Annotated in this window: 51 protein-coding genes, 1 tRNA gene and 1 other RNA gene (2 of these 53 running past the window's edge); 27 read left to right on the forward strand and 26 right to left on the reverse strand. The window is 67.2% G+C overall.

The features are described 5' to 3' along the window. The 3 genes from AC3ISA_RS08530 to AC3ISA_RS08540 form a co-directional block, all read right to left on the reverse strand. Positions 1–200 carry the start of a M48 family metallopeptidase gene (locus AC3ISA_RS08530; protein WP_489177543.1) on the reverse strand. It extends 517 nt beyond the left edge of the window, so 200 of the gene's 717 nt are visible here — the first part of the coding sequence; the start codon lies at positions 198–200; the stop codon falls past the left edge of the window. Further along, positions 166–1446 carry a polyhydroxyalkanoate depolymerase gene (locus tag AC3ISA_RS08535; protein ID WP_489177544.1) on the reverse strand — a complete coding sequence of 427 codons (1281 nt, stop codon included), beginning with the start codon at positions 1444–1446 and terminating at the stop codon, positions 166–168. The genes AC3ISA_RS08530 and AC3ISA_RS08535 overlap by 35 nt, the downstream gene beginning before the upstream one ends. Positions 1447–1604: 158 nt before the next feature. After that, entirely contained in the window at positions 1605–2228 is a 624-nt protein-coding gene (locus AC3ISA_RS08540) for an SCO family protein (RefSeq protein ID WP_489177545.1), read from the reverse strand. A 44-nt stretch (positions 2229–2272) separates the two neighbouring features. Between AC3ISA_RS08540 and AC3ISA_RS08545 the strand changes: the two genes are divergently transcribed. The 3 genes from AC3ISA_RS08545 to AC3ISA_RS08555 all read left to right on the forward strand — a co-directional run bounded on the left by AC3ISA_RS08545 (position 2273) and on the right by AC3ISA_RS08555 (position 5037). Beyond that, complete coding sequence (locus AC3ISA_RS08545) at positions 2273–3727, forward strand: ActS/PrrB/RegB family redox-sensitive histidine kinase (RefSeq protein WP_489177546.1); 1455 nt, start codon at positions 2273–2275, stop codon at positions 3725–3727. A gap of 87 nt (positions 3728–3814) precedes the next feature. After that, positions 3815–4369 (forward strand): ActR/PrrA/RegA family redox response regulator transcription factor, encoded by a 555-nt coding sequence (locus AC3ISA_RS08550; protein ID WP_135194551.1) that lies wholly within the window; start codon positions 3815–3817, stop codon positions 4367–4369. A 77-nt stretch (positions 4370–4446) separates the two neighbouring features. Beyond that, positions 4447–5037, forward strand: coding sequence for a DUF3800 domain-containing protein (locus AC3ISA_RS08555; protein WP_489177547.1), 591 nt, complete (start codon positions 4447–4449; stop codon positions 5035–5037). 266 nt (positions 5038–5303) lie between these two features. Here AC3ISA_RS08555 and AC3ISA_RS08560 read toward each other — a convergent pair whose 3' ends face one another. Together AC3ISA_RS08560 and ffs are read right to left on the reverse strand one after the other, a co-directional pair. Continuing rightward, entirely contained in the window at positions 5304–7154 is a 1851-nt protein-coding gene (locus AC3ISA_RS08560; RefSeq protein WP_489177548.1) for a DNA polymerase III subunit gamma/tau, read from the reverse strand. Between the two features lie 260 nt (positions 7155–7414). Further along, positions 7415–7508: signal recognition particle sRNA small type (gene ffs / locus AC3ISA_RS08565), an RNA gene on the reverse strand. Between the two features lie 49 nt (positions 7509–7557). On the opposite strand from ffs, the gene nudC reads away from it, so the two are divergent. Beyond that, the gene (gene nudC, locus AC3ISA_RS08570; protein ID WP_489177549.1) at positions 7558–8478 is read left to right on the forward strand and encodes an NAD(+) diphosphatase; all 921 of its coding nucleotides are present in this window, start codon (positions 7558–7560) and stop codon (positions 8476–8478) included. 431 nt (positions 8479–8909) lie between these two features. Here nudC and AC3ISA_RS08575 read toward each other — a convergent pair whose 3' ends face one another. Continuing rightward, positions 8910–9632, reverse strand: coding sequence for a 3-deoxy-manno-octulosonate cytidylyltransferase (locus AC3ISA_RS08575; protein ID WP_489177550.1), 723 nt, complete (start codon positions 9630–9632; stop codon positions 8910–8912). Between the two features lie 142 nt (positions 9633–9774). Between AC3ISA_RS08575 and AC3ISA_RS08580 the strand changes: the two genes are divergently transcribed. The 3 genes from AC3ISA_RS08580 to recR all read left to right on the forward strand — a co-directional run bounded on the left by AC3ISA_RS08580 (position 9775) and on the right by recR (position 11560). Further along, entirely contained in the window at positions 9775–10497 is a 723-nt protein-coding gene (locus AC3ISA_RS08580; RefSeq protein ID WP_372691360.1) for a c-type cytochrome, read from the forward strand. Positions 10498–10628: 131 nt separating this feature from the next. After that, complete coding sequence (locus AC3ISA_RS08585; RefSeq protein WP_489177551.1) at positions 10629–10958, forward strand: YbaB/EbfC family nucleoid-associated protein; 330 nt, start codon at positions 10629–10631, stop codon at positions 10956–10958. Beyond that, complete coding sequence (gene recR, locus AC3ISA_RS08590) at positions 10958–11560, forward strand: recombination mediator RecR (RefSeq protein ID WP_346494499.1); 603 nt, start codon at positions 10958–10960, stop codon at positions 11558–11560. The genes AC3ISA_RS08585 and recR overlap by 1 nt, the downstream gene beginning before the upstream one ends. A gap of 6 nt (positions 11561–11566) precedes the next feature. Here the strand turns inward: recR and AC3ISA_RS08595 are convergent, their stop codons facing one another. Continuing rightward, positions 11567–11923 carry a hypothetical protein gene (locus AC3ISA_RS08595; RefSeq protein WP_489177552.1) on the reverse strand — a complete coding sequence of 119 codons (357 nt, stop codon included), beginning with the start codon at positions 11921–11923 and terminating at the stop codon, positions 11567–11569. A gap of 113 nt (positions 11924–12036) precedes the next feature. Here AC3ISA_RS08595 and AC3ISA_RS08600 point away from each other — a divergent pair, with 113 nt between their 5' ends. The 5 genes from AC3ISA_RS08600 (at position 12037) to AC3ISA_RS08620 (ending at position 15658) form a co-directional block, all read left to right on the forward strand. Then, entirely contained in the window at positions 12037–13254 is a 1218-nt protein-coding gene (locus tag AC3ISA_RS08600) for a DNA recombination protein RmuC (protein ID WP_489177553.1), read from the forward strand. 100 nt (positions 13255–13354) lie between these two features. Next, positions 13355–13798: a hypothetical protein gene (locus AC3ISA_RS08605; protein ID WP_489177554.1), complete on the forward strand. Its 444-nt coding sequence runs from the start codon at positions 13355–13357 to the stop codon at positions 13796–13798. Between the two features lie 3 nt (positions 13799–13801). Next, the gene (locus AC3ISA_RS08610) at positions 13802–14008 is read left to right on the forward strand and encodes a helix-turn-helix transcriptional regulator (RefSeq protein ID WP_489177555.1); all 207 of its coding nucleotides are present in this window, start codon (positions 13802–13804) and stop codon (positions 14006–14008) included. Then, positions 14005–14655, forward strand: coding sequence for a hypothetical protein (locus tag AC3ISA_RS08615; RefSeq protein WP_489177556.1), 651 nt, complete (start codon positions 14005–14007; stop codon positions 14653–14655). The genes AC3ISA_RS08610 and AC3ISA_RS08615 overlap by 4 nt, the downstream gene beginning before the upstream one ends. A 43-nt stretch (positions 14656–14698) precedes the next feature. After that, complete coding sequence (locus AC3ISA_RS08620) at positions 14699–15658, forward strand: TraB/GumN family protein (protein WP_489177557.1); 960 nt, start codon at positions 14699–14701, stop codon at positions 15656–15658. A gap of 47 nt (positions 15659–15705) precedes the next feature. Here the strand turns inward: AC3ISA_RS08620 and AC3ISA_RS08625 are convergent. The 4 genes from AC3ISA_RS08625 to AC3ISA_RS08640 form a co-directional block, all read right to left on the reverse strand. Further along, positions 15706–15779: transfer RNA gene (locus AC3ISA_RS08625), tRNA-Gly, on the reverse strand. Positions 15780–15836: 57 nt separating this feature from the next. Continuing rightward, positions 15837–16844 (reverse strand): bile acid:sodium symporter family protein, encoded by a 1008-nt coding sequence (locus AC3ISA_RS08630; RefSeq protein ID WP_489177558.1) that lies wholly within the window; start codon positions 16842–16844, stop codon positions 15837–15839. 46 nt (positions 16845–16890) lie between these two features. Continuing rightward, complete coding sequence (gene acs / locus AC3ISA_RS08635; protein ID WP_489177559.1) at positions 16891–18828, reverse strand: acetate--CoA ligase; 1938 nt, start codon at positions 18826–18828, stop codon at positions 16891–16893. A 21-nt stretch (positions 18829–18849) separates the two neighbouring features. Beyond that, positions 18850–20205 (reverse strand): DcaP family trimeric outer membrane transporter, encoded by a 1356-nt coding sequence (locus AC3ISA_RS08640; protein ID WP_489177560.1) that lies wholly within the window; start codon positions 20203–20205, stop codon positions 18850–18852. Positions 20206–20370: 165 nt separating this feature from the next. On the opposite strand from AC3ISA_RS08640, the gene AC3ISA_RS08645 reads away from it, so the two are divergent. Then, complete coding sequence (locus AC3ISA_RS08645; protein ID WP_489177561.1) at positions 20371–20982, forward strand: response regulator transcription factor; 612 nt, start codon at positions 20371–20373, stop codon at positions 20980–20982. 277 nt (positions 20983–21259) lie between these two features. On the opposite strand, the gene AC3ISA_RS08650 is transcribed toward AC3ISA_RS08645, so the two are convergent. The 4 genes from AC3ISA_RS08650 to folE form a co-directional block, all read right to left on the reverse strand. Continuing rightward, positions 21260–24625 carry a hybrid sensor histidine kinase/response regulator gene (locus tag AC3ISA_RS08650; protein ID WP_489177562.1) on the reverse strand — a complete coding sequence of 1122 codons (3366 nt, stop codon included), beginning with the start codon at positions 24623–24625 and terminating at the stop codon, positions 21260–21262. Between the two features lie 91 nt (positions 24626–24716). Beyond that, positions 24717–26390 (reverse strand): MFS transporter, encoded by a 1674-nt coding sequence (locus AC3ISA_RS08655; protein ID WP_489177563.1) that lies wholly within the window; start codon positions 26388–26390, stop codon positions 24717–24719. Between the two features lie 137 nt (positions 26391–26527). Then, positions 26528–27685 carry an acyltransferase family protein gene (locus AC3ISA_RS08660; protein ID WP_489177564.1) on the reverse strand — a complete coding sequence of 386 codons (1158 nt, stop codon included), beginning with the start codon at positions 27683–27685 and terminating at the stop codon, positions 26528–26530. Between the two features lie 64 nt (positions 27686–27749). Next, positions 27750–28334 (reverse strand): GTP cyclohydrolase I FolE, encoded by a 585-nt coding sequence (gene folE / locus AC3ISA_RS08665; RefSeq protein WP_489177565.1) that lies wholly within the window; start codon positions 28332–28334, stop codon positions 27750–27752. A gap of 354 nt (positions 28335–28688) precedes the next feature. Here folE and AC3ISA_RS08670 point away from each other — a divergent pair, with 354 nt between their 5' ends. From AC3ISA_RS08670 to cckA, 6 genes are all read left to right on the forward strand, one after another. Beyond that, positions 28689–30188: an ATPase domain-containing protein gene (locus AC3ISA_RS08670; RefSeq protein WP_489177566.1), complete on the forward strand. Its 1500-nt coding sequence runs from the start codon at positions 28689–28691 to the stop codon at positions 30186–30188. Beyond that, positions 30185–31873 (forward strand): response regulator, encoded by a 1689-nt coding sequence (locus AC3ISA_RS08675; RefSeq protein ID WP_489177567.1) that lies wholly within the window; start codon positions 30185–30187, stop codon positions 31871–31873. Before AC3ISA_RS08670 ends, AC3ISA_RS08675 begins: the two co-directional genes overlap by 4 nt. An 85-nt stretch (positions 31874–31958) precedes the next feature. Next, complete coding sequence (gene fliQ, locus AC3ISA_RS08680; RefSeq protein WP_372691342.1) at positions 31959–32222, forward strand: flagellar biosynthesis protein FliQ; 264 nt, start codon at positions 31959–31961, stop codon at positions 32220–32222. Further along, positions 32222–32995, forward strand: coding sequence for a flagellar biosynthetic protein FliR (gene fliR, locus AC3ISA_RS08685; RefSeq protein ID WP_372691341.1), 774 nt, complete (start codon positions 32222–32224; stop codon positions 32993–32995). The genes fliQ and fliR overlap by 1 nt, the downstream gene beginning before the upstream one ends. Continuing rightward, complete coding sequence (gene flhB, locus AC3ISA_RS08690) at positions 32988–34064, forward strand: flagellar biosynthesis protein FlhB (protein WP_489177568.1); 1077 nt, start codon at positions 32988–32990, stop codon at positions 34062–34064. Before fliR ends, flhB begins: the two co-directional genes overlap by 8 nt. Positions 34065–34115: 51 nt before the next feature. Continuing rightward, positions 34116–36179: a cell cycle histidine kinase CckA gene (cckA, locus tag AC3ISA_RS08695; RefSeq protein ID WP_489177569.1), complete on the forward strand. Its 2064-nt coding sequence runs from the start codon at positions 34116–34118 to the stop codon at positions 36177–36179. Positions 36180–36457: 278 nt separating this feature from the next. Here the strand turns inward: cckA and AC3ISA_RS08700 are convergent, their stop codons facing one another. From AC3ISA_RS08700 to chpT, 3 genes are all read right to left on the reverse strand, one after another. Then, positions 36458–37273: a CheR family methyltransferase gene (locus tag AC3ISA_RS08700; RefSeq protein WP_428153781.1), complete on the reverse strand. Its 816-nt coding sequence runs from the start codon at positions 37271–37273 to the stop codon at positions 36458–36460. After that, the gene (locus tag AC3ISA_RS08705) at positions 37270–37647 is read right to left on the reverse strand and encodes a response regulator (protein ID WP_017505646.1); all 378 of its coding nucleotides are present in this window, start codon (positions 37645–37647) and stop codon (positions 37270–37272) included. Before AC3ISA_RS08705 ends, AC3ISA_RS08700 begins: the two co-directional genes overlap by 4 nt. A gap of 93 nt (positions 37648–37740) precedes the next feature. Further along, complete coding sequence (gene chpT / locus AC3ISA_RS08710; protein ID WP_489177570.1) at positions 37741–38412, reverse strand: histidine phosphotransferase ChpT; 672 nt, start codon at positions 38410–38412, stop codon at positions 37741–37743. Positions 38413–38507: 95 nt separating this feature from the next. Between chpT and cysQ the strand changes: the two genes are divergently transcribed. After that, positions 38508–39335: a 3'(2'),5'-bisphosphate nucleotidase CysQ gene (cysQ, locus tag AC3ISA_RS08715; protein ID WP_489177571.1), complete on the forward strand. Its 828-nt coding sequence runs from the start codon at positions 38508–38510 to the stop codon at positions 39333–39335. 4 nt (positions 39336–39339) lie between these two features. Here cysQ and AC3ISA_RS08720 read toward each other — a convergent pair whose 3' ends face one another. The 3 genes from AC3ISA_RS08720 to AC3ISA_RS08730 form a co-directional block, all read right to left on the reverse strand. Further along, the gene (locus tag AC3ISA_RS08720) at positions 39340–40554 is read right to left on the reverse strand and encodes a hypothetical protein (protein WP_489177572.1); all 1215 of its coding nucleotides are present in this window, start codon (positions 40552–40554) and stop codon (positions 39340–39342) included. Positions 40555–40662: 108 nt separating this feature from the next. Next, a complete protein-coding gene (locus AC3ISA_RS08725) occupies positions 40663–40971 on the reverse strand; it encodes a hypothetical protein (protein WP_489177573.1) in 309 nt (102 codons plus the stop codon). A gap of 73 nt (positions 40972–41044) precedes the next feature. Continuing rightward, positions 41045–42676 carry a peptide chain release factor 3 gene (locus tag AC3ISA_RS08730; protein WP_489177574.1) on the reverse strand — a complete coding sequence of 544 codons (1632 nt, stop codon included), beginning with the start codon at positions 42674–42676 and terminating at the stop codon, positions 41045–41047. Positions 42677–42852: 176 nt separating this feature from the next. On the opposite strand from AC3ISA_RS08730, the gene AC3ISA_RS08735 reads away from it, so the two are divergent. Continuing rightward, a complete protein-coding gene (locus AC3ISA_RS08735; protein WP_346494474.1) occupies positions 42853–42999 on the forward strand; it encodes a hypothetical protein in 147 nt (48 codons plus the stop codon). A gap of 19 nt (positions 43000–43018) precedes the next feature. On the opposite strand, the gene AC3ISA_RS08740 is transcribed toward AC3ISA_RS08735, so the two are convergent. Next, a complete protein-coding gene (locus AC3ISA_RS08740; RefSeq protein ID WP_489177575.1) occupies positions 43019–43393 on the reverse strand; it encodes a hypothetical protein in 375 nt (124 codons plus the stop codon). 239 nt (positions 43394–43632) lie between these two features. Between AC3ISA_RS08740 and AC3ISA_RS08745 the strand changes: the two genes are divergently transcribed. Beyond that, positions 43633–45771 carry a malate synthase G gene (locus AC3ISA_RS08745; RefSeq protein ID WP_489177576.1) on the forward strand — a complete coding sequence of 713 codons (2139 nt, stop codon included), beginning with the start codon at positions 43633–43635 and terminating at the stop codon, positions 45769–45771. Positions 45772–45921: 150 nt separating this feature from the next. Here the strand turns inward: AC3ISA_RS08745 and AC3ISA_RS08750 are convergent, their stop codons facing one another. The 3 genes from AC3ISA_RS08750 to cysD all read right to left on the reverse strand — a co-directional run bounded on the left by AC3ISA_RS08750 (position 45922) and on the right by cysD (position 49909). Then, a complete protein-coding gene (locus AC3ISA_RS08750) occupies positions 45922–46959 on the reverse strand; it encodes a mechanosensitive ion channel family protein (RefSeq protein WP_489177577.1) in 1038 nt (345 codons plus the stop codon). 68 nt (positions 46960–47027) lie between these two features. Further along, positions 47028–48941, reverse strand: a complete 1914-nt coding sequence (gene cysN, locus AC3ISA_RS08755; RefSeq protein WP_489177578.1) for a sulfate adenylyltransferase subunit CysN — start codon at positions 48939–48941, stop codon at positions 47028–47030. Beyond that, entirely contained in the window at positions 48941–49909 is a 969-nt protein-coding gene (gene cysD / locus AC3ISA_RS08760; RefSeq protein WP_489177579.1) for a sulfate adenylyltransferase subunit CysD, read from the reverse strand. The genes cysN and cysD overlap by 1 nt, the downstream gene beginning before the upstream one ends. Before the next feature lie 148 nt (positions 49910–50057). On the opposite strand from cysD, the gene AC3ISA_RS08765 reads away from it, so the two are divergent. Together AC3ISA_RS08765 and AC3ISA_RS08770 are read left to right on the forward strand one after the other, a co-directional pair. Beyond that, positions 50058–50609, forward strand: a complete 552-nt coding sequence (locus AC3ISA_RS08765) for a lipocalin family protein (RefSeq protein ID WP_489177580.1) — start codon at positions 50058–50060, stop codon at positions 50607–50609. Positions 50610–50621: 12 nt separating this feature from the next. Continuing rightward, positions 50622–51947 carry a PQQ-dependent sugar dehydrogenase gene (locus AC3ISA_RS08770; RefSeq protein ID WP_489177581.1) on the forward strand — a complete coding sequence of 442 codons (1326 nt, stop codon included), beginning with the start codon at positions 50622–50624 and terminating at the stop codon, positions 51945–51947. 45 nt (positions 51948–51992) lie between these two features. Here the strand turns inward: AC3ISA_RS08770 and AC3ISA_RS08775 are convergent, their stop codons facing one another. After that, complete coding sequence (locus AC3ISA_RS08775; RefSeq protein ID WP_489177582.1) at positions 51993–52577, reverse strand: hypothetical protein; 585 nt, start codon at positions 52575–52577, stop codon at positions 51993–51995. A 331-nt stretch (positions 52578–52908) separates the two neighbouring features. Here AC3ISA_RS08775 and AC3ISA_RS08780 point away from each other — a divergent pair, with 331 nt between their 5' ends. The 3 genes from AC3ISA_RS08780 to AC3ISA_RS08790 form a co-directional block, all read left to right on the forward strand. Then, complete coding sequence (locus AC3ISA_RS08780) at positions 52909–54708, forward strand: long-chain-acyl-CoA synthetase (protein ID WP_489177583.1); 1800 nt, start codon at positions 52909–52911, stop codon at positions 54706–54708. Positions 54709–54792: 84 nt separating this feature from the next. After that, entirely contained in the window at positions 54793–55659 is an 867-nt protein-coding gene (gene motA, locus AC3ISA_RS08785; protein WP_159846706.1) for a flagellar motor stator protein MotA, read from the forward strand. Positions 55660–55789: 130 nt separating this feature from the next. Further along, positions 55790–55873, forward strand: the start of a protein-coding gene (locus tag AC3ISA_RS08790) for a hypothetical protein (RefSeq protein ID WP_489177584.1). The gene runs 228 nt beyond the window's last position; only the first 84 of its 312 coding nucleotides appear in the window; it begins with the start codon at positions 55790–55792; its stop codon lies beyond the right edge, outside the window.

A 55873-nucleotide genomic window follows, 5' to 3' on the forward strand; every position in this document is an offset into this window, starting at 1 on the left:
CAGATCCAGACGGCCTTGGTGCGGGCGAAGGCGACGGCCTGGGTCAGGCTGCGCTCGGTCGGGGCGATGACCACGGCCTCGCCCGCCCGCGCATCGATCCGTACCGACAGGCGCCGCGCACGCGGATTGACGGATAATCTCAGGACGGGGCCGGAGCCCCCTTCGTCAAGCGGCAGCCGCTGACCGTTGCGGTACGCCACCGACAGCCTCGTTCTGGGCGATGAAATCGCGGACGCGGGGATAGATCTCGTCACGGAAGCGACGGCCGTTGAACACGCCGTAATGGCCGACGCCCGGCTGGACATAGAGCACGCGGCGGTCCTCGGGGATGTTGGGGCACAGGCCGTGCGCGGCTTGCGTCTGGCCGACGCCGGAGATGTCGTCCTTCTCGCCCTCGACGGTCATCAGGCCGATGTCGGTGATCTTGGTCAGATCGACCTTGCGCCCGCGATGCTCCAACAGGCCCCGCGCCAGCAGATGCTGCTGGAAGACGATGTCGATGGTCTGGAGATAGAACTCCTCGGTCAGGTCCAGCACCGACAGATATTCGTCGTAGAATTCATCGTGTTTATCGACCCCGTCCCCGTCACCGTCGATCAGGCTGTTGAAATAGTCCCAGTGGGCGTCGCGATGGCGCGCCTCGTTCATCGACATGAAGCTGTAGAGCTGGACGAAGCCCGGATAGACCCGCCGCCCGAACCCGGAATAGGGCAGGGGCACGGTATGGATCATGTTCGACTTGAACCAGGTGAAGGGCTTTTCCTCCGCCAGCTGGTTGGTCACGGTCGGCGACAGGCGCGCGTCGATGGGCGAGCCCATGAAGGTCATGGACAGGGGGCGGTTTTCGTCGCCGTCCTCGGCCATCACCGCCCCGGCCGCCAGCACCGGCGGTCCGGGCTGGCACACGCCGACGACATGGGCGCGACCGCCGATCTCGGCCAGCATCATGCGGACGTGGTCGATATAGTCGAAGAAGTCGAACCGCCCCTCCAGCACCGGCACCTGGCGGGCGTTGATCCAGTCGGTGACATAGACGTCGTGGTCCTGAAGGAAGCCCTCGACCGTGCCGCGCAGCAGGGTGGCGTAGTGACCCGACAGCGGGGCCACGATCAGGACGGCGGGCGCGGCGACGGGTTTGCCCGCCCGTTTCAGGTCGCCGATGTTGCGCGCGAACCGGACCAGGCGGCACCACGGGCTCTGCCAGATCACCTGTTCGGTGGTGCGGACCGTCTTGCCGCCGATCTCCAGGGTTTCCAGCTTCCAGTCCGGCTTGCCGTATCGCCGGGTGACGCTCTCGAACAGCTCTGCCGAGGCGTAGGCCGTGCGTCCAATGGCGGTGTCCGCCGCCGGATTGAAAGGCGAGGTCCAGAAGTTCCGCGCCATCTGGGCGCCGACCCGGAACGGCAGGGCCGATTGGTAGGCGAGTTCATGAAATGCGTAGAGCATGACGATCCGTTACGGCCCATCGCCGTTTGTGCAGGGCAACATATAATGCATCACCCTGCAAAAGGATTATGAGGCAGCGGAATAGCCCTTAGTCGGGGATATCTCCCGACCTTCCGTCATCCTAGGCACAAGACCTAGGATGACGATGAGTGAGGGACTTACCCCCGCGCGATCGCGTCCTCGATGATCTTGGTCGATTTGTCCGGCCCCAACCCATAGGCGACGGCGGTGCGGAACTTGCCGTCCGGCCCCATCAGATAGACGGTCAGGGAGTGGTTCATCGTATAGGCCTCGCCCTCGCCGACCTTCTCGTAGAAGGCGCGGTAGGCCTTGGCGGCCGTCGCTACCTGTTCCGGCGTGCCCGTCAGGCCGATGGTCCCCTTGGGGAACCCGTCCGACGACAGATAGTCCTTCAGCGCCTGGGGCGTGTCGCGTTGGGGATCGATGCTGACGAAGACGATCTGCAGATCCTTGGCCTTGTCGCCCAGCCGTTGCTGCACGACGGCCATTTCCGCCAGGGTCGTGGGGCAGAACTCGGGGCAATAGGTGAAGCCGAAGAAGACCAGGCTCCATTTGCCGTTCAGCATGGTCTGATCGACCGGCTGTCCGTCCTGGTTCACAAGCTGGAAGTCGCCGCCGACCAGAGGCTGACCCGTCGAGGTGGTCTCGGCGCCGTTCGACGCAGGCGCGCGTCCGCTGACCACCACGACGGTGATGATGGCCAGGGCCACGGCGATGGCGATACAGGCGCCAGCGAATAGCAGGATGGAACGACGCGGCATGACGGCCTCTCACGAAACGGATCTGATCGGTCTATAGAAGCGGTGTGACCCCGACAGAAGCCCGCAATGCGCCGCACGGCGCATCATATTCCGAGCCGTTGAACGGCTGGAGCGACGCGCCGCGTCGCGGGCGCGGCTTTTCGCTGCGCACCCTGATCGTGTTGCGCTGGCTGACCATCGTGGGTCAGAGCGCGGCGATCCTGACGGCGTATCAGGGTCTGCACTTTCCCCTGCCGCTCTGGCCCTGTCTGATCGTCATCGCCATCAGCGCGGCGGTGAACGTGGGGGCCATGGCGCGGGTGCGGCGCCTGGAAGCCAGTCTGCCGGATGGGCGTCAGACCGCGATCCACCTGGGCTTCGACATCTTTCAGCTGGGCGTGCTGCTGGGCTTGACCGGCGGGCTTGAGAACCCCTTCTGCCTTTTGCTGGTCGCGCCCGTGACCATTGCGGCGGCGGCCCTGCCGGCGCGTCAGGCGCTGGCCCTGGGCGCCCTGGCCCTGATCGCGGTCGGGGTGCTGTTCTTCTGGTCCGAGCCGCTGCCGTGGCGCCCGTACGAGCATTTCCACCTGCCGACCCTCTATCGCCTGGGCATGGCCATGGCCCTGGTGACGGGGGTGGTCTTCACCGCCGGATACGCCTGGCGGGTGGCGGCCGATGCGGAGAAGCTGGAACTGGCCCTCGCCACGACCCAGGACGTGCTGCAACGCGAACAGCGACTGGCGGCCCTGGGCGGTCTGGCGGCGGCGGCGGCGCATGAACTGGGCACGCCGCTGGCGACCATCCAGGTGGTGGCCAAGGAGCTGCAACGCGCCTCCGCTCCCGACAGCGACGCGGCCGAGGACGCCGCATTGATCCTGCAACAGGCCGAGCGCTGCCGGGGCATACTGACCCAGCTGTCGCAACAGCCCGAGGGCGATGACGCCCTCTATGCCGACGTGTCGTTGAAGGCCCTGCTGGAAGAGGTGGTCGAACCGCACCGCGGCTTCGACCTGGCGTTCGAGGTTCTGGTGAAGACCCCGCCGGGCCAGCCCGCCCCGCGCGTGCGCCGCCTGCCCGAGGTGATCCACGGCCTGTCCACCCTGGTCGAGAACGCCGCCGACTTCGCCACGACCACAGTCCGTGTTCAGGCGGTGGTCGACGCCGGCTGGATCGAGATCGATATTCTCGACGACGGCCCCGGTTTCGCCAGCGACATCCTGCCCCGGCTGGGCGAGCCCTATGTGACCAGCCGCCCTCAGGGCAAGGCGCGCCAAGCCCTGGCCGCCCAGATCGCCGCCGCCGCCCGCCCCTCCAAGCGCCGCCCGACAGCCGAGGCGCCCATCGCGCCCAGCCAGGGCGGCATGGGCCTGGGCTTCTTCATCGCCCGCACCCTGCTGGAACGCACCGGCGGATCGGTCAGTGTGGGCCAGGGGCTGGCGCAATCGGAGGCCAAGGCCGCACCGCGCGGCGCCCGCGTGGCCGTGCGCTGGGCGCGACCGGCGCTGGAAGTCGCGGCGTGAGCCAAATGGGTCTAACCGTCGCAGGCGGAACCTTGGCCTTGACCCACACGCTACCCGTCACGACTTGAAGCGGCAGGAGAGAACCGAATGTCCGAACTAGAAGCCCGCATCGCCGCCCTGCCCGACAAGTCCCTGCTGCTGCTGGACGACGACCAGGCCCTGCGCACCCGCATGGGCCGCGCGCTGGAGGCGCGCGGCTTTCAGGTGACCACCGCCGAGTCCGTCGCCGAAGCGACCCAGCTGCTGCGTGACAAGGCTCCTGCCTTCGCCGTGCTGGACATGCGGCTGGAGGACGGCAACGGCCTCAAGGTCGTCGAGGCCGTGCGTGAAAAGCGCGAGGACGCCCGCATCGTCATGCTGACCGGCTACGGCGCCATCGCCACGGCGGTCGCGGCGGTCAAGGCCGGCGCCGTCGACTATCTGTCCAAACCCGCCGACGCCGACGACGTGGTCAAGGCCCTGCTGGCCACCGGCGATTCGCCCGAACCGCCCGAAAACCCCATGAGCGCCGACCGCGTCCGCTGGGAACATATCCAGCGCGTCTACGAGCTGTGCGACCACAATGTCTCGGAAACCGCCCGCCGCCTGGGCATGCACCGCCGCACCCTGCAACGCATCCTCGCCAAGCGCGCGCCGCGGTAGGGGCTGGCGCAGGCGCGACAAACGTCTGAGTTGTGTTTGTTTTATTGACCGTGCCCGTTGGCCGGTCATTTTATGTCATGGCTTTTTCAGACTTCATCGTGTTCGCCGACGAAAGCGGTTCGCCCGTTCTGGAAGGGCCAGACCCCACATTTCCGGTCTTCTTCCTGAGCTGTGTACTCATATCGAAGACGGTTTATGCCGACCAGGTCGTGCCTCAGCTCCAGAAGTTGAAGTTCGATTTCGTCGGTCATGATCAGATCGTGCTGCATGAGCGCGACATAAGGCGGCAGCAGAAAAATTTTGCCTTTCTGCAAGCCGACCCCGCCATTCGCGAAGCGTTCCTGAACCGCATCAACGATATCGTTGCGGGCGCTGACATCGACATGGTGACGGCCGTGATCGATAAGGTTCGGCTGGCTGAGCGCTACGCCCAGCCTTGGAATCCCTACGAACTCGCATTGAATTTCTGCATGGAGAAGCTGCTGGCCCGCCTCCGCGCGCTCGAACAGGGGGACCGGCTCGTCCACGTCGTCTTCGAGGGGCGAGGAAAGAGGGAAGATGCAGAGTTGGAATTGTATTTTCGACGCGTCGCGGCGAACCAAGGCGAACTGGGGTTACAAAAAGCCCGACTTCAGCTTCCTGAGTTGGGAGCCCGTCTTCGTCGATAAGAAGTGCAATTCGTCAGGGCTTCAACTCGCCGATCTGATGGCGCGTCCCATCGGGCTCAAGGCCCTGCGTCCATTGCAGGAAAACAGAGCGTTCGATCTTCTGCAGCCGAAGTTGAAAACCGACGGGCTGAAAATCTTTCCCTGAAAGCAGAAGGGCCCCCGGCGAACCGGGAGCCCTACGCCGACCGAGAAACCCCAGTCCATTTCAACGAGCAAATAGGCTCTATTTATTAGAAAGTCCACAACCGAAGCGCGTGATTTTTCGCTCAATCCTCGTCGTCGTCCTCGACCACGTCGGGGATTTCGGGGGTGACGACGGTCGGGGCGATGGTCTTGATCTCGCCCAGCTTGGCGCCGGGGAAGGCCAGCATCACCGCCTGGACGAAGGGATTGGCCTCGACTTCGGCCCGTTCGGTCGCGCGGGCCTTTTTCTGAAGCTCGATCACCGTCTCGGCCCCGCCCTGGCCGTTGGCGGCGATCAGCCAGGTGCGGCCGGTCCATTCGCGAAGGCGGGCGGACAGTTTGCGGGCCAGTTCGATGGGGGCGCCCTGGACGCTTTCATAGACGATGGCGCCGGGCTTGAACGAGACCGGCTTCACATACCGTTCCACGTCCATCTGAAGCCCGACCTCGCGCTTCTCGCCGATCAGGGCGACGACCTGTTCGAAGGTCTGCGGATCGGGCAAGGCGGGGGCCATGACGGGTCGTGCGGCGAGCTGCGCCGATGTTCCGCCGCCGCCCCCACCACCACCGCCACGCGGGGCCGAGCCGCCGCCCAACGGTTCGCCGGACTGGAGCCGTTTCAGCGCCTCCTCCGGCCCCGGCAGGTCGGCCGCATAGGCCAGGCGCACGATGGCCATCTCGACCGCATCGGCCGGATTGGGCGCGCGCCGCACCTCGTCCAGCGCCTTCAGCAGCATTTGCCAGGTGCGCGACAGGGTCGCCGCCGGAATGGCCGCGCCCAGAGCCGCCAGTTTCTGCGCCTGGTCGTTCGGCAACCGTGTCGCGTTCGGCCCCAGCATCTTGGCGACCGACGCCGCGTGGCAATGTTCCAAGAGGTCGTTGGTCACCTGCACCGGATCGGCGCCGAAGCCGTACAGGGTGCGGAAGCTTTCCAGCGCCTCGGGCGTGCGGCCGGCCATGACGCTCTCGAAAAGGGCGATGGTCTGGGTCCGGTCGGCCAGGCCCAGCATGTCGCGGACGGTCTCGGTCTTGACCGTCTCGCCCCGCTCGGCCTGAACCAGGGCCTGGTCGAGCAGCGACAGCCCGTCGCGCACCGACCCCTCGGCCGCGCGCGAGATCAAAGCGAGCGCGTCCGTCTCGATCTTCATGCCTTCGCGGTCGGCGATCCGGCCCAGGTGCTCGACCAGGATCTCGGGCTCGACGCGGCGCAGGTCGAACCGCTGGCACCGGCTCAGGATCGTCACCGGCACCTTGCGGATCTCGGTGGTGGCGAAGATGAATTGGGCGTGGGGCGGGGGCTCCTCCAGCGTCTTCAACAGGGCGTTGAACGCCTGCGTCGACAGCATGTGGACCTCGTCCAGCACATAGACCTTGTAGCGCGCCTCGACTGGCGCATAGCGGACGCTCTCCAGAATGTCGCGGATGTCGTTGACGCCGGTGTGCGACGCCGCATCCATCTCCATCACGTCCATGTGCTGGCCGGCCATGATGGCGGCGTCGTGCCGGCCGTGGGCGGTCAGGGTCAGCGACGGCTTGTCGATGACGTCGGTTTCGTTGTTCAGGGCGCGGGCCAAGAGGCGGGCGGTGGTCGTCTTGCCGACGCCGCGAACCCCGGTCAGCATGAAGGCGTGGGCGATCCGGCCGGTGGCGAAGGCATTGGTCAGGGTGCGCACCATCGCCTCCTGCCCGATCAGATCCTCGAAGGTGCGCGGCCGATATTTGCGCGCCAGCACCTGATAGGCGGCGCCGTCATCGACGTGGGCCGCGACTTCGGCATGGGCGGGCTTGGCGACGGCAGGCGCAGCAACGGGCGCCGCGACCGGCTCAGGCGCCGCAGCGGGCGCGCCGAACATGTCGTCGGTGTTCTCGTCGCGCTGAACGACGTCGTCCTCTTCCCAGGGCGGGCCGTCGAGATTCGTGTCGCTGTCCGTCATGGGGAGAAGTCTTACAGCGGGTGAGGGGCGGGTAGAAGCGATTCAATCTCCCTTCTCCCCTCGGGGGAGAAGGTGGGCCCGCAGGGCTCGGATGAGGGGGGTCTGTCCGCCCACTGACGGCAAGAGCGGGCCTGTATCCGGCAGCCCCCTCATCCGTCTCGCTCCGCGAGCCACCTTCTCCCCCGAGGGGAGAAGGGAGACGCACAAACGCGCTCAAGCAGCGAGCGACCGCGTCGCGAGCGTTAGCGCACCAAAAAGAGAGAAGTAGAGACCGCGACCCGAAGGGGGATTCGTTGTGGCTGCTGCCTTCCGGCCCTGACCAGATTGGCGAAACCTTCGCCCGCGATCTCCGAGCGGAGATATGACGGGTGCGGCGGTCGGAATCAAGAGCTACAAAACGCGCATGGCCCATCAGAACACCTTCGCCGGCAATCCGCTCGACCGCGCCGGCGACCTGCGCAACGATCCCGAATGGCTGGCCGAGCAGGCGGGCAAGCCCTACGCCCAGGCCATGGTCCTGTGGGAAGGTCGGCCCCTGATCGCAGAGACGGCCGAAGGGCCTCGCCTGACCTGGCTGGCGATGAGCCATGCGCGCACCCTGGTGCACGACCGCGAGGCGTTTCTGGGCCTCTGGAATGACGAACCCGTCTTCGCCATCGAGTTCGAAGGCTCCGTCGATCCGACCGACGGGCCGCTGGCCGGCGTCGGCGCCTTTCATGAGTTGCGGGCGGCGGCGGCCATCCTGCCGGCGGCGGACGCGGCCATGGCGGGCGGGGCCAAGAGCCTGTTCGACTGGCGGCGCAAACACGGGTTCTGCGCCAACTGCGGCACGCTGGGCGAGACCGCCTCGGGCGGATGGAAGCGCCGCTGCCCGGCCTGTGGGACCGAGCATTTTCCGCGCGTCGATCCCGTCACCATCATGCTGCCGGTTTATAAAGGCGGGGCCGAACCCATCTGTCTGTTGGGCCGTCAGGCGGCCTGGCCCGAGGGACGGATGTCGGCCCTGGCCGGTTTCCTGGAGCCCGGCGAATCCATCGAGGAGGCTTGCGCCCGCGAGGTCAAGGAGGAGGCCGGTCTGACCGTGATCGCCACCGCCTATCACTCCAGCCAGCCCTGGCCCTTCCCGTCGCAACTGATGATCGGCCTGATCGCCGAGGTCTCGGACGACCAGGCCCGACCCGACCAGACCGAGCTGGAAGCCGTCGCCTGGCTGACGCGGGCCGAGGCGCGCGCAGTGCTGGCCGGCGAACACCCCACCATCCAGGCCCCGCCCCCCTTCGCCATCGCCCACAGTCTGATCAGGGCGTGGGTCGAGGAGAAATAGACAGATGCTTCTCCCTCCCCGCTCCGGGGAGGGTGGTCGCGCAGCGACCGGGTGGGGGCGGCCCAGCAGGGCCGCGCTTGCCTGATGCAGGACCGATCAGTGGGACGTCGCCTGGCCGCCCCCACCCGACCTCGCTGCGCTCGGCCACCCTCCCCGTAGCGGGGAGGGAGAATGTTAGTCTTCCATCCTATTCTAGAAAGCGAACCCACGCCGTTTCAACGGCTTGCAGCCTCGCATCGACCGTTTGCCATACAGGGTTCCGACCCGGCCTATAATCGCCGCCGGGTCTTTGACATCGCCGCGTAACCGAAGCCGCTAGGGAAAGTTGCACCAGTGCAATTCGGGTGCAACTATTTCTTCAAAGAAAACAGATGTATTTGTCGAAATTGCACTCCGTTGCACTGTTTTTCCCGAGTGCAATTTCGACGCCGTCACGCCAACCGCCGCGCCGCCTCCAGGTCCGCCGGATTGTCCACCGACAGAGGCGCTTCGTCTATGACGGCGGCCCAGATCTGCATCCCCATCTCCAGCGCGCGCAACTGCTCCAGCTTCTCGCGCGTCTCCAGCGGCGATTGCGGCGCGGCGCAGAAGCGGTTCAGCGCCTCGCGGCGATAGCCATAGACGCCGATGTGCCGCCAGATGGGCGCATCCCCATACAGGGTCGAGCGGGTGAAATAGAGGGCGCGGCCCTGGCGCTCGTTTTCGCCTAACGCCAGCACCGCCTTGACCACGTCGGGGTTGGTCCGGTCCGACACATCCGCCTCGGCGGCGACCAGGGTGGCGATGTCGCACGCCGGCTCGCCATGCAGGATGGCGGCGCAGGCGACGGCCAGGCCGGGACTGGCGAAGGGCATGTCGCCCTGCACGTTGATGACCGCGTCGAAATCGCCCTCCGGGTCGATGGCGTCCACGGCCCCGCGGATGCGGTCCGAACCCGAGGGCAGGGCGGGGTCGGTCAGTATGGCCCGTCCGCCCGCCGCCTCGACCGCCTCGACGATCTCGGCGTCTCCGGCGGCGACCACGACCGGCAGGCCCGAGGCCTCGGCCTGGCGATAGGCACGCACGATCATGGGAACGTCGCCGATCAGGGCCAGCGGCTTGTTCGGCAGGCGGGTCGCCGCCATGCGAGCGGGTATCATTATCAACGGATTCATCGACTTCCCTGACGCCTGTCTGGCCCGCCGCGTGCCGGGCCGGTTGCGAAGGCGGCGCTACCGTGCCAGAGACGCCAAAGCAAGATTATGTCCGGGGCGTGTTTTCGAGGGGCCCGGCCGGCAGAGGGAATCGACCAGGCGCATGAGCGGCGATCTTAAGTGGAACAAGATTTTCGGCGCGGCTCTGGGGACGGCCTTCGTCATCCTGGTCGTCAAGGAGGCTTCGGGCCTCGTCTATCAATCCGAACCGCCGGAAAAGATGGGCTATTTCGTCGATGCGCCGGACGAGGCCGCCGGCGCCGAGGCGCCTGAACTGGCGCCCGACTGGGGCACGGTCCTGCCGACCGCCGACCTGGCCGCCGGCGAGGCCGCGTTCGCGCGGTGCCAGGCCTGCCATGATGCGAACCAGGGCGGGGCCGACAAGATCGGTCCGAATCTGTGGAGCGTGGTCGGCGGTCCGGTCATGCACCGTCCGGGCTTCGCCTATTCGGACGCCATGACCAAACACAAGGCCGAGGCGCCGACCTGGGGCTATGACCAGATCAACAGCTTCATCACCGCCCCTGCCAAATATGTGCCCGGCACCAAGATGTCCTTCGCCGGCATCCGGGATGCGCAGACACGCATCAATCTGATCGCCTGGCTGCGCACGCAGGGCTCGGGCGGCTTCGCCATTCCCGCGCCCGATCCGACCCGCCAGCCCGGCGCGGCCGCGCCCGCCGCCGGAGCAGAGGCTCCCGTCACCGAAGGCGCTGCGGCGACCGAGGCGACCGGCACGACCCCGGCGGAGGGCGCGCCTGCTGCAGCCCAGGCCACGCCGGCGGCTCCGCCCGCCGCGACCAGCCCGGCCCCGGCCAACCACTGATCGCGACGGCGACGCCAGGACGACAAAAGGGCGGCCCCGACGGGCCGCCCTTTTTCATTTCCGATGACAGGCATGATGAACGCGGCGCCGACCCCCTGTCGCCGGGAGGATCTTAGCCTTATCTAGGGGGTATGAAAGATCTGACCCAACTGATGCAGCAGGCCCAGGCGATGCAGCAAAAGCTGCAGGAGGCCCAGGCCCGGATGGCCGAAACCGCTTCCGAGGGTTCCTCGGGCGGCGGCCTGGTGTCCGTGTCCCTGCGCGGACCGGGCGAGATCACCGCGATCAAGATCGACGACAGCCTGCTGACGCCCGGAGAGGGCGAAATTCTGGCCGACCTGATCGTCGCCGCCCACGCCGACGCCAAGCGCAAGCTGGACGAACAGAACAACGCCCTGATGCGCGAAGCCGCCGGGCCGATGGCCGGGATGAACATTCCCGGAATGCCGAAACTGTTCTGATGGCCGCCTCTGCCGGGCCGGAGATCGAACGGCTGATCTCCCTTCTCGCCAAACTGCCGGGCCTGGGTCCGCGCTCCGCCCGGCGCGCGGCCTTGGCCCTGCTTAAACGACGCGAGCAACTGCTTGTGCCGCTGGCGGCGTCTCTGGCCGAAACGGCGGAAAAGGTCGTGTCCTGTTCGGTGTGCGGCACGCCCGACACCCGCGACCCCTGCGCCATCTGTTCGGATGGATCGCGCGACAACGGCCTGATCTGCGTGGTCGAGGAGGCCGGCGCCCTGTGGGCGATGGAGCGTTCCGGCGCCTTTAGGGGCAAATACCATGTGCTGGGCGGGCTGCTGTCCGCCCTGGACGGCGTCGGCCCCGAGCATCTGCGCATAACCGAACTGGTCGGACGGGTGCGGGGCGGCGGCGTGCGCGAGGTCGTGCTGGCCCTGCCCGCCACCGTGGACGGCCAGACCACCGCCCACTATGTCGCCGAACGCATCGGCGGCCCCGAGGTCGAGGTCACCTCCCTGGCGCGCGGCGTGCCGGTCGGCGGGGATCTGGACTGGCTGGACGACGGCACTATCGTCCAGGCCCTGAAGGCCCGCCGCCCCGCCTGACGGCGATCAGTTCGACGGCGTCGTCGGGGCGTTGACGTTCGGCGTTTCACCGGCCGGAACAGGTTCGGCTCGGCCGGTCGCATCCGTCGGCGCATCGGCCGCCGGCGGCGTCTGACCGTCACCCTGGAAATCCCGAGTGTCCGCTGCGGTCGGGCCCGTTTCGTCGTTCTGGGCGTTGAAGCCCCCGTTCGAAACCATCCAAATCCCCAGCAGCATGACCGCCGCCGCCAGCGTCGAGACCACCAGCAGCACCAGGATGCGCGGACCCTTGCGTCCGCTGCGCACCAGTTCGGCGTCTACAGGACGGCCTTCGTGGACGGCGTCGGCGGCCTTGTCGTGGCGTTCGGGCTCTTGCGGGATCATCGGCGTCTCTCCTCGGTGGATATCGTCAGCCAAACCAACGTCATCGGAACCGCCGCGTTCCTGACCATGCCCTGGCGCTTCTCAAGCAAGGCGACTCCCGCTAGGAACGGAGCATGAACATGCTAGTGCCCATCCTCGCCGTTCTCGCCGCCGCCTTTGCGGGCGGTTTCCTGTGGGCCTTCATGGGCTGGCAGAGGACGCAAGGCGCGCTGGCGGCCGCCGAGGCGCGCATCGACCTGGTCGAGGAAAGCCGCGTCACCATGGGCGAACTGCTCAAGGCCCAGGCGGCCCAGTCGGCCCAGGTGGTGGCGGATCAGATGGTCAGTCGCGCGACCGAGACCTTCCGCGCTCAGGACCAGCTGGCGCGCGAGCGGATGGCGGCCCAGCTGAAGCCTGTCGCCGACACCCTGACCAGGTTCCAGGAACATGTAGCCGCGCTGGAGAAGACCCGCTCCGAAGAGACCGGGGGCCTGCGCGAACAGTTGACACAGCTGATGGCGGCGTCCTCGGCGACGCGGGACGAGGCGCGCAAACTGACCGAGGCCCTGCGCGGCAACACCGGGCGGCGCGGGCGCTGGGGCGAGCAGACCTGCCGCAATGTGCTTGAGGCCGCCGGCATGGCCGGCCGGTTCGACTTCACCGAACAGACCTCCAGCGCCGACGACGAGGGTCGCCAGAACCGGCCCGACTTCATCGTGCGTCTGCCCGGCGGCGGCATGTTCGTGATCGACGCCAAGGTGCCCCTGGCCTTCGACGAGGGCGACGGCGACGAGGAGGCGCGCGCCCGTTCGGTCGGCCTGCGCACCGCCGCCAGCCTGAAGACCCACGTCCGCCAGCTGTCGTCCAAGGCCTATCAGGACCAGTTCAAGCCCAGCCCGGATTTCGTCGTCCTGTTCGTGCCCGGCGACGCCTTCCTGGTCACGGCCCTGGACCACGAGCCGGACCTGATGACCCAGGCGATGGCGTCGCGCGTCGTCATCGTCACCCCCTCGACCCTGTTCGCCCTGTGCAAGGCTGTCGCCTATGGCTGGCGGGCGGAAGAACAGGCGGCCAACGCCGACAAGGTCGCCGCCCTGGGGCGCGAGCTTTACAAGCGGCTGTCGGTCATGGGCGGCCACGCCTCGGCCGTCGGCCGCGCCCTGGATCAGGCGGTTGGCAAATACAATCAGTTCGTCGGCTCGCTGGAAAGCCAGGTCATGGTCTCGGCCCGCCGCTTTGAAGACCTGCAGGTGGACCACGAGGGCAAGGCCCTGCCGGACCTAACGCCGGTGGAGACTTCGCCGCGCGTTATCGCCCGTCCCGAGTTGATTGCTTCACAGCCGTCGGACTGAACCGCTCCACCGAAATAGGTGGAAAGGGTATTTGACATCGCTGATCGCTGATGTAAAAGACGCTTGTCTAAGCATTCAGCAACCCGGCGAGGCCCTTCAGATGAAAACTTTCAAGCCGCTCGGCGTCGGCGGCCTTGCCGCCATGATCGCCCTGCTGTTCGTGCTGGGGCTGGTCGGCGGCATCGGCTCGGGCTTCCTGTCGGACCAGCCCGGCTTCGGCGGACTGGTCGGATCGGGCCTCTTTCTGGTCGCCGTGATGGCCGCAGCTCTGGCCGTCACGGTCTGGTGGTGGCGTCGCCTCGACGAAGCCGCGCGCGAGGCGCACAAATGGGCCTGGTACTGGGGTGGTAGCGCCGGGATGGCGGTGGGCCTCGCCGCCGTCCTCACCCTGTTGATGCGCAATGTCGATCTCGACGCCTTCTTGCCCGTAGATACGACCTCCATCGACTTGGTCGTCGGGGGAATGCTGAGCATCCTGTTGTTCCAGCTTGCTGGCTATACCCTGGCCTGGGCCTGGTGGTGGCTGGCGCGGATGCGGGGTTGAGCCATGAACAATCGTCTTAAGGTCCTGCGCGCCGAGCGTGACTGGAGCCAGGCCCAGTTGGCCGAACACCTGGGCGTGTCGCGGCAGACCGTGAACGCGCTGGAGACCGGGCGCTACAACCCGTCCCTGCCGCTGGCCTTCAAGATCGCGCGCATCTTCGGCCAGCCCATCGAATCCATCTTTTCGGACGATCAGGAGCCGACGAAATGAAGTCTCCCTCACTCTCCCCCGCCTCGTGGCCCCGCTGGGTCCGAGCCTTTGCCTTCGGCGCCCTGTTCGGGGTGGTCGGATACGGCGTCGGCGGCTGGCTGGCCAAGGTCGCGCCGGGCGGGTTCGGCCTGATGGACAAGGCCATACGCTGGTCGGACATGCTGGCCATGCTGGTCGGCGCCGCCCTGGTCCTTGGCGCACTGTTGGCCCTCTTTGTCAGCCTGGACGCCAAACGGCTGGGCCGGATGTACAATCTGGAAGGCGCCGCCTCGCCCGAGGAAACCGCCCTGGCCCGGTTCCAGGCGGCGGTCCTTGGCTTCTCCGGCGTCATCCTGACCTTGCCGATCGGGTTCAGCCTGACGGGCGTCAGCCCCGGGCTCGGCCTCGGCGCCATCGGCCTGCTGGTGGTGCTGCACACGGTGATGAACGTGCGCGTCTATCGCCAGGCTGACGAACTGCTGCGTCGCGCCGTGATGGAGGCCGCCGCCGTCACCTTCTTCGCCGGTCAACTGGTCCTTTTCATGTGGGCCGCCGCCGAGCGTCTGGGCGCCGCCCCGGCGATCACTGCCTGGGACATCTACGCCGTGCTGATGACGCTCTATCTGGGCGTCTCCATCTGGATCAGCGCCCGTCGCGGCCTGGCCTGACCTCCTTCCCTTTTCCCGCCTTTCCAAAAACTGGAGTGACCTCATGACCCTCGCTGCCCGCCTCCGATCCTCCGTTTCCACCCTCGCGCGCGGCGCTGTCGGCGTCGCCGGCGGCCTGGCCCTGTTCGTCGCCATCGCCGGCGTCCCGGACGACGCCCTGGCCCAGACGACCGCGCCCGCCGCCGCGCCCATCCAGGGCGAAGGCCCCGCCTTGTGGGTGATCAAGGATGCGGATTCGACCCTGTATCTGTTCGGCTCGGTCCACGTGCTGCGCCCCACGACCGGCTGGGCCAGCCCCCGTGTCGAGGCCGCCTTCGACAGCGCCTCGGACATCTGGTTCGAGATCAGCAATCCCGACGATCAGGCCGCCGTCATGCCGCTGATCCAGCAGCACGGTCTGTCGCCTCAAACGCCTCTGTCCAGCCGCCTGACGCCGCAGGAGAACGTCGAACTGGAGGCCGCCGCCCAGGCCATGGGCGCCTCCGCCGCCCAGCTTCAGCCGATGAAGCCGTGGCTGGCGGCGCTCAGCCTGTCGGTCGCCCCGCTGGTCAAGGCCGGCTATGATCCCAAGTCCGGCGTCGAACTGGTGCTGAAGGCGCGCGCCGAGGCGGCGGGTAAGCCGATCCACGCCTTCGAGACCATCGACAAGCAGATCGGCATCCTGGCCAACCTGCCCGACGACGTGCAGATGGCCTTCCTGCGCGAGACGCTGAAGGATTACGAGAACGCCGTCACCATGCTGGACACCATGGTCGAGGCCTGGGCCAAGGGCGACGTCGCCACCCTGGACCGCGTCATGGTCGAAGAGATGAAGGCGGCCTCGCCGGCCCTTTATCAGGCCCTGCTGGTCGACCGGAACACCGACTGGGCCAATCAGATCCAGACGATGCTCGAAGGCTCGGGCGCCGCCTTCATCGCCGTGGGCGCCGGACACCTGACCGGCGAAGACAGCGTCCAGGCCATCCTGCAAAAGCGCGGCGTGACGGTCGAAGCAGCGAACTGAGAACGGGAAGGAGGCGCGGCGGCATCGTCGCGCCTTCACCAACAGGCTGGAGCGGGCAGCGGGAATCGAACCCGCACGAGCAGCATGGGAAGCTGCCAGGCTACCACTACATCATGCCCGCGATGGCCTGAGGGCGGTCTATCTCAAGGGGCGCCATGTCTCAAGGCAAGACTGGGTCTCAAGGCTCGGCGGCGCTCAAGGCGCGCGCTTCATTCTCTCGCGCATAGCGCTGGGCGATGATGGTGCAGGCGAACAGCTGGATCTGGTGGAACAGCATGATCGGCAGGACGATCAGCGGGACCGCGTGACCGGCGAACAGGATGCCGGCCATGGGGATGCCCGTGGCCATGCTCTTCTTGGAACCGCAGAACAGGATGACGATCCGGTCGGGCTTGTCGAACTTGAGCAGCCGCCCCGCCATCAGGGTCAGGCCCAGGACAATGGCCAGCAGCACGATGTTCAGGCCGATGACCTTGACCAGATCCGTCGGCGCGACCTGGGACCAGACGCCAGCGACGACGCCCTCGCTGAAGGCGGCGTAGACGATCAGCAGGATGGACCCCCGGTCCACCAGGCCCGTCAGCCTGGCGTGACGACCCAGCCAGTCCTTCAGCAGCGGGCGGCACAGCTGGCCCACGGCGAACGGGACTAGGATCTGCAGGCCGATGTCGAGGATGGATTGCAGATGGATGCCGCCGCCAGCCCCGGTTTCTGGCCCCCCGATCATCAGGGCGACCAGCAGCGGCGTCACGATCACGCCCAAGAGGTTCGACAGACTGGCGCTGGTCAGGGCGCCCGCGACATTGCCGCCGGCGATGGAGGTGAAGGCGATGGACGACTGCACCGTGGACGGCAGCAGGCACAGATACAGCATCCCCGTCAGCAGATCGGGTTGAAGCGATCCCCGCATCAGGAGGACCAGACCCAGCCCCAGCACAGGAAACAGCAGGAAGGTCGACAGGAAGACCGTGCCCTGAAGCCGCCAGTGCGTCAGGCCCGCGCCGATGGCCGCCGGCGACATCCGCGCGCCATACAGGAAGAACAGAAGGGCGATGGCGGCCTTGACCACCCAATCCATCACCACGGCGGCCTGTCCGCTGGCGGGCAGGATCGCCGCCAGGATCACCATGCCGATCAGGGCCAGAAGATAGCCGTCGATCGGCAGGCGGGACAGAAAACGGCGCATGGCGCACAGATACGCCTTCGCCGCCCCGCATCAACCCTGCGAAGCGTCAGCCCCCGGCGCGATTCTTGACCAGGTCGTCCACCACCGACGGATCGGCCAGGGTCGAGGTGTCGCCCAGCGACCCGATCTCGTTCTCGGCGATCTTGCGCAGGATGCGGCGCATGATCTTGCCCGAGCGGGTCTTGGGCAGGCCCGGCGCCCACTGGATCACGTCGGGCGCGGCGATGGGGCCGATCTCGTGGCGGACGTGGGCGACCAGGGCCTTGCGCAGGTCCTCGGTCGCCTCGACGCCGGTGTTCAGGGTGACATAGGCATAGATGCCCTGGCCCTTGATGTCGTGCGGATAGCCGACGACCGCCGCCTCGGCGACGACGTCGTGCAGCACCAGGGCGCTCTCGACCTCGGCCGTGCCCATCCGGTGACCCGAGACGTTGATGACGTCGTCCACCCGGCCGGTGATCCAGTAATAGCCGTCCTCGTCGCGACGGCAGCCGTCGCCGGTGAAATAGCGGCCCGGATAGGTCGAGAAATAGGTGTCGAAGAAGCGCTGGTCGTCGCCATAGACGGTGCGCATCTGGCCCGGCCAGCTGTCGGTGATGCACAGATTGCCGGACGCCGCGCCCTCCAGCGGCTGACCCTCGGCGCCCACGATCTCAAGCTCGACGCCGGGCAGGGGCAGGGTCGCCGATCCGGGTTTCAAGTCGGTGGCGCCGGGCAGGGGGGTGATCAGATGGCCGCCCGTTTCGGTCTGCCACCAGGTGTCCACGATGGGGCAGCGGCCGTCGCCGACCACCTCGTGATACCAGCGCCAGGCCTCGGGATTGATCGGCTCACCCACCGTGCCGAGCAGGCGCAGCGAGGCGCGCGACGACGCCTTCACCGGCGCGTCACCTTCGCGCATCAGCGCGCGCAGGGCCGTGGGGGCGGTGTAGAAGATCTCGACCTTGTGCTTGTCCACCACCTGCCAGAAGCGGCCGGCGTCGGGATAGTTGGGCACCCCCTCGAACATCAGGGTCGTCGCCGCATTCGCGAGCGGGCCATAGACCATATAGGAGTGGCCCGTGACCCAACCCACGTCGGCGGTGCACCAGAAGACCTCGCCGGGGCGATAGTCGAAGACGATCTCGTGCGTCCAGGCGGCCCAGAACAGATAGCCGCCCGTGGTGTGCAGCACGCCCTTTGGCTTTCCGGTCGAGCCGGAGGTGTAGAGGATGAAAAGCGGATCCTCGGCGTTCATCGGCTCGGGCGGGCAGTCGGCGCCGGCCTTGGCGGCTTCCAGCCCATAGTCGAAGTCGCGGCCCTCGATCATCGGCACGTCGCGGCCGGTGCGACGCACGACCAGAACGGTATCGACCTTCACCTTCGTCAGGGCCTCGTCCACATTGGCCTTCAGCGGCACATGCTTGCCGCCGCGCAGACCCTCGTCGGCGGTGATGACCAGGTTGGAGCCGCAATCCTCGATCCGGCCGCACAGGCTGTCGGGCGAGAAGCCGCCGAACACCACCGAGTGGACGGCGCCGATGCGCGCGCAGGCCAGCATGGCGTAGGCGGCCTCGGGGATCATGGGCAGATACAGGGTGATCCGGTCGCCCTTCTTGGCCCCGTGCGCCTTCAACACATTGGCCATGCGACACACCTCGGCGTGCAGTTCGCCGAAGGTGATGTGGCGGCTGTCGGCGGGATCGTCGCCTTCCCAGATGATCGCCGTCTCGTCCTTGCGGTGGGGCAGGTGGCGGTCGATGCAGTTGGCCGAGACGTTCAGAACCCCGTCCTCGAACCAGCGGATGCGGAAGTCTTCTTTCTTGAAGGAGACGTCCTTGATCTTGGTCGGGGCCGTGATCCAGTCGAGGCGTTTGGCCTGTTCGGCCCAGAAGACGTCGGGCGTCTCGCGCGCCGCAATCCGCGCCGCCTCATAGGCCTCCCGGTTCATATGGGCCTTGTCGGCCCAGTCGGCAGGGACGGGATAGAGGTCGGGATCAGGCACGCGAGACGTCTCCGTGGAAAATCAGAATCCGTATTTGGCGAACAGGATCAGACGGGTCATGTCGCCGCTGGCGCCGGTCTCGATCTCGCGGTCCGCGAACATCAGCTCGGCCCCGACATCAAACGCCGTAACCGGCGACCAGATCAAATTCGCATGCACGCTTTGCGCCGAACGGTTGACCGTCAGGCCGGTGAAGCTGGTGTCGTTATCCACCTTTTGCGCCGACCAGATCAGGCTGGAACGCCAGCCGGGCGCCCAGACGTGGCGGTAGGCGGCGAAGCCCGCGACCACGCCGATCGCGTCCAGCTCGCCAGAGGCGTCCAGCACGGCGTCGTTGGAGAAGTTCAGACCGACATAGCGGCCGATGCCCTCGCCGCCGGTCAGCATCAGGCGGATGTCGTCCTTGGACCCGACCTTGATCTTGGTCGAGGCCGACACACCCCAGCCGGTCGCGGTGGTGTCGATGTTGGTCGCCGGGTTCTGGTATTTCAACTGGCGCAGCAGGCCGGCGAACTGGAAGTCGCCCCACGGCCGGGACATCGCATAGCGGGCGGTGAAGTCCGGCAGGCTGTTGTCGTCGGCGATGATGCGTGCGCCGCCGCCGAACGGGGTCACGGTCGTCTCGGGGTTCTCCACCGAGACCGATAAGGGACCGCGCGTATAGCGGACCTGGACCTGGCGGGCGAAGACGGTGCCCTCCGCCGCGCCGATGAAGTCGGCGGATTCGGGCAGGACGGCGGTGTTCTGGAAGTTGGTCCATTCCTGGCCGATCAGCCAGTTGTCGATGGTGATGAAGGCGCGCCGCAGGGCGGGGTTCGCCGGGCTGGTGGTGCGCTGATCCGCGACGCCGGGCAGGGTCTGGAAGTCCATCTCCAGCCGGGTGCCGATCTTGTGACCGCCGATCAGGCCGTCGGTCGTCAGCCAGAACCGGGTCTGGCGGGCGTTGAAGTCGGTCGCCGTATCCTCGTCGGCGCCGCCGATGGGGATGGACCCCGGAATGTGGAATTCACGAAGCGCGTCGCCGTTGACCGGGTCGCCGCCGGAGTAGTTCGAGGCGTAGGCGTCGACCTTGATGAAGCCGCCGTATTTGACCGTCTGGTTGCCGATGCGGAAGCCGTCGCTGGGCGCGGCCGGGGCGGCGGCCTGCTGCACCGGCGCGGGCGTGGCCGGGCGGGTCTCCAGGCGGATGATGTCCTGTTGTTGCGCCGCCTGCTGGGTGCGCGAGGCGACGACCTCGGACTTCAGGGCGTTCAGCTCGCTTTCAAGCTGGGCGATGCGGGCCTCCAGCGCCGACTGGCTGCTCTGGGCCAGGGCGGCGCCCGGCGTGACGAGAAGCGCGGCTGCGGCGGCGCCGGCCATAAGGCTGGTCTTGATCATGGTGAAAATTCCTCCCTCGCCCGTCTAACGCGTGCGTCCCTGACAAAACCTTTCCGCCTTCATAGGTGTGACACCATTGGCCATTGGTCTAATTTCGACCAAAGTCGAACCGCGCCATGATGGCGACGACGCGGCCGATCAGACGCTGCGCACGGAAGGACGCCCATGGATCGCATCGTCGTCGCCGACGACCATCCCCTGTTCCGCGCCGCCCTGCGCTCGGCCGTCGACAAGGCGGCGCCGGGGGCGGAAGTGGTGGAATGCGCCAGCTTGGCCGAGGCCAAGGCGGCGATGGTCGCCGGGCCGGTCGATCTGCTGCTGCTGGACCTGAAGCTGTCGGACAGCGAGGGCATGGCCGGGCTCGCCGCCGTGCGGGCCGAACAGCCAACCGTGCCGGTCGCCGTGGTGTCGGCCAGCGAGGACGCGCCCGTGGTGCGCCACGCCCTTGGCCTGGGCGCCGCCGGCTTCATTCCCAAATCCTCGTCCCTGCCACAGATGGTCGAGGCCATCGCCGCCATCCTGGCCGGCGACAGCTGGGCGCCCGATGTGCCCGAGGCGGACGACGACGACCCGGCCGGCCGCGTCGCCAGCCTGACGCCGTCGCAACTGCGGATCCTGGAAGGGCTGAAGGCCGGGCGGTTGAACAAGCAGATCGCCTTTGATCTCGGCGTGTCCGAAGCCACCATCAAGGCGCACCTGACCAGCGTGTTCCGCAAGCTGGGCGTCCACAACCGGACCCAGGCGGTGATCCTGGCCAAGTCGCTGGACCCCGCTTAAGGCAATCGGCGCCTGAGTTGATGCGTTCCTGGAAGGCGTTCATCACAACGAACACGACGAGGTCACAGCGAACACGACGGGACCGAACGCGAGTCGGCTTCTAATTCTCATGTTCAGGTCGTCGATCAATCTGCGGCTTCGCCGCCGCAGGCCATCAAAACTTTCCGAACCGGCACGGCTCCGTCGTGTTCGCTGTGATCCCGTCGTGACCGTTGTGATGAACCACTTTGTTTGAATACACTGATGAGTTGCCCGGCCAACTCAGTCGCCAAATGCCCTAGCTGGACAAGAAAGCCTTCAGCGCCGCCGGCTTGATGGGCTTGGGCAGCAGGACCGCGCCGGCCGTCGTCGCCTGTTCGTTCAAACCATCGCGGGTGTCGGCGGTGACCAGGGCGATACGGCGCACGCCGTGAGGCCGCAGCCAGTCGATGACGGCGAACCCTTCCGGCCCGTCGCCCAGATGCAGATCGACCACCGCGGCGTCGAACGGACCCTGAGCCGCCTTGGCCGCCGCGAGGTTGGCGGCCAGCGTCGGCCGCGCGCCCCAGCGGGTCAGAAGGGCGTTCAGCGCGTCCAGGATCACCGGCTCATTGTCCACGCACAGCACCCGCAGGCCTGCCAGCGGCAGACGCGCCTCGCGCACCGGCGCGACCTCGGGGATCACGTCGGCGGGGCTGCGCGGCACGGTGATGCGGAAGATCGTGCCGCGCCCGATGCGCGAGTTCAGCTCCAGCGGATGGTCCAGCAGGCTGGACAGCCGACGCACGATGGCCAGGCCCAGGCCCGCGCCCGGCTCGTCCACCGCGCCGGGCAAACGCACGAACTCGCCGAAGACGGTCTCGTGATCGGAATCGGGGATGCCGCGCCCGGTGTCGCAGACGAACAGCTGCAGCGTCTCGCCGTGCCGACGCGCCCCGACCAGCACCCGGCCTGTGTCCGTGTAGCGGATGGCGTTGGCCACCAGGTTCTGCAGCATGGACCGCAACAGGTCGCGGTCCGACGCCGCCCACAGGCGGCTGGGCATGATGGTCAGGCGCAGGCCCTTGGCCTCGGCCACAGGTGCGAACTCGCGGCGCAACTCGTCGAACAGGCCGCCCAGCGACAGTTTGGTCACATTGGTCCGCACCCCGCCGGCCTCCAGCTTGGACAGGTTCAGCAGGGCGGTCAGCAGGCGGTGGGCGCTGTCGATGGCGCGGTCGGCGTTGACGGCCAGGGTGCGGCTGGTCGGCTCGGCCAGGGCCGGCTCCTCCTTCAGGGCGGCGATAAACAGGCGGGCGGCGTGCAGCGGTTGCAGCAGGTCGTGGCTGGCGGCGGCAAGGAACCGGGTCTTGGACGCCGTGGCGTCTTCAGCCACGCGCCGGGCCTCGTCCAGCCGGGCGGTCCGGTCGGCGACGCGCGCCTCCAGCCGTTCGTTGGCCTCTTCCAGCTCTCGCGCCGCGCGGCGCAGGGCGGTGATGTCGGTATAGCTGGTCGCATAGCCGCCGCCGGGAATGGGCGCGCCCGAGGATCGCAACACCCGGCCGTCGGGCTGCTGGCGTTCGTGGTCGTGGGGGATGCGGCGGCTCAGCGCCTCCAGCCGGCGTTCGACCCAGGCCTCAATGTCGTCGGGGCTCTCGCCGCGCTCGGCGTTCAGGCGATAGATGTTGGCGATGGGCAGGCCGACGTGGACGAAGCCGACGGGCAGGTCGAACATGGAGACATAGCGCCGGTTCCAGGCGGTGACGCGCAGATCTTCGTCAACCACGATCACGCCCTGGTCGATGTTGTCGAGCGTGGTCTGCAACAGGTCGCGGTTGAACTGAACGGCTTGCGACGCCTCGTCCAGCATCCGCACCACGTCCTCAGGCGCACGCCCGACGCCTGCCAGCGCTGCGGCGATGACCCGCCGGGCCGAGGCCGCGCCGATGGCGCCGGCCAGCATCCGCTCGGCCGCGCGGGCCAGGGCCGCATCGGCCGGATCGGCGTCGCGCAGCCGGGTGTCGGTCTCGCGTCCCCAGGCGGAGAAGGCGCGCTCGGCCCGCTCGTCGCCGATGAAGCGGGCGACGAGGGCGCGCAGGTCGCCGACCGAGGCGCCCGACGGCGAGGGCTTGGCCTCCATCCAGTCCGGCCCCAGACGATCGACGAAGGCGCGGGCCTGGACCCGGTCGATCAGCCGGGGCTGGGCAAAGCGCGACACGCCGATATAGGCCGCCAGGTTCAGCGCCAGGCTGACGAACACCCCCAGGGCCAACGGATCCCTGACGCCCAGCATGACGTGCAGGTGCCAGGGGGCGCCCGGGGACAGCTGGGGCAGGGCCAGCATGACGATCCAGACGACCATCCCGACCGTCATCCCCGCCAGCGCCCCGTGCGCATGGCCACCGCGCCACAACACCGCGCCGAACAGGGCGGGCGCCAGCTGGGCCATGGCGGCGAAGGACACCAGGCCCATGGCGGCCAGGCCGCGCGACTGATCCGTCGCCTGATAATAGAGCCAGGCCAGCAGCAGCACCGCGACGATGGCCCCGCGTCGCACCTGAAGAATGGTCCCCGCCATGTCCGAGGCGTCGCCCCGCACCCGCCAGCGGTCGCGCGCCAGGAAGGGCAGGATCAGGCTGTTGGACACCATGGCCGACAGGGCCACGGCCTCGACGATGACCATGGCGGTGGCGGCCGAGAAACCGCCGACGAAGACAAGCGCTGTCAGCATCGTCTCGCCGCGCCCGAACGGCAGGGCCAGCACCAGCAGGTCGGGGTTCACCGCCGGCGCGAACAGGGCGCCCGCCGCCACCAGCGGCAGGACCGCCAGGCTGGTCAGCAGCAGATAGAGGGGAAAGATCCAGCGCGCCCGCTTCACGTCCGACGGCTGGGCGCCCTCGACGAAGGCGACGTGGAACTGGCGCGGCAGGCAGAAGATGGCCAGGGTCGAGAGCAGGGTGATGGCGGTGAAGCGCGGCGTGACCTCGGGTGGGGAGGCAAGGGCGCCCAGACCTTCGATGATGCGCGGCGGCGAGCCTTCGTTGAGCAGCAGGACCAGGGCGAAGACAGCGACGAACAAGAGGGCGCCCAGCTTGACCATCGACTCCAGACCGATGGCCTGGATCAGGCCGCGATTGTGCTCGGTCAAATCGGGACGGCGCGCCCCGAACAGGATGGCGAAGAAGGCCAGCACCCCCGCCAGCACCAGCACCGTCAGCCGCTCGGACCCCGCCACCGGCGTGCCGGCGGTCAGAAGGGCGCCGGCCATCGACAGCGACTTCAGCTGAAGCGCGATATAGGGCAGCGACCCCAGGATGGCGACGACCGTGACGGCCGCGCCCAGGGTCTGGCTCTTGCCGTAACGCGAGGCCACGAAGTCGGCCATCGAGCCGACGTTCTCGCGCCGGGCGGCGGCGGCGATGCGCCGCCACAGCGGGAACAGCAGCGTCAGGCCGATCACCGGGCCGATGTAGATGGGCAGATACTCCCACCCGTCCCGCGCCGCCGTGCCGACCGCGCCATAGTAGGTCCAGGACGTGCAGTAGATGGCCAGGGACAGGGCGTAGACCGACGGCCCCAACCCCTTGCCGCGCGCCCGCGCCGCCGGCCGTTCCTGATGCCAGGCGACGGCGAACAGCACCGCCATATAGGCGGCGACCAGGCCGAGGATCGTCAGGCTGAACATGGGGGCATCTGAACCGGGCAGGGGGTGTTTCACAAGCGAAAGGCGGGCCGTCTCGCGACGACCCGCCCCTCATTCGCGCCTGAAAGCAGGATCAGGCGTTCAGATCGACGTCCTTGCCTTCCTTGACCAGCAGGAAGCCTAGCACGACCGTCGCGAGCGCCACGATGATCGGGTACCAGAGACCGGAGTAGATGTTGCCGGTCGCCGCCACGATGGCGAAGGCGGTCGTCGGCAGGAAGCCGCCGAACCAGCCGTTGCCGATGTGATAAGGCAAGGACATGGAGGTGTAGCGGATATTGGTCGGGAACATCTCGACCAGGGCCGCCGCGATCGGTCCGTAGACCATGGTCACGTAGAAGCCGAGGATGAACAGGATCAACACCACCATCGGCTTGTTGACCAGGGCGCTGTCGGCCTTGGCCGGATAGCCGGCGGCGGTCAGGGCCTCGCCCAGTCCGGCGTCCCAGGTCTTCTTCTGGGCGGCGAAGTCGGCGGTGGTCATGGCGTCGCCGCGGAAGCTGGGGACCACGGCCTGATCGCCGATGCGGACCTCGGCGACGGTGCCTGCCGGCGCCGCAACGTTGGTATAGGTCACGCCGGCCTTGGCCAGATAGGATTTGGCCACGTCGCAGGAGTGGTTGAACACCGTCTTGCCGACGGGATCAAACTGCAGATTACAGTCGGCCGGGTCGGCATAGACCGTCACCGGCGCAGAAGCAGCGGCGGCGGCGAGACGCGGGTTGGCGGCCTGGGTCAGGGCGTTGAACAGCGGGAAATAGGTCAGGGCCGCGATCAGGCAGCCGGCCAGAATGATCGGTTTTCTGCCCACCTTGTCCGACAGCCAGCCCCAGAAGATGAAGAATGGCGAGGCGGCCAGAAGCGCGATGGTCAGCAGGATATAGACCAGGGTCGCGTCGACCTTCATGACCCGTTCCAGGAAGAACAGGGCGTAGAACTGGCCAGTGTACCAGATGACGGCCTGGCCGGCGGTGAGGCCGATCAGGGCGATCAACACGATCTTCAGGTTGGGCCATTTGCCGAAGCTGTCCTTCAGCGGGGTCTTGGAGCCCTTGCCCTCGGCCTTCATCTTCTTGAACGACGGGCTTTCGGCCAGCTTCAGACGAATCCACAGGGAGACGCCCAGCAGCAGGATCGAGACCAGGAACGGAATGCGCCAGCCCCAGGAGGCGAAGGCTTCCTCGCCCACGGCGAGACGGACGCCCAGGATGACGACCAGGCTGAGCACCAGGCCGGCGGTGGCCGTGATCTGGATGAAGGAGGTGTAGAAGCCGCGCTTGCCGCGCGGGGCGTGCTCGGCGACGTAGGTGGCGGCGCCGCCGTATTCGCCGCCCAGGGCCAGGCCCTGGATCAGGCGCATCAGCACCAGGATGATCGGCGCAGCGATACCGATGACCGCATAGGGCGGCAACAGGCCGACGACGAAGGTCGATAGGCCCATCAGCAGCATGGTGACGAGGAAGGTGTTCTTGCGTCCCCAAAGGTCGCCCAGCCGCCCGAAGACGATGGCGCCGAAGGGCCGCACCGCGAACCCGGCTGCAAAGGCCATCAGGGCGAAGATGTAGCCGGTCGTCTCGTTGACGCCCGAGAAGAACTGGACGGTGATGATCGCCGCCAGCGAGCCGTAAAGATAGAAGTCGTACCATTCGATGACGGTGCCGACCGATGAGGCGAGGATAACCAGGCGATCGCTGCGATCGACGGTGTGTTCCTCTTCCCCAGACGCAATTGGAGCGTCGCTCGCCATATCCATTTCCTCCCAAGTCGCCGTTATCGGCCGTTCTGCGCATCCCTGCGGATACGTGGACGCCGACATTGACCGAGAGGGAGGCGGCTGGAGAGAGCGACTTTGGTCGAGGATCGTCGGTCGCCAAAGCCGCCAGGTCAGCCGTCGAGCGAGATGACCGGCCCCAGTTTGGGTTGGGCCTGGCCGCGACGGGCGCTGCGACGCTTCAGCCAGCCCCGGATGCGGGTCTGGATCGGATTGTCGATCAGGAAGTGGAAGGCGAAGGCGAAGCCGACGGCCGCCGCGACGCCCAGGCCCCACAGACCCCATTGGACGGCGACGGGCAGGGAGATGCGGGCCTCCACGGCGTTGACGACGCCGAACCAGACGATGCGGATCACCTCGTTGGAGATGAACATGGAGAAGGAGACCATGGCGGCCATCTCGACCAGTTTGGAGGGCTTCTTCACCGGCACGGCGCCGGCGGCCAGGATGATGATCGAGATCAGGGTCAGGGCGGCCAGGGCGTGCTTGTCGTGAAGCTGAAGGGCGAAGAAGCCGACGGCGGCCAGGACGCCGGCCCAGCCGGCCAGACGCGGCGCGATCCACACCTTCTGGGCGAACCAGGCCAGGCACATGCCCAGAAAGAACAGCGGCAGTGCGCGCACGATGCCGTAGCGCATGGGCATCTGATAGACAGGATAGCCCAGGAATTGCCAGCAGAGCTGGTTGGCGACCAGATAGACGCCGACGCCGACCGCCAGGGCCGACCACGGACCCAGCCGCATCAGGCCGCGAATGATCCAGGGGAAGGCCAGGTAGCAGCCGATCAGGGCCGAGATCGACCAGGTCGGGGCGTTCCAGCCCAGACCGCCGTATACGCCATAGGACTGAAGCAACAGCAGTTGGGCGGGCAGCTGGTCCCACGCGAACCATTCGGGATTGCGGGGCGGGGCGCCGGCGGCCGTGGCCAGCAGAACGAACCCGACCAGAGACAGGCCCATGATCAGGTGGGCGGGCACGACGCGCAGGAACCGCTTCAGGAAGAAGTCGCCCGGCGACATCCGGCCCTTGTCCACCGCCGCGCCATAGACGCGCATCAGCACATAGCCGCTGTCGATCAGGAAGAAGTTGGTCAGCAGGAAGCCGCCGCGTTCGAAGATCGGATTGATCATGTGCGCCAGGGGCACGGGACCGGCCGCCTGGAAGTGATGCAGGATGATCAGGAAGGCCACGATGAAACGCAAAGCGTCCAGCCAGCCGCCGCGCGCGATCTGAACTGTTTCATTGCGGGTCGAAATCAGGGACCAGGGCATCGTCAGCGCCTCCTTTGGTCGGTTCGTCGCAAGAGATGCGCCAGTTCGCGCGATTGGGGAAATCCTAGCCTCGGACCAGTCGCAGGAACTCTTCGCGGGTGCGGGGGTCGTCGCGGACGACGCCGATCAGGTGGCTGGTCGACAGGCTGGCGCCCGGCGCATTGACGCCGCGCAGGGTCATGCAGCTGTGCTCGGCCTCGATGACGACGCCGACGCCGTGGGGGCGCAGGACGGTCTGGATGGCCTCGGCGATCTCGGAGGTCATCTTCTCCTGGATCTGCAAGCGGCGGGCGAAGCCGCGCACGACGCGGGCCAGTTTGGAGATGCCGACGACGCGGTCGGTCGGCAGATAGGCGACATGCGCCTTGCCCACGACCGGCAGCATGTGGTGCTCGCAGAAGCTGACGAAGCGGATGTCCTTCAGCACGACCAGCTGGTCGTAGCCGCCCGTCTCCTCGAAGGTCTTCTCCAGATAGGAGAGGGGATCGACCTCATAGCCCTCGAACAGTTCGCGATAGCTGCGGGCGACGCGGGCCGGGGTCTCCAGCAGGCCTTCGCGGTCGGGATCGTCGCCCGCCCATTCGATCAGGGTGCGGACGGCGGCTTCGGCGTCGGCCTGGGAGACTTTGGGTGTGTGGGCGTCTGTCATGGGGCCTACATAGCGGGGCGGTTACGGGAAGGGGAGGGGCTGTGTCGACCCTTTACGAAGCGCGGCCGTTTTCAGACCTTGGCCCCGAAACTTGACCCCGAAAAACACCGTCTGAATGGTGCACTTCGTCTCAAATCCAGACGAAGCCGCGCAAAAAACACCGTCTGAATAGTGCACTTCGTCTGAAATCCGAGGCGGTTCAGGTCCGGCCGAATGGTCAAGTCGGGATACGGATGGCCACCTTCAAGGCCTGTCGCGAGACTTTCGGAGCCGGGGCACGGCTGCGCGACAAACGCCGCTTGTAACCTTCTGCATTTCCGTGCGTTACGGCTCAGCTACAGGCGAGAGGACGGCATGACGGACGGCGAGACCAAGCAAGACCAGGCCGCCTTCGGGATCGCCGGACTGGACGACATTCTGGCCGGGGGGCTGGAGCGGGACAGACTGTTCCTGCTGGAAGGCAATCCGGGCACCGGCAAGACGACCGCCGCCATGAAGTTCCTGATGACCGGGGCGTCGCTGGGCGAGATCACGCTCTACATCACCCTGTCCGAGACGGAAGAAGAGCTGCGCGCCACCGCCCTGTCACACGGATGGTCGCTGGACGGCATCGAACTGTTCGAACTGGTGCCGCCGGAAAGCCTGCTGGACGAACAGCAACAGCAGAGCCTGCTCTATTCCTCCGACCTGGAACTGGGCGAGACCAGCCGGATGATCCTGGAGGCGGTCGAGCGGCTTCAGCCCCAGCGGGTGGTGATCGACAGCCTGTCGGAAATCCGGCTGTTGGCCCAAGGGTCGCTGCGCTATCGCCGTCAGGTGCTGGCGCTGAAACACTATTTCGCCAAGCGCGGCGTGACGGTGCTGATGCTGGACGACCTGACGACCGACGCCAACGACAAGACGGTTCACAGCGTCGCGCACGGCGTGATCCAACTACAGGAACTGGTGCCGGAATACGGGGCCGAGCGTCGCCGCGTGCGGGTGATGAAATATCGCGGGCGACGGTTCCGCGGCGGCTATCACGACTTCACCATCAAGACCGGCGGGCTGGAGGTCTATCCGCGCATCGTGGCGTCGGAGCACCGCACCCAGTTCAAGCGCGAGCCCATGTCCAGCGGCGTGGCGGGTCTGGACGCCCTGTTGGGCGGCGGGGTGGAGCGCGGGTCGAGCGCCCTGATCCTGGGGCCGGCGGGGACCGGCAAATCGCTGTTCGCCGTGAACTTCGTGACGGCGGCGATCGCACGCGGCGAGAAGGCCGCCATGTTCGTCTTCGATGAGGAACTGGGTCTGCTGTTCGCGCGGATGCGTCAGATGGGTATCGATCTGGAGGCGCTGGAGGACCAAGGGTCGCTGGTCGTGGAACAGGTGGACGCTGCCGAACTGGCGCCGGGCGAGTTCGCCGCGCGGGTTCGAGATTGCGTCGCCGAGCAGGACATCAAGACCGTCGTGATCGACAGCCTGAACGGCTATCAGGCGGCCATGCCGCAGGAGCAGTTCCTGGTGCTGCACATCCACGAGCTGCTGCAATATCTGAACCGCCAGGGCGCCACGACCTATCTGACCGTGGCCCAGCATGGGCTGGTCGGAGACATGAAGGCGCCGGTGGATGTGACCTATCTGGCCGATACCGTGGTGCTGCTGCGCTATTTCGAGGCGGCGGGTCTGGTGAGGCGTGCGATCTCGGTGATCAAGAAGCGCGCCGGCGGCCACGAGAAGACCATCCGCGAGTTCGACATCGGCGCAGGCGGCCTGACGGTCGGTGAGCCGCTGTATGGCTTCCAGGGCGTGCTGCGCGGCGTGCCAAACTTCGTGGCCCAGGACGGCGAAGGCCTGATGGGCGATCCGTCCGCATGAGCCGCGGCGGGGAGCTCTCCGAACGCGCCCTGGTCCTGGCGCCCGTCGGACGCGATGCGGGCGTCGCCGCCCAGATCCTGATGGAGGCGGGCACGGTGGCGCAGGTCTGCGACACGCTGGACGATCTTCTGACGCGGATGATCGAGGGCGCGGCCCTGGCGGTGGTGGTCGAGGAGGTGCTGATCAACACCGACCTCAACGCCTTGTCGGCCTGGATCGAGGGGCAGCCGTCCTGGTCGGATTTTCCCTTCCTGGTGCTGAACCGGCGCGGCGGCAGCGTCGAGCGCAATCCGGCGGCGCGTCGTCTGTCGGTGACGCTGGGCAATGTCAGTTTTCTGGAACGGCCGTTTCACCCGACGACCCTGGTCAGCGCCGTCGATACGGCCTTGCGGGGCCGCAAGCGGCAATATGAGGCGCGCGAGCGGATCGCCGAGATTCAGCGCGCGGAGGCCCTGCTGGAACGCCGGGTCGCCGACCGCACGGCCCAACTGGAAGACGCCAACCGCGAGCTGGCCGCCCAGATCCTCGAACGCGAAAAAGCCGAGACGGCCCTGCGTCAGGCGCAGCGGCTGGAGGCCGTCGGCCAGCTGACCAGCGGCGTGGCGCACGACTTCAACAACCTGCTGACCGTCGTCCTGGGCAATGTCGATCAGTTGAGAAAGAACGAGACCGATCCCAAGGTCCTGCGGCGGCTGGACATGATGCGCGAGGCCTCGCAGCGCGGGGCGCGGCTGACGGCGCAGATGCTGGCCTTTTCGCGTCGCCAGAAGCTGGAGCCGCGGGCCGTCGATCTGAACGAGACGGTGCGCAGCATGGGCGACATGCTGCAAAGCGCCATCGGCGGCAGCGTGCAGATTCAGCCGCCGCAACTGGCCCCCGACCTGTGGCCGGCGATGATCGATCCGACGCAGATCGAACTGGTCATCCTGAACCTGGCCATCAATGCGCGCGACGCGATGGAGGTCGGCGGGTCGCTGACCATCCGCACCGAGAACGCCGCGACCGCCGCCCAGACCGGCGTCCTGGGGCAGCCGGAAGAGCTTCCGGCCGGCGACTATGTGGTGGTGTCGGTCAGCGACACCGGCTCGGGCATGACCGACGATGTGCTGTCGCGCGCGTTCGAACCTTTCTTCACCACCAAGGAGGTCGGCAAGGGGTCGGGTCTGGGGCTGAGCCAGGTGTTCGGCCTGGCCAAACAATCCGGCGGTGGGGTCAGTATCGACACCGAGGTCGGCACGGGCACGACGATCCGCATCTTCCTGCCCCGCGCCGACGCCGCGCCGATGCAGGAGCGGGAGGCGAGCGGCGAACTGCTGGCGGCCCACGATGCGGGCCTGGTCGTCCTGGTGGTCGATGACGACGAGGCGGTGAGGAACGTGACCGCAGGCTACCTCAGCGACTTGGGCTATGACGTCATCGAGGCCGACAGCGGCGGGGCGGCGCTGGAGAGCTTGAACCATAACGTCCGGATCGACGCCATGGTGCTGGACTTCGCCATGCCGGGTATGAACGGCGGCGAGCTGGCGAAGGAGTTGAAGGCGCGTCGCCCATTCGCGCCGATCCTGTTCGCCACCGGATATGCCGACGCGGAAGCTCTGATCGACGTGGGCGAAGACCTGATCGTGCGCAAGCCGTTCACCCAGGCAGAACTGGCGCGCAAGCTGTCGCGCACCCTGGCGGCCTGATCCGCGTCGAATCCGCGTTTGGTTAGCGGCCTGTTAACCATCCTGTCGGCATTTTCTGCCCAGTATCTCTGGGGAGCGTGAGCCGATGAACGGCGCGGAAGTTCTGGACGTCGGGCGTGACGCCATCTGGCTGACGATACAGCTGTGCCTGCCGGTCCTGATCGTGGGCCTGGTGGTCGGCGTGGTGATCGGCCTGTTCCAGGCCCTGACGCAGATCCAGGAACAGACCCTGATCTATGCGCCCAAGATCATCGCCATCTTCATCAGCCTGATCCTGTTCCTGCCGCTGATGGGCGCCCTGTTGGGCGGCTTCATGCGCCAGATCGCGGCCCGCATCGCGGGGATGTAGTGGAGGCTTATGCGACCGCCGATCAGGTCTGGGCCGGGGGATTGATCTTCGCCCGGATCGCGGCGATCCTGATGTTGATCCCCGGTTTCGGCGAGGCCTATGTGCCGCCGCGCGTGCGGCTGTCGCTGGCCCTGGTCATCAGCCTGGCGCTGTGGCCCGTGGTGCGCGGATCGCTGCCGGGCCTGCCCGACAGCGTGGGGCTGATGGCCGGATGGATCATCCGCGAGGTGGTCGTGGGCCTGATGATCGGCCTGTTGCTGCGCATGTTCATGACGGCCCTGTCGACGGCGGGCGAGATCGTGTCGTTGCAGACGACCCTGAGCTTTTCGCAGACCGCCAACCCGATGCAGGCCATGCCGGGCACGACCATCGCCGCCTTCCTGACCCTGCTGGGGGTGACGCTGCTGTTCGCCACCGACACGCATCACCTGTTCATCGCCGGCATGGTGGGATCCTATCGCCTGATCTCGCCGGCCCAGCCGCTGGTGATGGCGGACTTCACCCAGATGGCGGTGCGCACCCTGGGCGACAGCTTCATGCTGGGAATCCAGCTGTCCGCGCCGGTGCTGGTGTTCGCCCTGATCTTCAACCTGGCGTCCGGCCTGGTGGCGCGGGTCATGCCGTCGTTCCAGGTCTATTTCGCCGCCGCGCCCTTGAGCGTCATCCTGGGCCTGTCGATCTTCGCGCTGAGCCTTGGGGCGCTGGGCACCATCTTCATCGACCGCTACCGCCGCCTGGCGGAGTATTTCGTGTTTGGAGGCCCTGGTGGCTGAAGGCGCGGATCCCGAGTCGAAAACCGAAGAGGCGACCCCGCGAAAGCTTGAGGACGCCCGAAAGAAGGGCGATGCGGCCAAGTCGCCCGACGTCGCCCAGGTGCTGTCGCTGGCGGGTGCGGCGGCGGTGATCCTGATGGGCGGAAGCTGGTTCGCCTCGTCCATCGCCGAACAGATGCTGCCGTTCATCGCCGCTCCGCACGAGATGCTGGGCACGCTGAACTCGGGCGCCGGCAACCAGATCATGGTGCGGGCGGTCTGGGCCATGGCGCCCTTCCTGGGTGCGGTCATGCTGGCGACCATACTGGGCGGCGTGGGGGGCAATCTGGCGCAGTCGGGCCTGATCTTCACCGCCGAGAAGCTGAAGCCGAAATGGTCGGCCGTCAGTCCGCTGCAGGGGTTCAAGCGGATCTTCGGACCCGACGGACTGATGCAGTTCGTCCAGACCTTCCTGAAGCTGATCGCCGTGTGCGTGGTCTGCTGGATGGTGCTGAAGCCCCATGTGCGCGAGTTCGAGAACATGGTGTCCATGAGCCCGCTGGCGATCCTGCCGCTGGCGCGCGACATGGCGGTGTCGCTGTTCTTCGCCTCGATCCTGCTGCTGGCCGCGACCGCAGGCGCCGACTTCATCTGGCAGAAGATGCGCTTCGCCAAGCGGATGAGGATGACCAAGGAAGAGCTGAAGGAAGACTTCAAACAGTCCGAGGGCGACCCCCACATCAAGGCCAAGCTGAAGCAGATCCGCATGCAGCGCGGCCGCCAGCGGATGATGGCCAATGTGCCCACGGCCACCGTCATCGTGACCAACCCGACCCACTATGCGGTCGCCCTTCGCTATGAGCCGGATCAGGGCGACGGCGCGCCGATCTGCGTGGCCAAGGGCGTCGATGCGCTGGCGCTGCGCATCCGCGAAGTGGCGACCGAACACGGGGTGCCGATCGTGGAGAACGTGCCGCTGGCGCGCGCGCTCTACGCCACGGTCGAGGTGGACGAGATCATTCCGCGCGAGCATTTCGACGCCGCGGCCAAGATCATCGGCTTCGTCTTCCAGTCCAGAAAGCGTCGGTAAGAGTGCGTCAGGATTTGAGCGTATGATCTGGCCACTGATTCGCGAGGCTGCATGACGTCCACCCGACGCCCTTCGTTCGATCTGCTGTCGGCCGTGATGGCGTTCGGCGTGGTGGCGGCTATCGCCGCCCTGGCCTATCCGGCGTTTCGCGACAATCCGACCTCGGCGCCGGGGCTGGTGCTGATCCTGACGGTAGGGATGATCGCGCTGATCGGCCTGTTCGGTTTCCGTCGTGCCGCCAACGCCAAGCCGAGCATCGACGCCGCCATCGAGGTGCTGGAGGCCATGGCCGAGCCGGCCGCCCTGGTGTGGGATTCAGGACAGATACTGGCCTTCAACGCCGCCTGGGCCGAGGCCAACGGAGCGACGGGCGCCCTGCCGCGTGGCAAGTCGGCCCAGGCCCTCTACATGGCCTTCGCCCAGGCGCGCAAAGGCGAGCCGGGCCGCGCCATCGTCATGATCGGCGCGCGCGAGATCGAGGTCGTGATCGGCCAGGTTGGCGACAGCAGGACGGGGGAGGGCCGGTTCCTGATGCGCGCGGCGCCCGACGCGGTCCTGCCCATCGCCTCGGCGCCCGTCCATGCGCCCGCCGCCGCGACCGGCGAGGCCCGCGCCATGGCGGCCGGCGCGCCGTTCGGTTCGGCCGTCATCGGCGGCGACGACCTGTTTTCCGGCCGGGCGGAAGACGCCAATCCGGCGCTGGCGGTTCTGACCGGGCCGGGCGCGGCGCGCGATGCGGCCTTCGGCCATCTGTTCGATCCGGGCGGCGTCGCCGAGGCGCGGCTGAAGCTGGCGGCCGGGTCTTCGGGTCCCATCGAGCTGATCGCGCGCGCCTATCCCGACAAGATGCTGCATCTGTATGCAGCGCCCGAGGGCGACAAGCGGCGCATCTGGCTGTTCGACGTGTCGGGCCAGAAGTCGATGGAGCTTCAGCTCAACCAGGCCCAGAAGATGCAGGCCGTGGGCCAGTTGGCCGGGGGCGTGGCGCACGACTTCAACAACCTGCTGACCGCGATCCAGCTTCAGCTGTCGGGCCTGCTGGAACGGCACCCGGTGGGCGATCCCTCGTACGAGGGGCTGAACGAGATCCGCCAGACGGCCATTCGCGCGGCCGATCTGGTCAGGAAGCTGCTGGCTTTCTCGCGCAAATCGACCGTTCGCCGCGAGCGGCTGGACCTGGGCGAACTGGTCGGCGAGTTCGCCATCCTGTTGCGTCGTCTGCTGCGCGAAGACGTGCGGCTGGAGACGGACTACGGCCGCGACCTGCCGGTGGTGCTGGCCGACAAGTCGCAGCTGGAGACGGCGGTGATGAACCTGGCCGTCAATGCGCGCGACGCCATGCGCGGCGTGGTCGAGCCGGGCGCAGGCGTCGTCACCATCGCCACGCGTCGCCTGACGGGCGACGAGGCGCGGGCCCTGGGCTGGGTCGATGCGCCGACGGACGAGGTGGCCCTGATCGAGGTGTCGGACACCGGCCCCGGCGTGCCGCCCGAACTGGCGGACAAGATCTTCGAGCCCTTCTTCACCACCAAGGCGGTGAACGAGGGCACGGGCATGGGCCTGGCCACCGTATACGGCATCGCCCAGCAGGCGGGCGGCCATATCACCGTCAGCAATATCGAGGGGCCAGACTCCAAGACAATGGGAGCCGCGTTCCGCATCTTCCTGCCGGCGGCGGGCGAGGCGGAATTGGCCGAGGTTCTGCCGGTCGAGGTCAAGGTCAAGACGCCGCGCGACCTGTCGGGCGCCGGCCGCATCCTGTTCGTCGAGGACGAGGACGCCGTGCGCGGCATCGCCGCCCGCCTGTTGCGTCAGCGTGGCTATGAGGTGATCGAGGCCGCCGACGGCGAGGAAGCCCTGCTGCTGGCCGAGGAGCACGCGGGCCAGATCGACATGATGATCTCGGACGTCATCATGCCGGGTCTGGACGGACCGTCATTGCTGAAAAAGGCGCGGCAGTATCTGGGCGATGCGCCGGTGATGTTCATCTCGGGCTATGCCGAGAGCGACTTCTCGGACCTGTTGCAGGACGAGGTCGGGGTGTCCTTCCTGCCCAAGCCACTGGACATCAAGACTTTGGCGGAGCGGGTGAAGCAGGAACTGCACGCGGGCTAGAGCCATCGGCGCTTGAGTTGATGGGGGCCTGGGAGGGGTTCATCACAACGGGCGCGACGAGGTCACGGCGAACACGACGAGACCGAATACGCGTCGGCTCCTTTCAACTTCATGTCCAGGCCGTTGATCGATCTGCGGCTTCGCCGCCGCAGGCCATCAAGACGTTCCGAACCGGACACGGCTCCGTCGTGTTCGCCGTGACCTCGTCGTGATCGCTGTGACGAACCTTTTCTGAGTTATGCTGATGCGTTGGTCGGTCTGACTCAGCCGCCGAATGTTCAGGCGGCGCGTCGAAGCGCCGAGGGCGCCTTCACGTACAGGCCGCGGCGGCCGTTGACGGCGCGGAAGGCGACGGTCTCGCCCTCCAGCTTTTCGTCCGCGCCCAGGAACAGGCAGCCGTCATCGACAAGGCGGCGTTCCAGCCCGTCCAGCAGGCGAGCGCGCCGCGTCGGCTCCATGTCGGACAGGACGTTGCGGCAGAAGATGACGTCGAACCGCGCGTCGTCGGTCGGTTCGTCCAGCAGGTTGGCGCGGCCGAAACGCACGGCGTCGGCCAGCTCGGCCTTGACGATCCACTGGTCGTCCATCGGTTCGAACCAGCGCAGCATGGTCTTGGCCGTCAGGCCGCGCTGGATCTCGAAGCCGGTATAGAGGCCCGAGCGCGCCTTTTCGATCGCGCGCGCCGACAGGTCGGTGGCGACCAGATCGACATCGACCCCGACCTCCATCGCGGTCATGGCGATGGACCAGGCTTCTTGCCCTGTCGAGCAGCCGGCCGACCAGACCTTGATCCGACCATCGGGCCGCGCCTTGGACAGGGCCGGCAGCAGTTCGGTTTCCAGGATGCGGAAGGGGGTGCGGTCGCGACGGAACCAGGTCTCGGCGTTCAGCAGGGCTTCGATCACCGACCAGGCCAGGGAGGCGACCGGATTGGCCCACAGGTTCGACAGCAGGGCCTCGACATTGGCATAGCCCTCGCGCCGCGCGATCGGTCCCAGCCGGTGTTCGGCCAGGTGGATGCGATCCCGCGACAGCCGGTAGCCGGCGCGGGTGGCGAGAAGGGACTGCAGCTTGTCGAAGTCCTCTGGGGTCATGCGGCGATCGCTCCGACCTCCGTCAGCTTGGATTGCAGAATCTCGCCGTCGAAAGGCTTCATGACATAGTCGTCGGCGCCGGCGGCCAAAGCTTCAGCGATCCGCTCGGGGCGGGTCTCGATCGTGCAGAACAGCACCTTGGGTTGCTTGCCGCCCGGCATGGCGCGCAGACGACGCAGGAAGGTGATGCCGTCCATCACGGGCATGTTCCAGTCCACCAGCAGCACGTCGGGCATGGCGCCGGTGCAATAGGCCAGGGCCTCGGAGCCGTCCGCGGCCTCATCGACCTCATAGCCCAGGCCCTCGACGATGCGGCGCGCAACCTTGCGGATGATGCGGCTGTCGTCGACGATCAGGCAGGTTCGGAAGTCCAAGATCGATCCCTCAAAGACACGGCGGCTTTCGCCCGAGGCGCATGGACCCTTTTTATCTCAGACGCCAGTTAATGAGTCGTTGGGACTTGGAAATCAGGCGGGCATTCGGGCGATCAGGGAGACCTTGCCGTCTTCAACCTTGACGCGTAACGCCCCGCCGGCCTCTTTGATGGTCAGCCACAGCCAGTAGGGTTGGATCCATTGCCCCGCCAGACCCTCGGTCAGGCGTTCGCCGGCCAGGCCGACAACGGCTTCGGGCTTCAGCCGGGCGCGGGCGCCCTCGGCATACCCTTCCAGATAGAGCAGGCCGTCTTCGGTGCGGGACTGGATCACGGCGACGCCGCCCATCGGCAGGGCGCCGACCGTCAGATAGGCCAGGTTGGTCAGGGCGCGGGCCTGGGGCTTTGAAAACTCGCCGTCGGCGATGCGCCAGTCCAGCGAGGCGCGGCCGCCCTGGACCATGTTCGACACCAGGCCTTCGATCTCGCGCGCCGTGAACCGTTCGCTGGTGGTGGCGGCGCCGAAGGCGACGCGGGCGAAATGCACCAGGGCGACCATCTTGCGCGCGCTCTGTTCGATCAGGGCCAGGGCGTCGTCGCGCATGTCCTGAGCCGTCGGATCCTGCATCAGGTCCAGGCCGGAAACGATGGCGCCCGATGGGCTGATGAAGTCATGGCACAGCTTGGCCGCGATGTAGGTGGCCAGCTCCGTCCCATCGACGGGAAGGTCCAGCGGAGCGGCGTCTGCGTCGTGGGTCGGGGTCATAGGTCTGGCGCGCTCAGGTCACAGTTCGTGTCGCGCGCGAAGTTGGAGTGATTTGCCGGTTCATGGAACCGCCCGGATGGTCTATCGACCCGCCAATGACGACCTCCTCCACAACTGTTCTGGCGCGCGATCTGAAGTCCGGCGCGCTTTCCCTGGCCATCGCCGAGATCGCGGAGGAGGCCGCGCGGCTGATCCTGCCCTATTGGCGCGCAGGCACGGCGGTCGAGACCAAGTCCGACGACAGCCCGGTGACCCAGGCCGACCGCGCGGCCGAGGCCCTGATCCTGGAACGGCTGGCGGCCCTGTATCCCGGCGTCCAGACGGTGGCGGAAGAGGCGGTCTCGACGAACGGCGCCCCCGCCAGCGCCGAGGACTGGTTCTGGCTGATCGATCCGCTGGACGGCACGCGCGGCTTCGTGCGCGGGGGCGAGGCGTTTACGGTCAATATCGCCCTGATTCATAAAGGTTACCCTGTCGCGGGCGTGGTGACGGCGCCGGCGACGGCGACGACCTGGCGCACCGACAAGCCCGAAGGCGGCGCCTTCCGGCGTCAGTTCGGCGCCCTTCAGGCCGGCGAGGCCCATGCGGGCGAGGACTGGCGGCCGATCCGGGTGCGTGACCGCCCTCAAGAGGGCATGGCCCTGCTCAGCCACAGCGTCACTGACGAGGAAGCGACGCGTCTGGCCGCCCGTCATGGCTGCTCGCGCTGGCAGGGGACGGATTCGTCGCTGAAATTCTGCCTGATCGCCGAGGGGCGGTTCGACGCCTATCCGCGCACCGGCCCGACCTCGGAGTGGGACACCGCAGCGGGTCAGGCCGTGCTGGAAGCCGCCGGCGGCCGCGTGCTGGCCGACGATGGTCAGCGTCTGGCCTATGGCAAGACGAAGTTCCTGAACGGCGCCTTCGTCGCCATGGGCGGCTGAGGCCCTAGGCGTTCAGCAGGGCCTCGGCGCGGTCGGCCAAGGCCTCGACGCCCAGTTCGCGCGCGGTCATGGCGGCCTCGGCCAGGATCAGGCCGAGATCGGCCGGGGCCGTGCCGCCCAGACGATGGCGGGCCCGCATGATCTCGGCCATGCCGATCTGATCGGCGGCCCAGTCCAGCGGCGTGGCCTGCGACATCCGTGCGCGCAGGCGGGTCTCCAGCGTCATCAGGGCCGTCGTGTCCTTGACCGCTTCGGCCAGGGCGACCTCTCGCGTGATGCGACGTTCGCGGACCAGGGCGCCGATGATCAGTGCGCCGCCTTGCGTCAGGCTTTCGGCCTGGTTCAGCAGCATCAGAGGCTGGGCGTCGTCGCCGGCGCGCAGAACCTGAATGGCAGACCAGTCCAGCGGGCTGTGGTCGGGCGTGAACTGATCGGCGGCGGCGTCGAACATGATCCGGCCCTGGGCGCGGGCCTCCTCGTGACCGGCGATGGCGGCCAGCGCCGACAGGCCCGCGCCGCACAGGGCCAGGGCGCGGGCGCGTGTCAGGGGGCGATGATCCGGCGAGGCGGTCTCGACCAGTGCGCCCAGGTCCCGGCCGGCCTGATCCAGCAAGCGCACGTCGCGCTGAACCACGCCCATCTCCAGCGACAGGGCCGCCCGATCCATCCGCAGGTCCATGTCGTGCGTGTCGTCGCTGTGCACCGCTGCGTCCATCAGCACGGCGGCGTCGGACAGGCTGGCGACATCGCCGGTCAACCGGGCGGTGCGGACCTTGAGCCGGGCGTGCAGCGCAGCCACGCCCGCCGCGATGCGTCGGCTGCGCGGGCGACCGACGGCCGCAAGGGTGGCCAGCGCCCGATCCAGTCGCGCGGGATCGCCGCACAGGTCGAAACGCAGCATCAGCACCGCCGCCTTGTCCATCGCGGCCAGGGCGACCTGATCCTCGCCCACAGCCGTGCGCGCCAGGCTGTCGGCGCAGCGTTCGGCGCGCTCCAGACTGTCGGAAGCGCCGCCGCGCCGGGCATGCTCACGCCACAGGGCGCATGCGCGGTGCTCGGTTTCGAAGGGGCGGGCGCAGGACACGCGGCCTGAATCGATCGTTTCGCGCCGCGCCTCGGCCTGCAACAGGTCCGCGCCGATCAGCTCGACCCAGCCCAAGTCTTCGCTCTCACGCGCCTGGGCGAAGAGTTTTCGAAGATCACGGCCGAATTCGAACATGCGCTGAACCTCAGTTATCCCGCTTCGGGACGCAGACTGCGTCTCTCGGGGCGTTCAGTGCAAACGCAGCGCCGCGAAAGCGGTTCGACTTGGCCTTATGCGGACAATCTAGTCGAGGTTCGGCGTCTTCTGCTGACAGCGTTGCAGGGCAGCCCTGGCCTCGGGCGCGTCGCCGTTCAGCAGCCGCACGGCCGCGATCCGCGCCCGCGTCTGATCGGCCTCGGCAGCCGGCGCAGCCTTGCCCGCCGCCGTCGCCGCCTGCATCGCCGCCAGCGACCAATACAGAGCCGCATCATACAGCCGCCGCCCCTGCACGCTCTCGCCGCCTTCCAGCTCGGACGCCGCCTGGGTCAGCCCCGCACAGCGCACAGCCTCGTTATACGAGACCAGCCCCACGGACGGGGCGGTCTGCAGCATAAAGACAGCGCTGGAAAGGGCGAGCAGAGACGACATCAGGAGACCATGACGCAGTCGCGTGACCAAAGGAAGATCAGCCGCGCTCCTTTGTCTTGGTGAAGGCGATCTTGGGGAAGCGTTCGCCGACGTAGCCGGTTTCCCAGCTGGATTTGGCCAGGAAGACGGGGGCCTGGTCGATGTCTCGGGCCATCTGCGGGCGGTATTTGCCCGAGAAGTCCTCGATGTCCGCGTCCGATCCGTTGACCCAGCGCGCCTCGGCGTAGGGGGACGGTTCGAAGATGACGTCCAGGCCGTATTCCTCGCCCAGGCGGTCGGCCATGACCTCGAATTGAAGCTGGCCCACGGCGCCGACGATGAAGTCCGAGCCGATCTCGGGACGGAACAACTGGGTCACGCCTTCCTCGGCCAGACCTTCCAGCGCCTTCTTCAGGTGTTTGGCCTTCAGCGGATCCTTGACCCGCACGCGTTGCAGGATTTCGGGCGCGAAGTTGGGCAGGCCGGCGAAGCGGACCACGCCGCTCTCCGACAGGCTATCGCCAACACGCAGCACACCGTGGTTGGGAATGCCGATCACGTCGCCGGCGAAGGCGTCGTCGGCCAGCTCCCGGTCCGAGGCGAAGAACATGATCGGCGCATTGACCGACAGGGACTTGCCTGTGTTCTGCACCTTCAGCTTCATGCCGCGCTTGAAGGCGCCCGAGGCCATGCGGAACATGGCGATCCGGTCGCGGTGGTTGGGGTCCATGTTGGCCTGGACCTTGAAGACAAAGCCGGTGACCTCGTTCGCGCCCGGTTCGACCACCGTCTCGACGGGGGCGGGGGCGTTGCGGGTCTCGGGCGGAGACTCCTTTTTGGCCTTCATTGTCTTGGGCGCGGGCGCCCAGTCGCCGATGGCCTTCAGCAGTTCGTCGATGCCGAAGTGGCGCAGGGCCGAACCCCACAGTACGGGCGTCATGTGGCCCTCCAGGAAGGCCTGGCGGTCAAAGGCGGGATAGCCGCCCTCGACCAGTTCGACGGCCTCGGCCAGATTATCCTGCTCGCCGGCCTCGAAATATTGCGCCGCCTGGTCCAGCGGCAGGGCGGCGGGGTGATCCGGGTCTTCGGCCGAGCCGGCGATCTTGCGGGTATAGGGCTGGAACCGGCCGGTCCCGACCTCGACCATGCCGCGCAGGCGGTTGCCGCTCTCGGCCGGCCACCAGATCGGGGCGGGGTCCAGCTGAAGGCGCGACGCGATGTCGTCCAGCAGGGTCATCGGGTCCTGGGCCTCGCGGTCCAGCTTGTTGATGAAGGTGATGATCGGGATGTCGCGCAGGCGGCACACCTCGAACAGCTTCAGCGTCTGCGGCTCGATCCCCTTGGCGGCGTCCAGCACCATGATGGCGCAGTCGGCGGCGGTCAGGGTGCGATAGGTGTCTTCAGAAAAGTCCTCGTGCCCCGGCGTATCGAGCAGGTTGAACATCTTGCCGTCGTGCTCGAACGTCATGACCGAGGCGCTGACGGAAATCCCGCGCTCCTTCTCGATCTTCATCCAGTCCGAACGCGTGCGCCGGTTCTCGCCGCGCGCCCGCACGGCCCCGGCCGCGCGGATGGCGCCGCCCGCCAGCAGGATATGCTCGGTCAGGGTCGTCTTGCCCGCATCCGGGTGGGCGATGATGGCGAAGGTCCGGCGGCGCGCCGCTTCTTCAGGCAGGGTCAGTGAGGACATGGCGCGCGACTAGCGCGGACACGCTTCAAAGTCACGGAATTGCACCATATCAAATAACCCCTCGCCATCAGGGGATATTGGAGTCATGCTCTCTTCTGGAGGAGACGATCAGGCCGTCAGAGTCCGACGCTCCCCTCCCGGATTTATCCGGGATCATTAGGGAAAGGACAAAGACGATGGCTGTCATCCATCCTCAAGACCGTATCGCCCACACGCATCGCGAACATGCGCCCCTCCATCCGGCCCTGGGGCTGGCGGTCGGGTTCGGCTTTATCGTGGTCGTGGCGACGCTGGTCCACGTGGTGTTCAACGCGGTCTTCTGACTGCGTTTTCGGGCCGCGATCAGGCGGCCAGGCGGTTCCAGACGGCGCGGTCGGCGGAGACTGCGTCGAGGCGACGGCCCTTGGCCTGAAGCTGGTGCATGACCTGCTCGGGCAGGGCGCAGAAGCGCGGCTCGACCAGGTCGGGGTTGCAGGCGGGGGCCGGGGCGGCGAACAGGGCGGCGTTCACGTCCGGGCTGCGCTGGGCGATCAGCCAGGCCAGGCGGCGCGCACGTTCGGGATCGTTGCGATGCAGCAGCGGATCCTCGGCGAACAGTTCGCAGCCCAGTTCGAGCACATAGTCGAACTCCAGCTTCTCGAACCGGCGCGTGTCGGCGGGCGTGACCGGGCAGGCCTCGTCCAGGTCGAACACGACATCGTTCAAAAGAAACAGCATGGGCGATACGCTCGACTGGCCGGACGCGAGTTCGTCCGTAAGCTCACAATAGGCGCCGCCGCTTGCGGTCCCGTTCACGGACGCGGTTAAGAGTTTCTGACCGGGTGCGGGGCTCGAACGGCCCGCCTTCGACGAAAAGCGACCGCGATGACGCGACGTGACCCTTGCGGAGCGGCGCGGCCTCGGCTTACCTGATCACGCATTGTTACAGGCCGGCGTCGCGCCGGGGAGAGGCCGTCATGACGACCCATGAAGATCGCGCCGGGCTGAAGGTCGCGGGCGAGCTGATCGCCCTGATCGAGCAGGATGTGCTGCCGGGGCTGGGGCTGGATGCGGCGACCTTCTGGGCCGGGGCGGCGAAGATCTTCGAGCAGTTTGCGCCGGAAAACCGGGCGTTGTTGGAACGGCGAGACGCCTTGCAGGCCCAGATCGATGACTGGCATCGGGCGCGGCGAGGCCAGCCCTATGACGTGGGGGCGTCGGAGGCCTTTCTGAGGGAGATCGGCTATCTGGTGCAGGAGCCGGCGGCGTTCGCCATCGGCACCGAAGGCGTGGACGCCGAGATCGCGCAGATGGCCGGGCCGCAGTTGGTCGTGCCGGTGCTGAACGCACGCTTCCTGCTGAACGCCGCCAATGCGCGGTGGGGCAGTCTGTATGACGCCCTGTATGGCACGGACGCCCTGGGCGATCTGCCGGCCGGCGGCGGTTATGACGCGGCGCGCGGGGCGAGGGTGGTGGCGCGGGCCAAGGCCTTCCTGGACGAGGCGGCGCCGCTGGCCGAAGGGTCGCATGTGGACGTGATCGGCTGGTCGGTCATCGACGGCGCACTGTCGCCCGCGTTGAAAGATGCGGGACAGTTCGTCGGGTTTACGGGCGAGGCGGCGTCGCCCGCGTCGATCCTGCTGGCGCACAACGGCATGCACATCGAACTGGTCATTGACCGCAGCCATCCGGTCGGGCGCGGCGATGCGGCGGGTCTGGCGGACGTGGTGCTGGAATCGGCCCTGACGACCATCGTCGATCTGGAGGATTCCGTCGCCGCCGTGGATGCGGCGGACAAGGCCGAGGCCTATCGCAACTGGCTGGGTCTGATGCGGGGCGATCTGTCGGCGACGTTCAGGAAGGGCGGCGAGACCCTGACCCGCGCGCTGGAGCCGGATCGCCAGTGGACGGCGCCGGATGGATCGACGGTGATCCTGAAGGGGCGCAGCCTGCTGTTCGTGCGCAATGTCGGACACCTGATGACCACGCCGGCCATCCGCCTGGCCGACGGGTCGGACGCGCCCGAGGGGATCATGGATGCGATCGTGACCAGTTTGATCGCGCTCTATGACATCAAGGGGCTGGGTGGGTTCGGCAACAGCGCGACGGGCTCGGTCTATATCGTCAAACCCAAGATGCACGGGCCGGACGAGGCGGCCTTCACCGACCGGTTGTTCGATGCGGTCGAGGATCTGCTGGCCCTGCCGCGCCATGCGATCAAGGTCGGGGTGATGGACGAGGAGCGGCGGACATCCGCCAACCTGGCGGCCTGTATCCACGCGGTGAAGGACCGGATCGTCTTCATCAATACCGGCTTTCTGGACCGCACCGGCGACGAGATCCACACCGCCATGCAGGCCGGGCCGGTGGTGCGAAAGGCGGACATCAAGTCCAGCGCCTGGATCGCGGCCTATGAGGCGCGCAACGTCGCCATCGGCCTGAAATGCAGCCTGTCGGGCAGGGCCCAGATCGGCAAGGGCATGTGGGCCGCGCCGGATCGGATGGCCGACATGCTGGAGCAGAAGATCGCCCACCCCCGGACGGGCGCCAACACGGCCTGGACGCCCTCGCCGACGGCGGCGACCCTGCATGCGCTGCACTATCACTCTGTCGATGTGTTCGCCGTGCAGAAGGATGTGGCCGGGCGCGAGACGCCGGGGCTGGAGGCCCTGCTGACCCCGCCGCTGGCTCACGGGGTCAACTGGTCCGAGGACGAGGTGGCGGCCGAGCTGGACAACAACGCCCAGGGCATACTGGGCTATGTGGTGCGCTGGATCGATCAGGGGGTGGGCTGTTCCAAGGTGCCGGACATCCACGACATCGGCCTGATGGAGGACCGGGCGACGCTGAGGATCAGTTCGCAGCATATCGCCAACTGGCTGCTGCACGGGGTCTGCACGGCCGATCAGGTGGAGGCCGCCTTCCTGCGTATGGCCGCCAAGGTCGATGGCCAGAATGCGGGCGACCCGCTGTATCGACCGATGGCGCCGAACCCCGAGGCCAGCCTGGCCTATCAGGCGGCGCGGGCGCTGGTGTTCGAGGGGGTGGCGCAGCCGAACGGCTATACCGAGCCGCTGCTGCACGCCTGGCGGTTGAAGGCGAAGGCGCAACACTAACCCCCTCCCGTCACCCTCGGGCTTGTCCCGAGGGCCTACGGCTGAGGCAGATGCGGGCGTTTGGGGGCGGATCGAGATCGCTGATCCACGTCCTTTACCGTGCGACGGGCGGGTGGGCCCTCGGGACAAGCCCGAGGGTGACGGGTTATTTTAGTCCGTCCGTGCGCTCGGCGCAGCGGGCGTTTCCACCTCGTCGTCGGCCATGACGTCGTCGGCGGCGTCGTTGGCGGTCTGGGCGGTGCGTTGGGGGCGGGTCGGTCGGGGCGGGGCGCCCACGCCATAGCCGAGCCGTTTCAGGGCCTCGTCGCCCTCCAGGCCGAAGGCGGTGCGCAGGCGAAGGTCGGTCTGGGGCACCGGCACCTCGACGCCTGCCGCCTCCAGCGCGTCGGCGATCAGCCAGGTATAGGCCGCGTGCATGGCGGCGGGGCGTTTGACCGCCTCGCGCGTCGGCCAGACCAGCAGTTCGAACGACAGGCCCTTGTCGCCGAACGCCACCAGCCAGACCTGGCTCTTGCGGGCTTCCGTCTCGGGCAGGGTGAAGGGGCTGGCGCGGGCGGCGGCCAGTACGGCGTCGCGGACCCGACCCTTGTCCGATCCATAGGCGACGGAGAAGGGCACATGGATGCGGCGTGTGTCGCCCTTCATGGTCCAGTTGGTGACGGGCTGTTCGATGAAGCGCGAGTTGGGCACCAGGACATTGACGTTGTCGTTGGTGCGGACGCGGGCCGCCCGCGGGCCGATCTCCATGATGGCGCCGCGAATGCCGATGTCCTCAATCTCGATATAGTCGCCGACCGACACCATTCGGTCGAAGATCAGGAACAGGCCGGAAACGAACTCCTTGACCACGCCCTGAAGCCCCAGGCCCACGCCGATGCCCAGGGCGCCGGCAAAGACCGTCAGGGACGACAGGTTCAGCCCCGCCGCCGACAGGGCCGACATGATGCCCACGACGATGATGGCGTACCCGGCCAGACGCTCCAGCAGATAGACGGCTTGGCGGCTGCGATCCGCACGCTCGCGCAGTCGGCGCAGCGACCGCGTCACCAGCCAGTGGGCGGCGAAGGCGACCAGCAGAATCACCCCGGCGCTGATCAGCCCGCCGATCGTCAGATTCATCCCGGCGATCCGCGCGACCTGCGACTGTTCCAGGGCGGCGAGGTCCAGTTGTCGGATCGGATTGGTCATCGGCCTCTAGAGCGTGTGTCGAACGGTCAAGGTTCCAAGGTGACCTAGCCGCGACCCACCGCCAAGGGTCAGATGCTGAAATCATCGGTCGAGAACCGGCCGTCCAGCCAGGCGACGATCCGCTCGGCGGCGTCTTCGGGCGACATGGTGGTGGTGTCCACGACGATCTCGGGGCGTTCGGGGGCTTCGTAGGGGCTGTCGATGCCGGTGAAGTTCTTCAACTCGCCCGCGCGCGCCTTTTTATACAGACCCTTCACGTCGCGGGCCTCGGCGACCGCCAGGGGGGTGTCAACATGGACCTCGACGAACTCGCCATCTCCCAGCAGATCGCGGGCCATACGGCGCTCGGCGCGGAAGGGCGAGATGAAGCTGACCAGGACGATCAGGCCGGCGTCCACCATCAGTTTCGACACCTCGGCGACGCGGCGGATGTTCTCGACCCGGTCCTCCTCGGTGAAGCCCAGGTCGCGGTTCAGGCCGTGGCGGACATTGTCGCCGTCCAGCAGGGTGGTGTGGCGACCGTCGGCGTGCAGCCGCTTTTCCACCAGGTCGGCGATGGTGGATTTACCGGCGCCGGACAGGCCGGTCAGCCAGATGACGCGGCCCTTCTGGTTCTTGATCGCGGCGCGCGCGGCCTTGTCCACCGACAGGGCCTGCCAGTGGATGTTGTGGGCGCGACGCAGGGCGAAGTTCAGCAGGCCCGCCCCGACCGTGCGGTTCGAGATCCGGTCGATCAGGATGAAGCCGCCCAGGTCCTTGTTCTGGCTGTAGGGGGCGAAAGCGACGGGGGTGTCCAGCGACAGGTTGCAGACGCCGATCTCGTTCAGCTCCAGACGCTTGGCCGGCTGTTGCTCCAGGGTGTTGACGTTCACCTTGTGCTTGGGCTCGGTGATGGTGGCGCCGACCAGTTTGGCGCCGATCTTGAGCAGGTAGGGACGGCCCGGCAACAGCGGCTCGTCGTCCATCCAGACCACGGTGGCCTCGAACTGATCGGCGGCCTCGGGCGGGGCGTCGGCTGAAGCCAGGACGTCGCCGCGCGAGACGTCGATCTCGTCGGCCAGGGTCAGGGTGATCGACTGGCCGGCGACGGCTTGATCCAGGTCGCCGTCGGCGGTGACGATGCGGGCGACAATCGAGGTCTTGCCTGACGGCAGGACGCGGACGGGATCGCCGGTGCGCACGTTTCCGGCGGCGATCTGGCCGGAGAAGCCGCGGAAGTCGAGATTGGGCCGGTTGACCCATTGGACCGGCAGGCGGAACGGATCGGCCTGAAGATCGTCCCCAACCTCCAGCGTTTCCAGCAGGCTCATCAGCGGCGGACCGGCGTACCAGGGCGAATGATTGCTGGCCTCAGTGATGTTGTCGCCACGCAGGGCGGACATCGGAATGGCGTCGAAGCCCTTCAGCCCGATCTGACCGGCGAAGGCGGAAAAGTCGGCGACGATGGCGTCGAACACATCCTGCGACCAGCCCATCAGGTCCATCTTGTTCACCGCCAGAATGACGTGACGGATGCCCAGCAGGCTGACCAGATAGGCGTGGCGACGCGTCTGGGTCAGGACGCCGCGACGGGCGTCGATCAGGATGACGGCGGCGTCGGCGGTCGAGGCGCCGGTGACCATGTTGCGGGTGTACTGCTCGTGGCCGGGCGTGTCGGCGACGATGAATTTGCGCTTTTCGGTAGAGAAGAAGCGATAGGCCACGTCGATGGTGATGCCCTGTTCGCGCTCGGCGGCGAGGCCATCGACCAGCAGGGCGAAGTCGATGTCGCCGCCTTGCGTGCCGACGCGGCGGCTGTCCGCCTCCAGCGCCGCCATCTGATCCTCGAAGATCATCTTGGAATCGTAGAGCAGCCGGCCGATCAGGGTAGACTTGCCGTCGTCCACGCTGCCGCAGGTGATGAAGCGCAGCAGGCTCTTGTGCTGGTGGGCGTCCAGATAGGCGTCGATGTCGCGGGCGATGAGGTCGGACTGGTGGGCCATCAGAAATAGCCCTCCTGCTTCTTCTTCTCCATCGAGGCGGACTGGTCGTGGTCGATCATCCGTCCCTGCCGCTCGGACGTGGTGGTCAGCAACATTTCCTGAATGACCTCGGGCAGGGTCGCGGCCGTGCTCTCGACCGCCCCGGTCAGGGGGTAGCAGCCCAGGGTGCGGAAGCGGACTGACTTCATCTGCGGCGTCTCGCCGGGCCGCAGCCGGAACCGGTCGTCGTCGACCATGATCAGGGCGCCGTCACGCTCGACCACCGGCCGTTCGGCGGCGAGGTAGAGGGGCACGATCGGGATCTGTTCCAGATGGATGTATTGCCAGACATCCAGCTCGGTCCAGTTGGAGATGGGGAAGACGCGGATACTCTCGCCGGGCCGTTTCCTGGTGTTGTAGAGCCGCCAAAGCTCGGGCCGCTGGTTCTTGGGATCCCAGCGATGCTCGGCCGTGCGGAACGAGAAGATCCTCTCCTTGGCCCGGGACTTCTCCTCGTCGCGCCGGGCGCCGCCGAAGGCTGCGTCGAAGCCGTGCAGGGTCAGGGCCTGTTTCAGCCCCTCGGTCTTCCAGAGGTCCGTATGCAAGGCCGAGCCGTGGTCGAACGGATTGATGCCACGCGCCACGGCCTCCGGGTTCTGATGGACCAGTAGTTCGACGCCCAGATCGGCCGCCGCCTGTTCGCGCAGGGCGTACATGGCGCGGAACTTCCACGTCGTGTCGACGTGCAGCAGAGGGAAGGGCGGCTTTGAAGGATAGAAGGCCTTGCGCGCCAGATGCAGCATCACGGCCGAGTCCTTGCCGATCGAATACAGCATGACCGGGCGCTCGGACTCGGCCGCCACCTCGCGCAGGATGTGGATGCTCTCGGCCTCCAGCCGCTGAAGGTGGGTCAGGCGTGCGGGGGGCAGGGTGAGGCTGTTTCTGGTCAGGGTGGCGATATTCACCGAGGCGTCTCCGTCGAACGCCATGTGACAACGCCAATGCGCGCCAGGGGACAAGCGAGGGTTACTGTCGTCCGCTGTGAGATTTTCGGCCCGCGGCGTCCGATTTCTGCGCCGGAACGTAACGGAACCAGGATCGCCGAAAGCGGCTTATGGCTTCAAAACGGAAACGCTCATGTCCAGCCTGAAATCCTTGATGGCCTCGGCCGTCGCCGCTGTCGCCCTGGCCGGTTGCGTCACGGCCCCGTCTCCTTCCGAATATCGCGCGCCCCAGCCCGCCAAGCCGGTCGATGTCCAGCGTCTGTGGTCCGGGCGCTGGCACGAGATCGCGCGTCTGCCGGATCGGTTGACCGACGGCTGCGTGGCGGGAGCGTCCATCTATACGCCGGTGGAGGGCATGCGCGTCGATGTGCGCGACACCTGTCAGGTCGACACGCCTCAGGGCAAGGAAAAGGCCATTGGCGGACGGGGCGAAATCCTGGACCCCGGCACGAACGCAAAACTGAGGGTCAAGTATCTGGCCGGGTTCGTGACCTGGGATTACTGGGTGCTGGACCGGGCGGACGACTATAGCTGGTTCATCTCGGCCGATCCGACGTTCGAGCGCCTGTTCATCTATACGCGCGAGTTGCCCAGCGCGGCGCAGGTTCGCAGCCTGACCGAACGGGCGCGCGCCTTGGGCTATGATGTCAATCGGCTGGAGTTCCCCGCCCAACCCCCTCGCTGAGGCTTCGCGATCATGTCCGCCCTGTTCAAGTCCGTTCTCGCATCCACCGCAGCGGCGGCGGTGATGGGGCTGGCGGCCTGTGGCGGCGAGGCGGCCTTGCCGCCCGAGGCCGGGTTCGGCGCCAATCCGCAACTGCCCGCGCCGCGTCAGGGTTTGTTTCCAACGGTCAATATCGCGCCTGCGGCAAGCTGGCCTCAAGGGGTGACGCCGGTCGCGGCGGCGGGACTGCGGGTACAGGCGTTCGCGGCGGGGCTGGATCATCCGCGCTGGCTCTATCGACTGCCCAACGGCGACATCCTGGTTGCGGAGTCCAATGCGCCGCCCAAGCCTGAGGACAAGAAGGGCGGTCTGCGCGGCTGGGTGATGGGCAAGGTCATGGGCAAGGCGGGCGCCGGCGTGCCTAGCCCGAACCGGATCGTCCTGCTGCGCGACGCCGATGGCGATGGAGTCGCGGAGACGAAGACGGATTTCCTGACCGGCCTGAACTCGCCTTTCGGCATGGCCCTGGTCGGGGACCGGCTGTACGTCGCCAACGCCGATGCGGTGGTGGCCTTCCCCTATCGGACAGGAGAGACGCGCATCGACGCCGCCGCGACCAAGGTCACGGATCTGCCGGCCGGTCGCAATCACCACTGGACCAAGAGCCTGGTCGCCAGTCCTGACGGGCGGCGTCTGTATGTCGGGGTCGGCTCCAACTCGAACGTCGGCGAGAACGGCCTGGACGAAGAGGTGGATCGCGCCGCCATCCTGGAGATCGATCCGGCGACGGGCGCGCGGCGCATCTATGCCTCGGGCCTGCGCAATCCGGTCGGCATGGACTGGAACCCGCAGACCGGGAAGCTGTGGGTGGCGGTCAATGAACGCGACGAGATCGGCGACGATCTGGCGCCCGACTATATGACCTCGGTGACGCCGGGCGGCTTCTATGGTTGGCCGTGGAGCTATTATGGTCAGCACGTCGATGTGCGGCCGCCGGCCAATCCGGAGATGGTCGCGCGCGCGATCCGGCCGGATTATGCGCTAGGCGCCCATACCGCCTCGTTGGGGCTGATGTTCGGGCAAGGGGCGGCATTGTTGCCGTCGGCGTGGCGGAACGGGGCTTTCGTCGGTCAGCACGGGTCGTGGAACCGCAGCGTGCGCAGCGGTTACAAGGTGATCTTCGTGCCCTTCGTGGACGGTCGCCCGGCCGGCCCGCCGCAGGATGTGCTGACTGGATTCTTGAACGCACAGGGTCAGGCGCAGGGGCGGCCCGTCGGGGTTCAGATTGACCGGCTTGGCGCGCTGTTGGTCGCCGACGACGTGGGCAATGTCATCTGGCGCGTGACGGCGGGCGCATAAAAAAGCCCCGACCGAAGCCGGGGCTCTTCTTCACTTGGACCGCGATCAGTTCAGCGGTTGAACCGTGATCGACGGGGCGGTCGGTTGAGCCGGCGTAGTCACGACCGGAACCGGCGACGGGGCCGCAGTAGGCGCGGTGTTCAGCTGGCTGGTGCTGGCCGCGGGGCTGGCCGGGGCCGCATAAGGCTGAGGACCAGTCGGCGCGGCGGGCGTCTCGACGCGAGCGGCGGCCGGGCGTTCAACAGCCGAGGCGGCGCGACGGGCGACCGGCTCGGCGCGCGGTTCAGCACGACGGGCGACCGGCGCGGGCGCAGCGGGAGTCGGCGCGACGGTCGGGGCCGGAGCGGTCTCCATCGAAGCGGCCGGCATTACGGGCGTCTCGGCGGCGGTCATCGCGGCGGGTGCGGTCTGCATCGCAGGGGCCGCAGCCTCGGCAGCCGGCGCGGGCGCCGCCTGTTCGCCGCCACCCATCACCATGGCGACGCCGCTGCCCAGCAGCACGACGGCGCCGATCGGGGCCAGTATCATCCAGGTCTTCACCGACTTCTTGGCCCTGGTGTTGCGGGCGTAGCGCGGCACGAAGGCGGTGTCCTCGGTGCGGGCTTCGGTCTCGGCGTTGGCGTAGGTCATCGACATTGTTTCTGTCCTCCATAACGTTGATCAACCAACCCGCCGTCTCGCAACGTCGTTCCGCCGTCGGCGCAAAAGCCCCGAAGAAACACCCTTCTCGCCCGGAATGCGGCGACAACCGCGCCATTTACGGCAGGATCGGCGGGGAATGCGGCAATAAAAAGCAGGCGCCGCCTCTGGATTTCCCCGGCGTCAACAGAACAAATGGGTCACGGCTGACGCCAATCCGTCGGGTGCGCGAGGGATCGCGGACGGCGCGGTTGACCCGACGCCCCCCCTTCGTCCATCACCGGGCCGGGTGGAACACGCATTGACCGGAGGCACGGCGCGCATGGGTTTTGTAGCGAATATCCGTCGGGACGTCCGGTTCGCTCGCGGCCTGTTCCGCCTGCTCAAGCGCATCAAGCCGATCGAGCTGGACAGCGATGTCCTGCTCTGTGACGACTTCGAAGAGGCGGTGGACAAGTTCGCCGACAATATCGCCATCGACGACGGTCAGCGCACCGTGACCTATCGCGACCTGGACGCCATGGCGAACCGCTTCGCCCACTGGGCCAAGAACCGGGGCCTGCGTCGCAGCGACACCATCGCCCTGATGATGACCAACAGGATCGAATATCTGGCGGCGTGGATCGGTTTCTCCAAGGTCGGCATCGCCACGGCCCTGATCAACACCAATCTGAACGGGCAGGGGCTGGCCCACTGTCTGGCCATCTCGAACGCCTTCAACGTCGTCGCCGACGAGGACTGCTGGCGCCAGATCGAGGAGGCGCGACCTCTGGTCGATCACAATCTGGCGCTCTGGGTGCTGGGCCTGCCCGACGATCTGGAGACCAGCGACCGGCGTGGGCTGGACAAGCCCGTGCGCGGCGGCTCGTCGGTGCGGCCGTCCAAGTCGGCGCGCGAGGGTCTGACCAACCGCGACACCGCCCTTTATATCTACACCTCCGGCACGACGGGCCTGCCCAAGGCGGCGCGCATCCCGCATTCGCGCGCCCGGACCTATATGCGCGCCTTCGCCGGCGCGACACGTTCGACGCCCGAGGATCGGATCTTCAACGTCCTGCCGCTGTATCACTCGACCGGCGGTCTGGTCGGGGTGGGCGCGGCCCTGTTGAACGGCGCGCGGCTGGTGATCCGCAAGAAGTTCTCGGCCAGCACCTTCTGGCCCGACGTGCAGTCGTCGGGCGCGACCATGTTCGTCTATATCGGCGAGCTGTGCCGCTATCTGGTCAACTGTCCGCCGCACGAGGACGAGACCAAGCACAAGCTGCGACTAGCGTTCGGCAACGGCTTGCGCGCCGATGTCTGGCCCGACTTCCAGAGCCGGTTCCGCATCCCCGAGATCCTTGAGTTCTACGGCTCGACCGAGGGCAATGTCTCGTTGTTCAACTTCGACGGCAAACAGGGCGCCATCGGCCGCGTGCCCGGTTTCCTGAAGTCGCAGATCAACATCCGCCTGGTCGAGTTCGACGTGGACACCGAACAGCCCATTCGCGGCTCCGACGGCCTGTGCCGCCTGGCGCGCGTGGGCGAGGTGGGCGAGGCCATCGGTCTGATCGGCAACGACATCCGCCACGACTTCTCGGGCTATGCCGACAAGGCCGCGTCGCAGAAGAAGATCCTGACCGACGTGTTCAAGAAGGGCGACCGCTGGTTCCGCACCGGCGACCTGATGAAACAGGACGACGAGGGCTATTTCTACTTCGTGGACCGGATGGGCGACACCTTCCGCTGGAAGGGCGAGAACGTCTCGACCTCCGAGGTCGAACAGGTGCTGATGGATGCGCCCGGCGTGACCGAGGCCATCGTCTATGGCGTGCCGGTGCCGGCCCAGGACGGCAAGGCGGGGATGGCGGCCCTGGTGGTCGAGGGCAAGTTCGACGCCCAGGCCTTCTCCGACCATGTCGAGGCCAAGCTGCCGGCCTATGCCCAGCCGGTGTTCCTGCGCTTGATCAAGTCGGCGGAAACGACCGGCACGTTCAAATACAGGAAGGCCGATCTGGTCGCGGACGGCTTCGATCCTGAAAAGACGGGGACGGCGCTTTACGTGCGCGGCGGCAAGGCCGGGTATCAGAAGCTGACGGCGGCGGCGCGCACCGCGATCCTGAACGGCGAAGGTCGCATCTGAGGTCAGGAGACGGCGTTCGCGAAACGCCGTCTTAATGATTAACGGCGATAGTCCAGGCCTCTCGCGTCAGGATCGTTCGCTTTCATGTTCCAGATCATCGGCATCGTGCTGCTGTTCGGCCTCGTCTTCGGCAGCTACGCCATATCCGGCGGCAAGTTCGAAGTGATCCTGCACGCCGCGCCCCACGAACTGATGGCGATCGGCGGCGCGGGCATCGCGGCCTTCATGATCTCCAACTCCATGACCGTGATCAAAGGGTCCATGGGGGGGCTGGGCAAATGCTTCGCCGGACCCAAGTGGAAGAAGCAGGACTACAAGGATCTGTTGTCGCTGCTGTTCCAACTGACCAAGACCATGAAGTCCAAGGGCGTCGTGGCGCTGGAAAGCCATATCGAAAAGCCCAAGGAATCGGCCATCTTCCAGAAGTACCCCAAGGTGCTGAAGGACCATTTCGCCGTCGACTTCATCTGCGACACCCTGCGGATGATGACGATGAACCTGGAGGATCCGCACCAGGTCGAGGACGCGATGGAAAAGCAGCTGGAAAAGCACCACCACGAGCATCTCGAAAACGCCCACGCCCTTCAGACCCTGGCCGACGGCCTGCCCGCGCTGGGCATCGTCGCGGCCGTGCTGGGCGTCATCAAGACCATGGGCTCGATCACCGAGCCGCCCGAGGTGCTGGGCACCATGATCGGCGGCGCCCTGGTCGGCACCTTCATGGGCGTGTTCCTGGCCTACGGCCTGGTCGGCCCGTTCGCCGCGCGCCTGACCGCGATCATCAATGAGGAAGCGGCCTACTACAAGATCATCCAGTCGGTGCTGGTGGCCCACCTGCACGGCAACGCCGCCCAGATCTCGGTCGAGATCGGCCGTGGCGACATTCCCTCGTCCGCCCAGCCGTCGTTCGGCGAGATGGAAGAGACGCTGAACAACATCACCGCCGACTGAGAGTCGCGGCTGCGGCGCGACGCCGCTTCGATCGCGCCTTGCCTGATCGTAACTTGCCCTCACGCGCAAGGCGGCCCTATCGTTGCGGTGCGGGGCGTGCAGCCTCGCGCAAGCCTTCGGAGAAGTCCTCATGCGTATCAAAGCCCTCGTCGCCGCATCGGCTGCGGTCCTGGTCCTGGCCGCTTGCAGCAAGGCGCCTGAAGAAAAGGCCGAG

The sequence above is a fragment of the Brevundimonas sp. KH_058 genome, assembly GCF_057838505.1.

Excerpts from the sequence above, each read along its gene's own strand:
- AC3ISA_RS08585 (WP_489177551.1), top strand. The coding sequence starts at position 10,629 with ATGAAAGATCTGACCCAACTGATGCAGCAGGCCCAGGCGATGCAGCAA.
- AC3ISA_RS08610 (WP_489177555.1), top strand. The coding sequence starts at position 13,802 with ATGAACAATCGTCTTAAGGTCCTGCGCGCCGAGCGTGACTGGAGCCAG.
- cckA (WP_489177569.1), top strand. The coding sequence starts at position 34,116 with ATGACGTCCACCCGACGCCCTTCGTTCGATCTGCTGTCGGCCGTGATG.
- AC3ISA_RS08595 (WP_489177552.1), bottom strand. The coding sequence starts at position 11,923 with ATGATCCCGCAAGAGCCCGAACGCCACGACAAGGCCGCCGACGCCGTC.
- AC3ISA_RS08765 (WP_489177580.1), top strand. The coding sequence starts at position 50,058 with ATGTCCAGCCTGAAATCCTTGATGGCCTCGGCCGTCGCCGCTGTCGCC.
- AC3ISA_RS08605 (WP_489177554.1), top strand. The coding sequence starts at position 13,355 with ATGAAAACTTTCAAGCCGCTCGGCGTCGGCGGCCTTGCCGCCATGATC.
- AC3ISA_RS08615 (WP_489177556.1), top strand. The coding sequence starts at position 14,005 with ATGAAGTCTCCCTCACTCTCCCCCGCCTCGTGGCCCCGCTGGGTCCGA.
- AC3ISA_RS08700 (WP_428153781.1), bottom strand. The coding sequence starts at position 37,273 with ATGACCCCAGAGGACTTCGACAAGCTGCAGTCCCTTCTCGCCACCCGC.
- AC3ISA_RS08645 (WP_489177561.1), top strand. The coding sequence starts at position 20,371 with ATGGATCGCATCGTCGTCGCCGACGACCATCCCCTGTTCCGCGCCGCC.
- AC3ISA_RS08775 (WP_489177582.1), bottom strand. The coding sequence starts at position 52,577 with ATGACCTACGCCAACGCCGAGACCGAAGCCCGCACCGAGGACACCGCC.
- AC3ISA_RS08675 (WP_489177567.1), top strand. The coding sequence starts at position 30,185 with ATGAGCCGCGGCGGGGAGCTCTCCGAACGCGCCCTGGTCCTGGCGCCC.
- AC3ISA_RS08740 (WP_489177575.1), bottom strand. The coding sequence starts at position 43,393 with ATGCTGTTTCTTTTGAACGATGTCGTGTTCGACCTGGACGAGGCCTGC.
- AC3ISA_RS08580 (WP_372691360.1), top strand. The coding sequence starts at position 9,775 with ATGAGCGGCGATCTTAAGTGGAACAAGATTTTCGGCGCGGCTCTGGGG.
- folE (WP_489177565.1), bottom strand. The coding sequence starts at position 28,334 with ATGACAGACGCCCACACACCCAAAGTCTCCCAGGCCGACGCCGAAGCC.
- AC3ISA_RS08725 (WP_489177573.1), bottom strand. The coding sequence starts at position 40,971 with ATGCTGCAGACCGCCCCGTCCGTGGGGCTGGTCTCGTATAACGAGGCT.
- AC3ISA_RS08630 (WP_489177558.1), bottom strand. The coding sequence starts at position 16,844 with ATGCGCCGTTTTCTGTCCCGCCTGCCGATCGACGGCTATCTTCTGGCC.
- recR (WP_346494499.1), top strand. The coding sequence starts at position 10,958 with ATGGCCGCCTCTGCCGGGCCGGAGATCGAACGGCTGATCTCCCTTCTC.
- motA (WP_159846706.1), top strand. The coding sequence starts at position 54,793 with ATGTTCCAGATCATCGGCATCGTGCTGCTGTTCGGCCTCGTCTTCGGC.
- AC3ISA_RS08745 (WP_489177576.1), top strand. The coding sequence starts at position 43,633 with ATGACGACCCATGAAGATCGCGCCGGGCTGAAGGTCGCGGGCGAGCTG.
- AC3ISA_RS08670 (WP_489177566.1), top strand. The coding sequence starts at position 28,689 with ATGACGGACGGCGAGACCAAGCAAGACCAGGCCGCCTTCGGGATCGCC.
- AC3ISA_RS08770 (WP_489177581.1), top strand. The coding sequence starts at position 50,622 with ATGTCCGCCCTGTTCAAGTCCGTTCTCGCATCCACCGCAGCGGCGGCG.
- AC3ISA_RS08780 (WP_489177583.1), top strand. The coding sequence starts at position 52,909 with ATGGGTTTTGTAGCGAATATCCGTCGGGACGTCCGGTTCGCTCGCGGC.
- AC3ISA_RS08620 (WP_489177557.1), top strand. The coding sequence starts at position 14,699 with ATGACCCTCGCTGCCCGCCTCCGATCCTCCGTTTCCACCCTCGCGCGC.
- cysN (WP_489177578.1), bottom strand. The coding sequence starts at position 48,941 with ATGGCCCACCAGTCCGACCTCATCGCCCGCGACATCGACGCCTATCTG.
- AC3ISA_RS08555 (WP_489177547.1), top strand. The coding sequence starts at position 4,447 with ATGGCTTTTTCAGACTTCATCGTGTTCGCCGACGAAAGCGGTTCGCCC.
- AC3ISA_RS08600 (WP_489177553.1), top strand. The coding sequence starts at position 12,037 with ATGAACATGCTAGTGCCCATCCTCGCCGTTCTCGCCGCCGCCTTTGCG.
- AC3ISA_RS08650 (WP_489177562.1), bottom strand. The coding sequence starts at position 24,625 with ATGTTCAGCCTGACGATCCTCGGCCTGGTCGCCGCCTATATGGCGGTG.
- AC3ISA_RS08750 (WP_489177577.1), bottom strand. The coding sequence starts at position 46,959 with ATGACCAATCCGATCCGACAACTGGACCTCGCCGCCCTGGAACAGTCG.
- AC3ISA_RS08660 (WP_489177564.1), bottom strand. The coding sequence starts at position 27,685 with ATGCCCTGGTCCCTGATTTCGACCCGCAATGAAACAGTTCAGATCGCG.
- AC3ISA_RS08540 (WP_489177545.1), bottom strand. The coding sequence starts at position 2,228 with ATGCCGCGTCGTTCCATCCTGCTATTCGCTGGCGCCTGTATCGCCATC.
- AC3ISA_RS08735 (WP_346494474.1), top strand. The coding sequence starts at position 42,853 with ATGGCTGTCATCCATCCTCAAGACCGTATCGCCCACACGCATCGCGAA.
- fliQ (WP_372691342.1), top strand. The coding sequence starts at position 31,959 with ATGAACGGCGCGGAAGTTCTGGACGTCGGGCGTGACGCCATCTGGCTG.
- AC3ISA_RS08730 (WP_489177574.1), bottom strand. The coding sequence starts at position 42,676 with ATGTCCTCACTGACCCTGCCTGAAGAAGCGGCGCGCCGCCGGACCTTC.
- AC3ISA_RS08720 (WP_489177572.1), bottom strand. The coding sequence starts at position 40,554 with ATGTTCGAATTCGGCCGTGATCTTCGAAAACTCTTCGCCCAGGCGCGT.
- AC3ISA_RS08575 (WP_489177550.1), bottom strand. The coding sequence starts at position 9,632 with ATGAATCCGTTGATAATGATACCCGCTCGCATGGCGGCGACCCGCCTG.
- cysQ (WP_489177571.1), top strand. The coding sequence starts at position 38,508 with ATGACGACCTCCTCCACAACTGTTCTGGCGCGCGATCTGAAGTCCGGC.
- AC3ISA_RS08640 (WP_489177560.1), bottom strand. The coding sequence starts at position 20,205 with ATGATCAAGACCAGCCTTATGGCCGGCGCCGCCGCAGCCGCGCTTCTC.
- nudC (WP_489177549.1), top strand. The coding sequence starts at position 7,558 with ATGGCCCATCAGAACACCTTCGCCGGCAATCCGCTCGACCGCGCCGGC.
- chpT (WP_489177570.1), bottom strand. The coding sequence starts at position 38,412 with ATGACCCCGACCCACGACGCAGACGCCGCTCCGCTGGACCTTCCCGTC.
- AC3ISA_RS08655 (WP_489177563.1), bottom strand. The coding sequence starts at position 26,390 with ATGGCGAGCGACGCTCCAATTGCGTCTGGGGAAGAGGAACACACCGTC.
- cysD (WP_489177579.1), bottom strand. The coding sequence starts at position 49,909 with ATGGCGTTCGACGGAGACGCCTCGGTGAATATCGCCACCCTGACCAGA.
- AC3ISA_RS08560 (WP_489177548.1), bottom strand. The coding sequence starts at position 7,154 with ATGACGGACAGCGACACGAATCTCGACGGCCCGCCCTGGGAAGAGGAC.
- AC3ISA_RS08535 (WP_489177544.1), bottom strand. The coding sequence starts at position 1,446 with ATGCTCTACGCATTTCATGAACTCGCCTACCAATCGGCCCTGCCGTTC.
- AC3ISA_RS08550 (WP_135194551.1), top strand. The coding sequence starts at position 3,815 with ATGTCCGAACTAGAAGCCCGCATCGCCGCCCTGCCCGACAAGTCCCTG.